Raw genomic sequence first — 56,949 nt, 5'->3', positions numbered from 1 at the left:
GCGCCGACGGCGGCGCCGGCGAAGGTCAGCAGGGAGACGGTGCGCTTCACGGAAGGCGGCCTTTCTCTAGAGGTGGACGAACAGGATCACGAGGAGAAGCGGTATGGCCAGCCCGGCGGCGGTCAGCGGCCAGGTCATAGGCCGCCCGCGGGCGTGGAATTGCAGCAGGATCAGGCCGGTGATCGTGAAGATCACGCAGGCGCCGGCGAAGATGTCGATGAACCAGCCCCAGGCCTTGCCGGCGTTGCGGCCCTTGTGCAGATCGTTGAGCAGGCTGACCGCGCCGCGGGTGGTCTTTTCGTGCTCGACGGCGCCGGTCTCGCGGTCGATGGCGATCCAGGCGTCGCCGCCGGGACGGGCCAGGGCCAGATAGACCTCGGCGTCGGACCATTCGCCCACGCGGCGGGCGATGTCGGCGTCGACGGCCTTGTCGAGCCAGGTCTCGATCTTGATCGGCAGCGGGCGCTTGCCCTCGACCGGCCCCTTGGCCAGCTCGGCCAGCAGGTTGGCGGGCAGGGTGGCCTTGCGGGTGACGACCTTGGGCTCGGCCTCGATCTGGCCGGCGTGGTTCAGGGTGAAGCCGGTGATCGCGAACAGCAGCATGCCCACCAGGCTGAGCGCCGCGCTGATCCAGTGCCACTGGTGCAACTGCTTCAGCCAGAAGGAGCGGCGGTTCTGTTCGGCGGCGGCTTTCACGGGATTCCGGGGCGGACGAGCTTCAGTGCCGCCGTCCATACTTGAGAGCGACTTGCAATTACAAGAGCGGATCGTGCTGTGGCCACGATTGGAAACGATCCGCTCGTGATCGGTTATGTGACCATGACCTATCAGCTGCATTATTGGCCGGGAATTCAAGGGCGCGGCGAGTTCGTGCGCCTGGCGCTGGAAGCGGCCGGCGCGCCCTATGTCGACGTCGCCCGCGCGCCCGAAGGTGAGGGCGGCGGCGAGGACGCCCTGATGGACGATCTGGCCGAGATCGGCGGGCCGCGCGCGGCCTTCGCGCCGCCGTTCCTGGTCGATGGCGACCTTGTCATCGGCCAGACGGCCAACATCCTGCTCTATCTCGGCCCGAAGCACGACCTGGCCCCGGCCGCCGAGAGCGGCCGGCTGTGGGTCAACCAGCTGCAGCTGACCATCGCCGACCTGGTGGTCGAGGCCCACGACACCCACCATCCGGTCGGGGCGGGACTCTATTATGAGGACCAGAAGGCCGAGGCGCAGCGGCGCTCGGCCGAGTTCCGGTCCGAGCGGATCCCCAAGTTCATGGGCTGGTTCGAGCGGGCGCTTTCCGGCGGCGACGCCTGGCTGGCCGGCGGGGCCGTCTCCTACGCCGACCTGTCGTTGTTCCAAGCGCTCGAAGGCCTGCGCTACGCCTTCCCGCACGCCATGGCGAAGCTGGAGCCGGACCTTCCCAAGGTCGCGGCCCTGCGCGATCGCGTCGCCGACCTGCCGCGCATCGCCGCCTATCTCGCCTCCGAAAGACGCATCCCGTTCAACGAAATGGGCATCTTCCGCCGCTATCCCGAGCTGGACCCGGCCTAGCTATATTATAACAGCGTGCGGCCAACTTGGCCTCGACAAGCGGGGCTCAACAAAAGAAACATCCAGGCTTCCTGCCGCGAGGAGACTTCGCGGGCTGCATTGGGGTCGTTTCGTGAAAGCGCTTTTCTTCTCGGTTTCGCTTCTGTCGCTGGTGGGCGGCGCCGCGCTCGCCCAGGACTACCTGCCCCAGCCGGCCCCGCCGACCCCGCCGATCGCCGCCCCGCAGGACGTGGCCTATCCGGGCGTGCTGAAGCTCTACGTCGACGCCACCGACCTCGAGCGCAAGATCTTCGACATCAGGCTGACCCTGCCGGTGGCCAAGCCCGGCCCGCTGACCCTCTATTATCCGGAGTGGGTGCCGGGCGGCCACTCGCCGCGCAACGACATCGACAAGCTGGCGGGCCTGGTGATCACGGCCAACGGCCAGGTGATCCCCTGGAAGCGCGACGTGGTCGAGGTCAACGCCTTCCACATCGACGTGCCGGCCGGCGTGACCGAGCTGAACGTCGCCTACAAGTTCCTGTCGCCGGTCGAGACCAAGGTCGGCCGCATGGTCATGACCCCGGACATGCTGAACCTGCAGTGGCTGCAGATGACCATGTACCCGGCCGGCCACTTCACCCGCCGCATCGCCATCGAGCCGACCGTCAAGCTGCCGGAAGGCTTCCAGTTCGCCTCGGCCCTTGAGGTCGCCAAGACCGAAGGCCAGGTCACCGCCTTCAAGCCGACCACGGTCGAGACCCTGGTCGACTCGCCGATGTTCGCCGGCCGCTACTTCAAGTCGGTCGAGCTGGATCCGGGCGCCAAGGTGCCGGTGCGCCTGAACATGGTCGCCGACAAGCCCGAGCTGCTGGAGTTCAAGCCCGAGCAGATCCAGATCCACAAGAACCTCGTCCAGCAGGCCTACAAGCTCTACGGCTCGCACCACTACGACCACTACGACTTCCTGGTGGCCCTGTCCGACCAGCTGGGCGGCATCGGCCTGGAGCACCACCAGTCGAGCGAGAACCGCGTCGCGCCCAAGTACTTCACCGACTGGGACAAGGCCTATGTCGGCCGCGACCTGCTGGCCCACGAATACACCCACTCTTGGAACGGCAAGTTCCGCCGCGGGGCGGACCTGTGGACCCCGACCCTCAACACCCCGATGCGCGACAGCCTGATGTGGGTCTACGAGGGCCAGACCCAGTACTGGGGCTATGTGCTGTCGTCGCGCTCGGGCCTGCTCAACAAGGAGCAGACGCTGGACGCCATCGCCATGACGGCCGCCGCCTACGACAGCCGTCGCGGCCGCGACTGGCGCCCGGTGCAGGACACCACCAACGACCCGATCATCGCCAACCGCAAGCCGCTGTCCTGGCTCTCCTACCAGTGCAGCGAGGACTACTATTCGGAAGGCCAGCTTGTGTGGCTCGACGCCGACACGCTGATCCGCGAGAAGACGAACGGCAAGAAGTCGCTCGACGACTTCGCCAAGGCCTTCTTCGGCGTGGCCGACGGCTCGTACGTCTCGCACACCTACACCTTCGACGACGTGGTGGCGGCGCTGAACGGCGTGGTGGCCTACGACTGGGCGACCTTCCTGAAGGACCGCATCGAGGGGGTGAACCCCAAGGCCCCGCTCGATGGCCTGACGCGCGGCGGCTACAAGCTGGTCTACACCGACACGCCGACCGACTACTTCAAGACCGCCGAGACGCGCGGCAAGATCACCAACCTGGCCTATTCCATCGGCCTGACGGTGGGCTCGGACGGCGTGCTCAGCGACGTGCAGTGGGACGGCCCGGCCTTCAAGGCCGGCCTGACCCAGGGCCTGACCCTGGTGGCCGTCAACGGCGAGGCCTATGACGCCGACAAGCTGAAGGCCGCCGTCAAGGACACCGCCAAGGGCCAGCCGGTCGAACTGCTGGTCAAGGAAGGCTCGCGCTACCGCACCGTGAAGCTCGACTACACCGGCGGCCTTCGCTACCCGCGCCTGGAACGCGTGGCCGGGACCCCGGCGCGCCTGGACGACATCCTGGCCGCCCGCAAGTAGGTCCATAGAGCCGTCCGGCGCCCGGGGCCGCGAGGCGCCGGACGGCTTTGTCTTCCAGACGCGCGGCCGCGCCTGTTCTGGAAGCTCTCATGTCCGATTCCACCAAGTTCGATCGCCGTCAGTTGCTGGCGGGGGCGACCGCCGCCGCCGTCTCCACGGCCCTGCCGGCCATGGCCGCGCCCAAGGACGAGCGCGGCAAGCTCTACGCCCTGTTCGACGCCTTCTTCGACGAGGATCTGAGCGAGAACCCCGAGCAGGCGACCAATCTGGGCCTCGACAACGGCGCCCACGCCGGCGCGCGCACCAAGCTGGGCGACCGCTCGATCGCCGGCTGGATCAAGGAGCGCCGCGAGCCGGCCGCCCGGCTCAAGCGCCTGAAGGCGATCGACCGCAAGGCGCTCTCCGGCGACGACGCCGTCAACTACGACACCGCCGCCTATTATTACGGCGCGCGCGACAAGGCCTCGGGCTTCGACTACGGCGCGGTGTCGCGGCCGTTCGTGGTGACCCAGTTCTACGGCGGCTATTCGTCGGTTCCGAGCTTCCTCGACAGCAAGCACGCGGTGGCCTCGGCCGCCGACGCCGACAGCTACCTGGCCCGCATGGCTGGCTTCGCCACGGTGCTCGACCAGGAGAGCGAGCGGGTGCGGGCCGACGCCGCCAAGGGCGTGATCCCGTCGGATTTCATTCTCGACAAGGCCATCGGCCAGCTGAAGCAGTTCCGTAGCTTGGCCCCGGAAAAGAACGTGCTGGTCGCCTCGCTGGCCCGCCGCGCCAAGGCCTATGGCGACTACGACGCCAAGGCCGCCGCCCTGCTGGCGAGCTCGGTCCACCCGGCGCTGGACCGCCAGATCGAGACCCTGGCGGCCGTCCGCGCCGAGGCCGTGCACGACGCCGGCATGAGCCGCTTCAAGGACGGGGAGGCCTTCTACGCGGCCCTGCTGCGCATCTACACCACGACCGAAAAGACCCCCGATGAGGTCCACCGCCTGGGCCTGGACGAGGGCGCGCAGATCCAGGCGCGGATGGACGAGATCCTGAAGAAGCGCGGCTTCACCCAAGGCTCGGTCGGTCAGCGGATGGCGGCCCTGAAGGACCTGCCGGGCGAGGCCTATCCCAACACCGACGAGGGTCGCGCCCAGATCCTAGCCTACTGCAATCGGCTGATCGCGGAGATGCAGCCGAAACTGCCGCAGTGGTTCGGGATCACCCCGAAGATCCCGGTCGAGGTGCGCCGCATCCCGCCCTACACCGAGGCCGGCTCGTCGGGCGGCTATTACGAGCGCCCGCCGCTGGACGGTTCGCGCCCCGGGGCCTTCTACATCAACCTGCGCGACACGGCCGAGCGCCCCCGCTACGCCCTGCCGACCCTGACCTATCACGAGGCCGCGCCGGGCCATCACTTCCAGCTGGCCCTGACCGCCGAGGGCAGCCTGCCCAAGCTTCGACAGAACATGTTCTTCTCGGCCAACACCGAGGGCTGGGCGCTCTATGCCGAGCAGGTGGCCATGGAGATGGGCCTCTACGAGAACGACGATCTGGGTCTCTTGGGCATGTATCAGGCGCGCCTCTTCCGGGCCTCGCGCTGCGTGGTCGACACCGGCATCCACGCCAAGGGCTGGAGCCGCGAGAAGGCCATCGCCTACATGGTCGAGACCGGCGGCGACGACGAAGGCCGCATCACTCGCGAGGTCGAGCGCTACTGCGCCAACCCCGCCCAGGCCTGCTCCTACAAGGTCGGCCACACCGTCTGGGCGGCCCTGCGCGAGCGGACCAAGGCGCGGCTCGGCGCCCGGTTCGACATCCGCCGCTACCACGACACGGCGCTGCTGGTGGGACCGACGCCGCTGACTGTGCTTGAAGGCGTGGTGGACGCCTGGTCGGGGTGATTGTGTCGGTGATTTGCGAAAGCAACTTCCCTGCCGCCTAGTATCGTCATCCCGGAAAGCCCGAAGGGCTTATCCGGGACCCAGGGGCCACGCGCAGTGCGGCCGCCCCTGGGTCCCGGCTCTCCGCTTCGCTGCGGCCGGGATGACGACTTGAAGCTTGCCTCGCTTCGAGTGAAATTGTCTCCTGTGAGAGACATTCCGAGGCAAGGTAGCATGAGCGTCGAGACCCAGCCCTTCGATCCCGCCGTCTATGTGGAGACGCCGGAGGCCGCCGCCGCCTATCTCGACGAGGCGCTGGCGACCAACGATGCCGCTTTCATCGCCGACGCGCTGGGCGTCCTGGCCCGCGCCAAGGGCATGAGCGGGATCGCCGAGGCGGCGGGGCTGGGGCGGCAGAGTCTCTACAAGGCGCTGGCCGCCGATGGAAACCCGCGCTTCGACACGGTGCTCAAGGTGGTGACGGCCCTGGGATTGCGCCTTTCGACCGTTCCGGCGTCAGACTGAAGTGACCGGTAACATTTGGGCTTGAGTGGTCTGACAAGCTCTCCCATAGTGTCAGGCAAGACGGCGCGAAGCCGCCGTGATTGAATGCTGGGGAAACGCAAGGATGACCACCACCCTTACCCGCCGCACGCTGGGCGTCAGCTTGGCGGCTCTCGGCGCCGCCATGGCCCCGGTGGTCCGCGCCGCGCCCAAGGCTGCAGGCGACAAGCCGCTCTACAAGGACCCCGCCCAGCCGGTCGAGGCGCGGGTCAAGGACCTGCTGGGGCGGATGACCCTGGAGGAGAAGGCCGCCCAGCTGATCGGCATCTGGCTGACCAAGGCCGCGATCCAGACGCCGGAGGGCGACTTCTCGCCCGAGACCGCGTCGAAGAACTTCCCCAACGGCCTGGGCCAGATCTCGCGTCCCACGGACCGCAAGGGCCTCAAGCCGACCAAGGAGGTCAACGCCGCCGCCGGGGCCGACGACGGCTCGGTGGGCCGCAACGCCCCGCAGACCGCCCGCTACACCAACGCCGCCCAGAAGTGGGCGGTGGAGAAGACCCGCCTGGGCATTCCGATGCTGATGCACGACGAGGCCCTGCACGGCTATGTCGCCCGCGATGCGACGAGCTTCCCGCAGGCCATCGCCCTGGCCTCGACCTTCGATACGGACCTCGTGGAGCAGGTGTTCTCGACCGCCGCCAAGGAGATGCGGGCCCGCGGCTCGAACATCGCCCTGGCCCCCGTGGTCGACGTGGCCCGCGATCCGCGCTGGGGCCGCATCGAGGAGACCTATGGCGAGGACCCGCACGTCTGCGCCGAGATGGGCCTGGCCGCCATCCGCGGCTTCCAGGGCAGGACCCTGCCGCTGGCGCCCGACAAGGTGTTCGTCACCCTCAAGCACATGACCGGCCACGGCCAGCCTGAGAACGGCACCAATGTCGGCCCGGCCCAGATCGCCGAGCGCACCCTGCGCGAGAACTTCTTCCCGCCGTTCGAACGGGCGGTGAAGGAGCTGCCCGTTCGCTCGGTCATGCCCAGCTACAACGAGATCGACGGGGTGCCCTCGCACGCCAACCGCTGGCTGCTGACCGACGTGCTGCGCGGCGAGTGGGGCTATCAGGGCGCGACGATGAGCGACTACTTCGCCATCAAGGAGCTGATCAGCCGCCACAAGCTGACCGACCAGGTCGCCGACACGGCTGTGATGGCCATGCACGCCGGCGTCGATGTCGAACTGCCGGACGGCGAAGCCTATGTGTTGCTGCCGCAGCTGGTGCGGGCCGGGCGCATCCCGGAGGCCGAGGTCGACGCGGCCGTGGCGCGGGTGCTGCGGATCAAGTTCGAGGGTGGCTTCTTCGAAAATCCGTATACGGATGAAAAGACGGCCGACGCAAAAACGGCGACGCCGCAAGCCGTCGCCCTGGCCCGCGAAGCCGCCCGCAAGGCGGTGGTGCTGCTGAAGAACGACAAGGGCCTGCTGCCGCTGGACGGCAAGAAGGTCAAGCGTCTGGCGCTCTTGGGAACTCACGCCAAGGACACCCCGATCGGCGGCTATTCCGACGAGCCGCGCCACGTGGTCTCGATGCTGGAGGGCCTGACCGCCGAAGCCAAGGCCCAGGGCTTCGCCCTCGACTACGCCGAGGCCGTGCGGATCACCGAAAAGCGCGTCTGGGCCGCCGACGAGGTCAAGCTGGTCGATCCGGCGGTGAACGCCAAACTCATCGCCGAAGCGGTCGAGGTGGCGAAAAAGGCCGACGTGGTCGTCATGGTGCTGGGCGACAACGAACAGACCAGCCGCGAGGCCTGGGCCGACCATCACCTGGGCGACCGCGACAGCCTCGATCTCGTCGGCCAGCAGAACGATCTGGCCCAGGCGATCTTCGCCCTGGGCAAGCCGACGGTGGTTTTCCTGCTCAACGGCCGGCCGCTGTCGGTGAACCTGCTGGCGCAGAAGGCCGACGCCCTGGTCGAGGGCTGGTACCTGGGCCAGGAGACGGGCAACGCCGCCGCCGACGTGCTGTTCGGCCGCGCAAATCCGGGCGGCAAGCTGCCGGTCAGCATCGCCCGCGACGTCGGCCAGCTGCCGATCTACTACAACCGCAAGCCTACCGCCCGCCGCGGCTATCTGTTCGACCGCGAAACCAGCCCGCTCTATCCGTTCGGCTTCGGCCTTTCCTATACGACCTTCGACATCGGCGCGCCGCGCCTGTCCAAGGCCCGCATCGGCCAAGGCGAGAGCACGACGGTGTCGGTGGACATGACCAACACCGGCAAGGTCGCCGGCGACGAGGTGGTGCAGCTCTACATCCACGACGAAGCGGCGTCGGTGACCCGTCCGGTGCTGGAGTTGAAGCACTTCAGGCGCGTGACCCTGGCGCCGGGCGAGACCAAGACGGTGACCTTCGAGGTGGGGCCGTCGGATCTGTGGATGTGGAACCTTGAGATGAAGCGGGTGGTCGAGCCGGGGGATTTCCAGGTCCTGGTGGGGCCGAATTCGGTGGACCTGAAGGCGGTGAAGCTGACGGTGGTTTAGCCGTCGCCAATAAAAGATCGTCATCCCGGAAAGCGCGAAGCGCTTATCCGGGACCCAGGGGCCAAGCGCAGTGCGGCCGCCCCTGGGTCCCGGCTCTCCGCTTCGCTGCGGCCGGGATGACGAGGAGATGTGAGGGCGCAGCGCTCTCCTGAAAGAAACGAACGAGCCGTCTCAGGCGGCCGCGAGGGAGTATCCGCATGCGCCGTGTCGCGCCGATCCTGCTGGCCGCCGTGATGGCCACGCCCGCCGCCGCCGAGGCGCCGCTGCTCAACGGCCTGTTCGCCGACCACGCGGTGGTGCAGCGCGACCGCCCCCTGCCGGTGTTCGGCCGCGCCAAGCCGGGCGAGGCGGTGACGATCACCCTCGGCGACAAGACCGCCACAGCGACGGCCGGTCCCGACGGCGCCTGGCGCGCCGACCTGCCGGCCTTCGCGGCGGGCGGTCCCTACACCCTGCAGGCCAAGGCCGCTTCGGGCGCGACCCAGACGGTGAGCGACGTGCTGGTCGGCGACGTCTGGCTGTGCTCGGGCCAGTCGAACATGGAGCTGCCGGTCGAGCGCGGGAACAACAGCTGGTCGGAGATCCGCTCGGCCAACGACGACGGCCTGCGCATGGCCTATGTCGACCACGCCGACAGCCGCACGCCTCTGACCGCCTTCTCCAAGCCGCCGGCCTGGAAGGCCGCCAAGCCCGAGGCCGTCGGGTCGTTCTCGGCCGCCTGCTACTACATGGCCCGCGAACTGCGGAAGACCGATAAGACGCCGCTGGGCCTCGTGCACGCCTCGTGGGGCGGCTCGGCGATCGAGGCCTGGATGAGCCCGGCCGCCCTGCGCAGGGCCGGCAACTACGAGGACGGCCTGACCACCCTGGAGCTGTCGCTGAAGGACCGTCCGGCCGCCGACCGCCGCTGGGGCGAAACGATCAAGGCCTGGTGGAGCCTGCGCCACAGCGGCGCGGACGGCGGCCCCTGGCTCGGCGACGGCGCCTGGACGGCCGCGCCCAAGGGCCTGGGCGTCTGGGAAAGCTGGGGCGTGCCGGCCCTGGCCGCCTTCGACGGCGTGGTGTGGTTCGAGACCTCGGTCACCCTGACGGCGGCCCAGGCGAAGGGCGCGGCCAGCCTCGAGATCGGCATGGTCGACGAGGTCGACACCACCTTCGTCAACGGCGTCGGCATCGGCTCGACCTCGGGGGCGGGCACGGTGCGGGTCTATCCGCTGGCGGCGGGCAGCCTGAAGGCCGGGGCCAACCGCATCGTCGTCTCGGCCTTTGACAGCTACGCCAACGGCGGCATGTATGGCGACGCGCCCCGCGCTCTGGTGCTGGCCGACGGAACGCGGATTCCGCTGGACGCCTGGCGCTACCAGATCGAGCCCAAGGCCAGCGGCGAGCCGCCGCGCGCGCCGTGGGATACGCTGTCGGGCCTGTCTACCCTCTACAACGGGATGCTGGCGCCGATGGGGCCGTGGGCCTTCAAGGGCCTGGCCTGGTACCAGGGCGAGACCAACGCCGGCCGGCCGCAGACCTATCAAGCGCTGCTCACGCAGTTCCTGGCCGAGCGCCGCGCCGGACAGGCCGCCGACATGCCGGCCCTGGTGGTGCAGCTGGCCAACTACGGCAAGCCGCAGCTGGCGCCGGAAGACTCCTGGTGGGCGCAGCTGCGCGAGGCCCAGCGCCTGGCCGTCGCCAAGGACGGCCATGCCGCCGTCGCCGTGATCACCGACATCGGCGATCCGTCCGACATCCACCCCACCAACAAGCAGGACGTCGGAAAGCGCCTGGCCCGGGGCGCGCGCCGTCTGGCGGGGCAGGCCGTGACCAACGGCCCGTCGCCGGTCTCGGCCCGTCGGGTCGGCGATGCGGTGGAGGTGAGGTTCGAGCAGGTGGCCGACCGCCTGGCGGCGCGCGGCTCCGACCGCGCCATCGGCTTCGAACTGTGCGAGGGCGGCGCCTGTCGCTTCGCCGACGCGAGGGTGGAGAGCGACCGGGCGATCGTCACGATCCCGGCTGGTCTTGCGCCAACCAAGGTGCGCTTCGCCTGGGCCGACGCCCCCACCTTCAACGTCTTCGACCTGTCGGGCCTGCCGCTTGGGCCGTTCGAGCTGGCGGTGACGCAATGAACCTCGCGGGACTGCGCACGGCCGCCTCCGCCCTGGCCCTGGCCGCCGCCGTGGCGCTGGCGGCGCCCGTCGTCGCGCACGCGGCCCAGCCTGCGGCCGTCTCGGCGACGCCCGTGGCCGGCGGCTTCCCGCTGATCGAGGGCGGCAAGCCCGCGCGGGTCGAGGCCGACGTCACCGACTGGCCCGGCGTGCTGCGCGCCGTGCAGGGCCTGCGCGGCGACCTTTCCAAGCTTTCCGGCGGAGGCCAGCCTGCCAAGGACGCGCCGCTGGTCATCGTCGGCACCCTGGGCAAAAGCGCCCAGATCGACGCCCTGGTGGCGGCCGGCAAGCTCGACGTCTCCAACCTGAAGGGCCGATGGGAAGGCTTCGTCCAGCAGGTGGTCGAGAACCCGCGTCCCGGCGTCGCCCGCGCCCTGGTCATCGCCGGGGCCGACAAGCGCGGGACGATCTTCGGCGCCTACGACCTGTCCGAACGCGCCGGGGTCTCGCCCTGGAGCTGGTGGGCCGACGTGCCCGTGCCGGTGCGCCGCGACCTGTCCGTCGCGCCGGGCGCGAACCTGCAGGCGCCGAAGGTCAAGTACCGGGGCATCTTCCTCAACGACGAGAACCCGGCCCTCTACGGCTGGGCCAACGCCAAGTTCGGCGGCTTCAACCACGGCTTCTACGAGCGGGTCTACGAGCTGATCCTGCGGCTGAAGGGCGACTATCTGTGGCCAGCCATGTGGGGCAAGTCGCTCTATGACGACGACCCGCTGAACGCCGTGCTGGCCGAAGAGATGGGCGTGGTGATCGGCGCCTCGCACCACGAGCCGATGATGCGCTACCACGTCGAGTGGGAGCGCTACGGCCAGGGGCCGTGGGACTATTCGAAGAACCCCGAGGTGCTGCGCCGTTTCTGGCGCGAGGGGATCGAGCGGATGGGGTCCAACGAGAGCCTGGTCACGGTGGGCATGCGCGGCGACGGCGACGAGCCGATGACCCAAGGCACCGCCACCCGCCTGCTGGAAACCATCGTCGCCGACCAGCGCCGGATCATCGGCGAGGTCACCGGCAAGGATCCCTCCGCCACCCCGCAGGTCTGGGCCCTCTACAAGGAGGTGCAGGACTATTACGACGCGGGCATGCGGGTTCCCGACGACGTGACCCTGCTGTTCGCCGACGACAACTGGGGCAACATCCGCCGGCTGCCGAAACCCGGCGAGACGCGGCCGGGCGGCTACGGCGTCTACTACCACTTCGACTATGTGGGCGGGCCGCGGAACTACAAGTGGCTCAACACCAACCAGGTCGAGCGCACCTGGGAGCAGATGCGGCGCGCCAATGATGCCGGCGCCGACCGGCTGTGGATCGTCAATGTCGGCGACCTGAAGCCTATGGAACTGCCGACCGAGTTCTTCCTCGACATGGCCTGGGATCCCGCCGCCATGCCGGTCGAGAAGCTCTCGACCTACACCCGCGACTGGGCGGCGGCGCAGTTCGGGGCCGAGCGGGCGGGCGAGATCGCCGCCCTGCTGGACGGCTACACCAAGCTCAACGCCCGGCGGAAGCCCGAGCTGATCGACGGGACGACCTTTAGCCTGGTGAACTTCCGCGAGGCCGAGCGGGTGGAGGCCGAGTGGGGCGAGCTGGAGCGTCGGGCCGAGGCCGTGCGCAAGACCCTGCCCAAGGCCCAGGACGACGCCTTCTTCCAGCTGGTCTGGTTCCCGATCGCGGCCTCGGCCAACTTCAACCGGCTCTACATCGCCGTCGGCCGCAACCGGCTCTATGCCGAACAGGGGCGCAGCGCGGCGGCCGCGCAGGCCGATCGGGTCGAGGCCCTGTTCGCGCGAGACGCCGAGTTGACGCGCCAGCACGACGCCATCGCCGACGGCAAGTGGGTCCACATGATGGATCAGACCCACATCGGCTACAGCGGCTGGCAACAGCCCGACCGCAACATCCTGCCGGACCTCGCGCGTCCCGCCGTGGTGCACGGGGCGGTGACGGGCGTCGCCGTCGAGGGGCGCGAAGCGTCGGTGGACGGGGCGGCCGACCTGCCGCCGCTGACCCGCTGGGGCGCGGCCTCGCGCTGGATCGACGTGTTCAATCGCGGCCCGGCGCAGATTTCCTTCGAGGCGACCTCGGGCGCTTCCTGGCTGAAGGTCGCGCGCGGCGAGGCCGGTCCAGGCGGCGATACGCGGCTGGAGGTGTCGGTCGACTGGGACAAGGCGCCCAAGGGCCGTCATCGCGTGCCGATCACCCTGAAGGGGACCGCCGCCGAGGCCGTCGTGATCACGGCGGTGGTCGACAATCCCGCCCGCAAGCCGGCCAAGGGCGCCTTCGTCGAGGCTGGCGGACCGCTGGCTATCGAGGCCGCGCACTACGCCAAGGCGACGTCGGCGAGCGGCGTCGGCTGGACGGTGATCCCCAATCTCGGCCGCACCCTGTCGGGCGTGACCACCTCGCCGACCACGGCCCCGGCCAGCGAGCCGGGCAAGGGGCCGGTGCTGGACTATCTGGTGGACTTCGAGGCGGCGGGGCCGGTGGATCTGTCGGTCCTCGTTTCGCCGGGCCTGGACGTCACGGGCGGCGTCGGCCCGCGCTTCGCCGTGTCGATCGACGACGGCGCGCCGGTGGTGATCAACACCATTCCCGACCCGTCGGAGAAGGCCTGGGACAAGGCGGTGGCGGATAACATCCGTACACTGACGACATCGCTGGCGGTTCCCTCGGCGGGCGCGCATCGGGTGCGGCTGTGGCGGGTGGATCCGGGCGTGGTGTTCCAGCGGCTGGTGATTTCGCGCGGAGCGGTTCCTGAGAGCTATCTCGGACCGCCGGAGGGAACGCGGGCAAACTAGCAAGGAACCTCCCCCTCTGGGGGAGGTGATCGCGAAGCGATCGGTGGGGGGAGTTCTTGCGAAGCCAGCCTCCACTTCGGAAGCTGAAAACGCCCCCCCACCGGCCTTCGGCCGCCTCCCCCAGAGGGGGAGGTTCCTAGTTCGTCAGCGAAAACTCCACCGGCGCGTCCATCTCGATCCGATCCCCCTTCACCGTATGCGGCGGCGCGGGGAACGGATCAGACCGGGCGACCATGGCGCGGACCTCGGCGTCGAGCAGGGGGTGGCCGGTGGGACCGGTGAGGCGGCATTCCAGCACGTGGCCGGCGCGGTCGATGACGAAGGTGACCTGGGCTGTGCCCTGCTGTTTCCGCATGCGGGCGGCCTTGGGATAGGTCTTGTGGGCCTCCAGCCAGGCCCGGACGCGGGCGGCGTAGCTGCTGGAGGAGCCGACATGGGCCTGCACGCTGTCGGCGTCGCGCTGGCCAGCGGGCGGCTTGGCGGCGCTGGCCTCCATGGCGCGGGCGGCGGCCGGCACGGCGGCCTGGGCAGCGGCGGGGGCGGCCTGGCGCGGGGCCTCGGACGGCGGAGTGGGGGAGGGCGGCGCCGGCTTCGGCGCGGCGGTCGTCAGCCAGCCGTCGGGACGCGGCGGCAGCGGCTTGGGCGTCGGCTTTTCCGGCTGGGCCGGCTGCGGCGGCGTCGGCTCGCTCACCGGCGTCGGGGCCGGATCGGCGTCGGGCGAGGCCGCGTTGTCGGTCTGGTCGAGGGCCGGATCGCCCAGCGAGATCAGCATGGCCGTCTCGTCCATCACGGCGAGAACCGGCTTCTGCTCCCACTGGATCACGGCAAGGCCAAGGACGCCGTTGATCATCAACGACGCCCCCGTCGCCCAGGCTCGAACGTGCCAGGGCGTCTTCATCATTAGAACGTCTTGCCGAGGGTCAGCTTGAACGTCCGGCCTTCGGCGTCCAGCGACAGCAGGTGGCGCTGGAAGGTCTTGTCGAACAGGTTGTCGACGCCGGCCTGGACCTCGAGCCCTTGCAGGAGACCGTCCTGCGGCTTCCAGGTCAGGAACAGGTTGTGGACGGCGTAGCCGGGCGTCGCCAGCGAGGTGGAGGTCACGTGGTTCTGGGCGTCGGCGAACTCGCCGCGCCAGCCGGCCGTCAGGTTCTGGGTCGGGAAGACATAGCCCAGGGTCAGGTTCAGGGTGTCGGCCGGGATGGTGTTGAGATAGGCGCCGGTCTGGCGGTTCTCGCCGTCGATCACCGACACCGAGCCGCGGGCGAAGAACTGCTTGGCGCCGTACTCGGCCTCGACCTCGACGCCCGAATAGCGCGCCTCGCCGACATTGATGAAGTAGCTCGAGGTCGAGGTGCCGCGCGTGATCAGGTTCTTCACGTCGTTGCGGAAGACGGTGGTCTTGAACCGGAACTGGTCGCCCTGGCCGAACAAGTCGCGGAACTGCAGCGTGCCGCCGACCTCGATGTTGTCGGACTCCTCGGGCTTGAGGTTCAGGCTGTAGTTGGTCGAGGCCGTCGCGGTGCGGCTGTAGATCTCGTCCAGCACCGGCATGCGCACGGTGTGGGCGACCGAGCCGAACACCGAGGCCCATTCGGTCAGGCTGTAGAGGGCGGCGATCTTGGGCGAGACGCCGTTGTCCTTGACCACCGTGGTGGTGGTGACGCCTTCGCCCGGCTGCAGCTTGGTCCAGTCGACGCGGACGCCGGGGATCAGGGTCAGCTTGCCGAGCACGACCTCGCCCTGGGCGAACAGGCCGTACTTCTCCATGTCGCCTTCGGGGTGGGTGGCCGCGCCGTGGTTGACGCCCGTGGCGGTGCGGCGCGGGTTGCGACGTTCCTGCTTGTAGGCCTGGGCGCCGACGGTCAGGAAGGCGACGTTGTCGCCGCCGAGGCTGAACTCCGAGACGTTCTGGGCGCGGCCCTGCAGGGTCTTGTACGAGAACTCCGACTCCAGCACGCCCGACAGGAAGGTCGTGTCGGTCTGGTTGACCTTGGTGTTGGCGTAGGAGACCTGGGCGGCGACGTCGAACAGCTTGCTGCCGTCGAAGTCGTTGTTGTAGCCGATCACCGCGGTGTCGTCGGTGGTCTTGCGGCGCACCGGCGTCGTGGCCAGGGCTTCGGACTGGTCGTAGATCTGGGTGCTGTCGTTCTTCCAGTTCTGGTACGAGGCCCAGACGTTGTGGCCCTTGGCCCCGCCGATGAAGTAGCGGCCCTTGAGCAGGTAGCTGTCGGAGCTGGCTTCCGAGGCCGCGACCTCGACGCCGTCGCCGTTCTCGTAATTGTCGCTGCGGCGGCTGGTGTACATGCCCAGCAGCTCGGTGTTGGCGGTCGGCTTCAGGGCCAGGATGCCCGAGCCGAAGCGGGCGTTGGCGTTGCTCTCGACACCGCCGCGCAGGCGCACGGCGAAGCGGTCGCCGTCCTTCAGGAAGTCGCCGGCGTCCTTGCTGGTGAAATTGACCACACCGGCCAGGGCGCCCGCGCCGTAGAGGGTGGACGAGGCCGGGCCGCGCAGCACTTCGACGCGCTTGTAGAGCTCCGGATCGCTGAAGAACGAGCCCATCCGGTACTGCTCGTAGAACTTCGTGACGCCGTCGATCTGCATCAGGATGCGGCTGTCGCTGTCGGCCAGGCCCGTGCCCATGCCGCGGATGTTGAAGCCTTGGCCAAGCGCGCCGACGCCGCCCATGGTGTTGACGCCGGGGATGCCGGCCAGCAGGTCGCCGATGGTCGAGGCCTGGGCCTGGTCGATGGCCTCCTGGTCGATCGTGGTCACGGCCTGGGGCGTATCGATCGCCACCTTCTCCTGGCCGGCCGAGACGACGACCTTGCCCAGCGACAGCTTGCTGGCGGTCGCGGTGGTCTCTTCCGAGCTTTCGGTCGTTTGGCCGTGGGCGAGGCCGACGAGGACGAGGTTGGCGACGCCGGCCAGCAACAGGCCGCGCGTCCGGTTGGACAGGCGCATGGAATATCCCCAAAATAAGCGAATAAGAATCATTCGCAGACTATGGGCGAGCGACTCCCGACAGAGCGCCTCGCCGAACGGCGATGCTTCTGGTCCCCTTTTCGCCTAAATGCAAGTGACTCTCAGTAGCGAGTGATTGCGGGTCGTTTGGCGCATAGTGGCCGGCGGCCGCGGCGAAGCCCTCAACGGACCTCGCCGGGTCCGTTGAGGTGACTGGCGCGCTGTCTAGGCCGAGACCGCGGCTGTCATGTGGGGATAGTCGGTGTAGCCGCGAGCATCGCCGCCGAAATAGGTCATCCGGTCCGCCGCGTTGAGGGCGGCCCCCGTCTTCAGGCGCTCCACGAAGTCGGGATTGGCCAGGACCATCTGGCCATAGGCTTCCAGGTCGGCCAGGCCGGAAGCGATGTCCGCGCCGATCTCCTCGCGAGGACGGCCAGGACGGTTCAGGATCAGCGTGCGCGTCCAGAGCCTGCGGATGTCGGCCAGCAGGGCGTCGTCGCCCTGGTGCATCAGGTGCACGTAGGCCAGGCCGAGCTTGTCGAGTTCCGCGACCAGATGCCGGTAGAGGTCAGGCCCTTCGGCGCCCTCGTCGATGCCCCACATGGCCGTGCCGGGCGACAGGCGGATGGCGGTGCGGTCGGCGCCGATCTCTTCGGCGATAGCGGTCGCGACCTCCACGGCGAAGCGAGCGCGATTTTCGATCGAGCCGCCGTACTGGTCGGTGCGGACATTGGCGCTGGGCGCGAAGAACTGCTGCACCAGATAGGCGTTGGCCCCGTGGATCTCGACGCCGTCGGCGCCGGCCTCGATGGCGCGGCGCGCGGCGAACCGGAAGTCCGAGACGGTCTGGCGCACCTCCTCGGTGCTCAGAGCGCGCGGCGTCGGAATGTCCTGCGGCCCGGTCGCGGTGAACATCGGTGCGCCCGGGGCGATGGCGGACGGGGCGACGCCTTGCCGGTGATGCGGCGTGTTGTCGGGGTGCGACATGCGCCCGGCGTGCATCAGCTGGATGAAGATCCGGCTCCCCTTGGCGTGCACCGCGTCGGTGACCGCCTTCCAGCCTTCGACCTGGGCGTCGCTGTAGATCCCCGGGGTGGTCAGGTAGCCCTGGCCGTCGTCCGAAGGCTGCGTTCCCTCGGTGACGATCAGGCCGACGCCGGCGCGCTGGGCATAGTAGAGGGCCGCCAGGGCGCCGGGTACGCCGGCGGCGTCGGCTCGAGAGCGGGTCATCGGCGCCATGACCAGGCGGTTGGCGAGATCGAACCGGCCCATGCGGACCGGGGTGAAGAGGGGGCTCATCGAAGGCTCCTTGTTGTCGAGGGCCACAGATGGCAAAGGGATGCTTTGGCGCAAAGTCGCTGAAATGGAATTGATTGATCCATTATTGGAGCAATAGATGAGCCGCCTCGACGACATGGCGCTGTTCGTGGAGGTGATGAAAGCGCGGAGCTTCCGGGGCGCGGCGGCGAGCCTGGACATGCCCAACTCGACCCTCTCGCGACGCATATCGATGCTGGAAAGGTCGATCGGGCTGCGGTTGCTGAACCGGACCACCCGCTCCATCGAACCGACCGAGGCGGGTCAGATCTATTTCGAACGCGCGTCCAGGATCGTGGACGAAGCCCGCATCGCCCACGAAGAGCTCGGCGAGATGGTCGCCCGCCCGGTCGGAACGCTGCGTGTCTCCCTGCCGGTGGATTTCGCGACCACCTGGCTGGCTCCGCTCCTACCGGAGTTCGCCAGCCAGTATCCCGGACTGGACTTCGATCTCGACCTCACCCCGCGCAATGTCGATCTCGTCGTCGAACCCTTCGACCTCGCGATCCGTATGGCCCAGCCCGAAGGCGGCGGGCTGATCGCTCGCGTGATCGGCCGCCTCACGCCGTTTCTGTATGCATCTCCCGGCTATCTGGAACGACACGGTCAGCCGTCGCATCCCGCCGAGCTGGAGGGTCATGCCTGCCTGACCATGCCGGGCCGCGACGTCTGGCGGCTGCATGCGGACGGCGAAGCCGTGGACGCGCCGGCGTCAAGCCGGTTCCGGGCCAACAGCGTCGCCCTTCTGAGGCGGTTGGCCCTGCAGGACATGGGCGTCCTGTTCGTTCCGGAACGGGTGATCGCCGATGATGTCGCCAGCGGCCGGGTCGTCCGGATCCTGCCTGGTTGGCAAGGCCCGCCCGCATCGATCTACGCGATCACGGCGACCAGGCTGATCCCGGCCAGAACCCAGCGGTTCATCGACTTTCTCAGGCAGAAACTGCGAGAGGATGCGGAATCGAGTTGATCGCCTGGCCTGTCCCTACGGCTTCTTCCCGCCGAACTTGAAGATCCCGAGCCCCAGGGCGATGCCGAGCAGCAGTCCGATCGCCATGTTGTGGATGACGGCGCCGAAGATCACGCCGACGATCAGTCCCATGGGCAGGCCCAGCGCTCCGATCTTGTTCATCTAGGATCCTTGAAAATCGGGTTGGGAGGGGAGCGGCGGACGCCTAGGCGCCCGGCCATTCGGCGAGCATGTCGGCCAGCACGTCGAGGGGCATGGTGCCGGCGGTCAGGCCGGCGTCGTGGAAGCTCTTCAGGCTGAAGCGCGCGCCCAGGCGCTGCTCGGCGCGGGCGCGGCTGTCGGTCCAGGTGCGCCAGCCCAGCATGTAGCTCGACGCTTGGCCGGGCTGGACGCAGTAGCGCTCGACCTCGCGGGTGACCGAGGTCTCGGCGTCGCCCAGGGTGTCGGACATGTAGGCGATGGCCTGCTCGCGGCTCCAGCGCTTGGCGTGGATGCCGGAGTCGAGCACCAGGCGGCTGGCGCGAAACAGCATCGAGGCGACATAGCCCAGTTGGCCCAGCGGATCGTCCTTGTAGGCCCCCATCTCGTCGGCCAACTGCTCGGCATAGAGCGCCCAGCCCTCCGAATAGCCCGAGAAGATCGGCAGGCGACGCAGGGTGGGGATGCCCGGGGCCTCCATCATCAGGGCGTTCTGCAGGTGGTGGCCGGGGATCGCCTCGTGGAACACCAGGGTCGGCAGGTCGAAGCGCGGCTGCTCGGCCATGTCGCGCAGGTTGATCGAGAACAGGCCGGGCCGCGAGCCGTCCAGGCTGGGCGGGGTGTAGTAGGCGCCGGGCGCGCCGGCCTCGATGGACGGCGGGATGCGCTGGATCTTCACCCCGGCCTTGGGCAGGCGGCCGAACCAGGCGGGGAGGCGCTCGCGCATGGCCGCGACCTTGGTCTCCAGGTCGGCCAGCAGGGCCGCGCGGCCGGCGTCGTCGTTGGGATAGAGGTTGGCCGGGTCGCGGCGCAGGGCGGCGATGCGGGCGCCGACCGAGCCCTTGGTCAGGCCCCGGGCCTTGAGGATGGCGTCGGCGCGGGCGGAGAAGCGGGCCACGAGATCGAGGCCCAGGCGATGGATCTCGTCGCCGGCCAGGTCGGTGGTCGTCGCCGCGCGCACGGCGAAGCGGTAATAGGCCTCGCCGCCCGGCAGCCGCCAGACGCCGGCGTCGTGGGGCGCGGTCGGCAGGGCGGCGCTCAGCAGCTGCGCCTGGCGACGCAGGGCGGGATAGACCTCGGCCTCGACGATTTTGCTCGCCCGCGTCTCCCAGTCGCCGGCGATCGCCTTGGCGGAAGTACGTCGGGTCAGGCCGACCACCAGTTCCGACGCGGCCGGGGCGGGGGCGAGCATGGCGGAGAACTGCGAGAGGGTGGTGCGCAGCACGAAGTCGGGCGGCGTCGCGCCCTTGGCGAAGTCGGCGCGGGCCCGGGTGGTCTCCTGGTCGAGCAGCACGGCGAAGGCCGACAGGCGCGAAAGATAGGCCTGCGCGTCGGCGGCGTCGTTGACCGGATGGGTGTCGGCCAGGAAGCCCGGCACGCTGCGATAGGCGCCGGTCAGCTGCGAGATCACATAGGGTGCGGCCACCCCGACGTCGGGATTGCCGTACGGCGTGTCGAAGCTCTGCAGGGTGGTGTCGGCCATGTAGGCGGCCGAGCGGTAGTTGACGCGGTCCATGCCGGTCAGGGCCTTGGCGTCGAAGGTCGCCAGGTTCTTGCGCAGGTCTTCGAAGATCTGGCGGGTGCGCAGCAGGCCGGCGGGCGAGCGGTCGTCCAGCTTGCCGCGGGCGGCGGCGTTGGGTCCGGCGTCCAGGCCCGTCATCGTCATCAGCTGCGGCGAGTCGAGCATCGCCTTCCGGATCAGCTGTTCGAGAATGGCGGAGAGGCGTTCGCCCTCCGTCTGCTTGGCGGCCTCCTGGGCTAGGGCGGGCAGGGGCGCCGCGACGAGGGCGGCTGCGGACAGCATGAAGGAACGACGGTTCGCCATGCTCCGGTTGTAGCGCGCCTTACGTTTCGCGCCAGGGGTGAAGCTCGGGAAGGCGACCTTGCGGCCGCCTTCCCGCAGAGCCTTACGGCCGCAGCAGCACCTTGCCGGTCTTGCCCGGGGTCAGCGAGGCCTTCACGGCGTCCGACACCTGGTCGAGGCCATAGACGCCGTCGGTCGGCAGCTTCAGCTTGCCGGTCGCCACCTGGGTCAGCAGTTCGCCGATCAGCTTGCGGCGCAGGTCCGGCGCCATGGTCGCCGAGACGGTCGAACCCCAGAAGCCCTTCACGGTCAGCTGCTTGAAGATCACCGCGCCCGACGAGATCTGCATCGGCTCGCCGGTCATCGAACCGAACGAGACCAGCAGGCCGTTCTCGCCCAGCAGGTCGGCCATGTCGCCCGAGGCGGTTCCGCCGATCGAGTCGACGGCGGCCTTGATCGGCGCGCCGCCGGTGAGCTCGGCGACCTTCTTCTTCCAGTCGGCGTCGGCGGTCGAGACGGCGTTGTCGATGCCCAGCTCGGCCAGTTCGGCCACGCCGGCGTCGCGGCGCACGAGGTTGACGACATTGACGCCGCGGGCCTTGGCCAGCATGGCCAGGGTCTTGCCGACCGCGCCGTTGGCGGTGTTCTGGGCGACCCAGTCGCCCTCTGTGACGCCGAGCGACTCAAGGAGCGTGATGGCGCTGAACGGCATGGCGATCAGCTGGGCGGCGGCCTCGTCGGGGATGGCGTCGGGCACGGGCACGAGGCCGGCGGCCGAGGCGATGAAGAACTCGGCCCAGCTGCCGTGCACGCCGGCCACGGCGAAGCGCTGGCCGACCAGGGCGGCGTCCACCCCGTCGCCCACGGCGTCGACGATCCCCACCGCCTCGCTGCCGCCGATGGCGGGCAGGGCGGGCTTGTAGCCGTAGTTGCCGCGCACGGTCCAAAGGTCGTGGTTGTGGATCGGCGACAGCAGGGTGCGGATGCGGACCTTGCCGGGGCCGGGCTCGGGGATCGGGCTGTCGGCCAGGACCAGGACTTCGGCCGGGTCGCCGAACACGTCGTGGATCGCGCTGCGCATGGGGGTCTTCCTTCTTGCTTCTTGTCGTTGGGGGGGGGGCGGCTCAGGCGGCCGCGAGCATGGTTTCGGTGGTGGCCAGCGCCTCGCGCAGCGGGTCCTGGTCCTTGGAAAGCTTGGCCAGGATGGCCGCGCCCAGCCACAGGGCGTACATCGCCCGGGCCGTGGCGACCGGATCGCCGGCGCCGGGCAGGGAGCCGTCGTCGCGGCCCTCGACGATGACGGCGGCGATGCGGCGCACCAGGCGCTCGACGCCGGTGTTGAGGATCAGCCGCATGTCTTCGGAGAGGTCGGAGATCTCGGCCGCCAGCTTCACCACCAAGCAACGGTCGGCCATGCCGCAGGCCGCGTCGGTGTCCAGCCAGACGGCCCAATAGGCCATCAGTTTGTCGCGACCGCTGGCGGCGGTGTCGAACAGGCCGGCGAGCTTGGTCCCGTACTCGGCGCAATAGTCGTCCAGCAGGGCGCAGCCGAACGCCTCCTTGGAGGCGAAGTAGTAATAGAACGAGCCCTTCGGCACGCCGCTGGCGTCCAGCAGCTCCTTCAGCCCCATGCCGCCGAAACCCTGGCGCAAGACGAGCTCGCGGCCGGTGGCGAGGATGTGCTCGCGGGTGAGTTCGGACTTCTTGCGGGCGGCGGTCATGAGAGCTGTATGGCAAATAATAGACCGGTCGTCTAGTTTTTGCATTTTTGATCCCAGCTCCCTTTGATCGTCATCCCGGCCGAAGGGCTGCGCAGCAGGCCGTAGAGCCGGGACCCAGGGGGACTGGATGCAGCGGTTAGGTTCGCCACCCCAGCTGTGGCCAGCGCGTTGCATGTGGCCCCTGGGTCCCGGCTCTCCGCTTCGCTACGGCCGGGATGACGAGCTTTGTTGGGTGAAGGGTAGCGCCTACCCCGCCCCCACCAGCCGCAGCATCTCCCGCAAGGTCGGCGTGTCGTCGTCGCGGCGCCAGGCCAGCCCCGTCTCCAATGTCGGCGGGTCGCGCACCTCGACATAGGCCACGCCAGCCCGCGCCAGGTTGCGCAGCGAGGCCGGCACCAGGGCCACGCCCAGGCCAGCCGAGACCAGGCTGATGATGGTCTGCATCTGGATGGCCTCCTGCACGATGTGCGCCGGCCGGCCCAGGCGGGCGAAGTAGCCGGTGACGAGGTCGTGGAAAGCGGGGGCCACCGTCCTTGGAAACAGGATCAGCGGCGCATCGACGATGGCCTCCGGCACGAGCACCCCGTCCTCGACCGCCAGCCGGCCGTCCGCGATCCAGGCGGCGGGGGCGGCGGCGACCAGGGGCTCGGAGACCAGACGCTGGTAGGCCAGGGGCTCGGGCAGGGCGCGGTCCGACGGCGGGATGATGATGCCGGCGTGGCGCTCGCCGGCGAGGATGGCGGGGATCTGCACGTCGCTGGTCGCCTCGACCAGGCGGATCTCGACGTCCGGATAGGCCCGCGAATAGCGGCTGACCAGGTCGGGCAGCACGCTGTAGTCGGCGGTGCTGACGAAGGACAGCGACAAGAGGCCCGTCTGGCCGTCGCGCAGTCGCCGGGCGGTGGTCGGCAGTTCGTCCACGGCCGCCAGGGCGGCCAGCACGTCCGGCAGCCAGGCCTCGCCGAGAGGGCTGAGGCGCACGCTGCGCTTGGAGCGCACGAACAGCGGCGCGCCCAGGGTCCTTTCCAGCGCCATGATCGACTGGCTGAGCGGTGGCTGGGTCATGCCCAGGCGCTCGGCCGCGCGGCCGAAGTGCAGGGTCTCGGCGACGGCCGCGAAGTGGCGCAGCGGGCGGATGTCCATTTAATATCCCTGGCGACCTAATATCGCCGTTCTAATATATTTTGAAAGCGTGCGGCAGGGGCGTAATAACCCCACAGCCGACACTGAGATTTTCCCATGCCTCCCTATCGCTCACGCACCTCCACCCACGGCCGCAACATGGCCGGCGCCCGCGGCCTGTGGCGCGCCACCGGCATGAAGGACAGCGATTTCGGCAAGCCGATCATCGCGGTCGCCAACAGCTTCACCCAGTTCGTTCCGGGTCACGTGCACCTGAAGGACCTGGGCCAGCTGGTCGCTCGTGAGATCGAGGCGGCCGGCGGCGTGGCCAAGGAATTCAACACCATCGCCGTCGACGACGGCATCGCCATGGGCCACGGCGGCATGCTGTATTCGCTGCCCAGCCGCGAACTGATCGCCGATGCGGTCGAGTACATGGTTAACGCCCACTGCGCCGACGCGATCGTCTGCATCTCCAACTGCGACAAGATCACGCCGGGCATGCTGATGGCCGCCATGCGCCTGAACATCCCGGTGGTCTTCGTCTCGGGCGGGCCGATGGAAGCCGGCAAGGTGCAGATCAAGGGCGCGATCCGCTCGCTGGATCTGGTCGACGCCATGGTCGTGGCCGCCGACGACAAGTACACGGACGAGGAAGTCGAGGCGATCGAGAAGGCCGCCTGCCCGACCTGCGGCTCGTGCTCGGGCATGTTCACCGCCAACTCGATGAACTGCCTGACCGAAGCGCTCGGCCTGTCGCTGCCCGGTAACGGCTCGGTCCTGGCCACCCACGCCGATCGCGAAGCTTTGTTCAAGGAAGCCGGCCGCCTGATCGTCGACTTGTGCCAACGCTGGTACGAGCAGGACGACGCCACGGCCCTGCCGCGCGGCATCGCCACCCGGGCGGCGTTCGAGAACGCCATGAGCCTGGACATCGCCATGGGCGGCTCGACCAACACCGTGCTGCACCTGCTGGCCGCCGCCAGCGAGGGCGGGGTCGAGTTCTCGATGGCCGACATCGACCGCCTGTCGCGCCGCGTGCCCTGCCTGTCGAAGGTGGCCCCGGCCAAGAGCGACGTGCACATGGAGGACGTCCACCGCGCCGGCGGCGTTCCCGCCATCCTGGGCGAGCTGGAAAAGGGCGGCCTGATCGACGCCAGCCAGCCCACCGTCCACGCCGCGACCATGGCCGAATCCCTGGCCCGCTGGGACATCGGCCGCACCAACAGCGGCACGGCCCAGGAGTTCTTCCGCGCCGCCCCGGGCGGCAAGCCGACCCAGATCGCCTTCAGCCAGGCCGCGCGCTGGGAAGAGCTGGACCTCGATCGCGAGAAGGGCGTCATCCGCTCGGTCGAGCACCCGTTCTCCAAGGACGGCGGCCTCGCCGTGCTGTTCGGCAACCTGGCCCCGGAAGGCTGCATCGTGAAGACGGCCGGGGTCGACGAGTCGATCCTGACCTTCCGCGGCACGGCCCGCGTGTTCGAGAGCCAGGAAGACGCCGTCAGCGGCATCCTGGGCGGCAAGGTCACGGCCGGCGAGGTCGTGGTCATCCGCTACGAAGGGCCCAAGGGCGGTCCGGGCATGCAGGAGATGCTGTACCCGACCACCTATCTGAAATCGAAGGGCCTGGGCGCGGCCTGCGCCCTGATCACCGACGGCCGCTTCTCGGGCGGCACCTCGGGCCTGTCGATCGGCCACGTCTCGCCGGAAGCCGGCGAGGGCGGCCTGATCGCCCTGGTCGAGACCGGCGACAGCATCCTGATCGACATCCCCAACCGCGGCATCCAGCTGGAAGTCTCCGACGCGGTGCTGGCCGAGCGCCACGCCGCCCAGCTGGCCCGCGGCAAGGACGCCTGGAAGCCGAAGGACCGCAAGCGCGAGGTCTCTCCGGCCCTGCGCGCCTATGCGGCCATGACCACCAACGCCGCGCGCGGCGCGGTGCGGGACGTGAGCCAGGTCGAGCGGGGGTAATCCTGCTCTGGCGGGCGAGGTGATTGGCCTCGCCCAACGCCCTTAGCCCGTCATCCCGGCCGTAGCGTAGCGAAGAGCCGGGACCCAGGGGACCGGGCGCGGCGACTGGGTTCGCAGCCTCTCGCTGTCACAGACGCACTGCGTTGGCCCCTGGGTCCCGGATAACGGCTTCGCCGTTTCCGGGATGACGAACTGTGGGGGGTGTGGGGAAGCCTAGATCGCCACCCGCTTCGCGATCGCGTCGCGTCGGGCGCTGGTTTCCTGCTGCGCCCGTTCGACCGCTTCGGTCTCCGTCGCATGCAGCAGGTGTTCAATCACCCGTTCCAGGTGGTCGCGCATGGCCTGGCGGGCGGCGGCGGGGTCGCGGGCCTTCAGGGCGTCGACGACGCGGCGGTGCTCGGCGATGCGCGGCTCCAGCCCCATGCCCCGGGCGCGGGTCAGGATGTTGCGGGCCAGGGGCGAGCGGTTGCGCCAGTCCCACAGGTTCTCGATCGTGGCGATGATCGCGCCGTTGCCGGTGGCGCCGGCGATCACGAGGTGGAACTCGCGGTCGGCGTCCTCGCCCCGGATCTCCTCCTCCTCATGCATGCGCTCGAGCAGGCTTTCCAGCTGGGCGATCTGCTCCTCGGTGATCGAGGTGGCGGCGAGCGCCGCGGCCTCGCCCTCGAACAGTCGGCGGGCCTCGATCAGCTCGAAGGCGCCGATTTCGGTTTCCCGCTCGGCCGGCTGGGGCGCGATGGGGCGCACGTCGCCGGTGACATAGATGCCCAGGCCGTGGCGGGCTTCGATCATGCCCAGCATTTCCAGGGCGATCATCGCCTCGCGCAGGGTGGGGCGGGAGACGCCGAACTGCTCGGCCAGTTCGCGCTCGGTCGGCAGGCGGTCGCCCAGCTTGTACTGGCCCGCCTCGATGGCGTCGGCCACGGTGTCCGCGATCTTGCGGTAGAGCTTGACGTTGTCCGACATGGGGTCCTGGAATCGACGCGCGGAACCTTGAGGTTCACACCGATACCATAACCCTTGTCGGACGCTCGGGCTATTTGGTCTGACAAGATCGCGGCGGCGATCTCACCAATTGGGCTACCAATCGTGCATCGAGCCGTCTTCGCGGCGGGCGACCGGCAGATAGGCGCGGCTGTAGGGATATTTCGCCGCCAGGGCCTCGTCGATGTCGACCCCCAGGCCCGGCGCCTCGCCCGGATGCAGCATGCCGTCCTCGAAGCTGTAAGCGTGGGGGAACACAGCGTCGGTTTCCGGCGTGTGGCGCATGTATTCCTGGATCCCGAAATTGGGGATCGACAGGTCGAAGTGCAGGGCCGCGGCCATGCAGACGGGCGAGAGATCGGTGGCCCCGTGGCAGCCGGTGCGCACGCCGTGCATGTCGGCGAAGGCGGCCACGCGGCGCAGGTGGGTGATGCCGCCGGCGTGCACCACGGTGGCGCGGATGTAGTCGATCAGCTGTTCCTCGATCAGCTGCTTGCAGTCCCAGATCGAGTTGAAGATCTCGCCGACGGCCAGCGGCGTCGTGGTGTGCTGGCGGATCAGGCGGAAGTTGGCCTGGTTCTCGGCCGGGGTGGCGTCCTCCATCCAGAACGGGCGGTAGGGCTCCAGGTCCTTGCCCAGCCGGCCGGCCTCGATAGGCGTCAGGCGATGGTGCACGTCGTGCAGCAGGTGGACGTCCCAGCCCAGTTTCTCGCGCGCCGCCTCGAACAGCGGCGGCACGCTGCGCAGGTATTTCTCGGTCGACCAGACGCTCTCGCTGGGCAGGTCGGCGTCGGCCGGCTCGTAGAAGAAGCGGTCCTTGGAGACGCCATAGACGGTCTTCAGCCCCGGCACGCCCGACTGCAGGCGGATGGCCTTGTAGCCCTGCTCGGCATAGACGGCGGCGTTGTCGAGGGTCTCCTCGATGCTGGCCCCGTTGGCGTGGCCGTAGACCATGACGCCGGTGCGGCAGGCCCCGCCCAGCAGCTGGTAGAGCGGCAGGTTCGCGATCTTGGCCTTGATGTCCCACAGGGCCATGTCGACCGCCGCGATGGCCGACATGGTCACCGGCCCGCGGCGCCAGTAGGCGCCCTTGTAGAGGTACTGCCAGATGTCCTCGATCTGATGGGCGTCGCGGCCGATCAGGCAGGGGATGACGTGGTCGTTGAGGTAGCTGGCCACCGCCAGTTCGCGTCCGTTCAGGGTGGCGTCGCCGATCCCGTGGACGCCGTCGCTGGTCTCGATCTTCAGGGTGACGAAGTTGCGCCCGGGACAGGTGACGATGACCCTGGCGGCGGTGATCTTCGGCATCGGCGTCCTTCCGCGGCGGCGCCGGTACGCGGCGACATGTCTTCCCACCATCCCGTTTAAACGGGGCAGGGTGGTTGTCAATCTAATGGTCAGACCAATTTGCCGGCAAAGACTCGACCACGATGAGGCGCGCGGCGGACGGGCGCCTCACAAAAGGGCGCCCATATCGGTCCAAATAATATCGATACATAAGTGTTGACATATTTTCGACCCAGACCCCAGCCTGGGCGTCGACCCGCCATCAGAGCGGGCGTGACCATGCATGCACTGGGGACCTGCTATGCGTACCGACCTGAAGATCCTGCTTTCCACGGCGGCGCTCGCCGCCCTGGCCGCGCCGCTGGGGGCGGCCGCCCAGACCTCGGCTCCGACGCCCGCGCCGGCCGCCGACGAGACGGTCGAGGAGATCGTCGTCACCGCGCTGAAGCGCTCGACCACCCTCCAGACCACGCCGATGGCCATCAGCGCCGTCACCGGCGACAGCCTGCAGAAGATCGGCGCCACCGGCCTGCAGGACTATTTCCGCGCGGTGCCGGGCGTGAACCTGACCCAGGGGCAGCTTGGCCAGAGCCGCGTGACCATCCGCGGCGTGCAGGGCTCGGGCGAGGCCACCACGGGCCTCTATTACGACGAGACCTCGATCACCGGCCCCTCGGGCACCACCCAGGACCCGGCCAACAACGCCGCCGACCTCAACCTGTTCGACGTCGAGCGGGTGGAAGTGCTGCGCGGCCCGCAGGGCACTCTGTATGGCGGCGGCTCGATGGGCGGCACCATCCGGGTGATCTATTCCAAGCCCGACAGCACGGAGTTCAGCGCCTCGATGGAGGCCCAGGCCACCACCACCAAGGGCGGCTCGCAGGGCTCGTACCTGAAGGCCATGGGCAATATCCCGCTGATCGAGGGCAAGCTGGCCGCCCGCATCGTCGCCTATACCGAGGACCGCCCCGGCTATGTCGACAACGTCAAGACCGGCGCCAAGAACATCAACGACAGCCACGCCGACGGTTACCGCGCCATGCTGGGCTTCACGCCCACCGACGACATCTCGCTGGTCGTCACCAAGATCCACCAGAACTCGTCGGCCGACGACCTGCAGGGCTGGTACGACCGCCTGGGCGACTACAAGACCGACAGCGTCGTGAAGCTGCCACTGAACACCGAGATGGACCTGACCAGCGTCACCGGCAAATGGTCGAGCCCGATCGGCGAGCTGACCGCGTCGAGCGCCTACTACAAGTACGACATGCTGCGGACGATCGACTTCACCCCGCAGTACAAGCCCTATATCGGCAGCGCCTACGGCGTGATCGGCTACCAGCCGGCCTATCTGGGCGCCTGGAACCACGAGGTGCGGCTGTCGTCGAAGGGCGAGGGCCAGCTGCAGTGGACGGTCGGCGGCTACATGGAGCTGCGCAAGGACCACATCGACAGCAACACGGTGCTGACCAGCCTGTCGACGGGCCTGCCCTACAGCCCGATGCAGTACGTGCAGGGCCGCTACGTCAACACCAACGTCAAGCAGACCGCCGAGTTCGGCGAACTGACCTGGACGCCGCCGCAGGTCGAGGGCCTGTCGCTGACGGTGGGCGCGCGCCACTACGACTACACCAAGACCACCGGCAGCGCCGGCACCCAGCGCAACCTGCTGACCGGCGCCGCGCCAGCCGCCTATTCCGAGCAGACCGCCGAAGCCTCGGGCTGGGTCTACAAGTTCAACGCCAGCTACAAGATCACCTCGGACATCATGGCCTACGCCACGGCGTCGGAAGGCTTCCGTCCGGGCGGCGCCAACAACGTGCCGGGCCTGAACAGCAAGCTCGTGGTCTACAATCCCGACAGCCTGTGGAACTACGAGGCGGGCCTGAAGACGACCTGGCTGGGCGGCAAGCTGACCGCCAACACGGCCGTCTACCGCATCGACTGGAAGAACCGCCAGACCAGCGCCATCACCGCCGACGGCCTCTATTCCTTCATCACCAACGCCGGCGCGGCGCGGATCCAGGGCGTCGAGCTGGAGGTCTCGGCCCGTCCGATCCATGGCCTCTCGCTGAACGGTTCGGTGGGCTACACCAAGGCCGAGCTGACCGAGGATCAGGCTAACGCCAACATCCTGGTCGACGGCTCGACCGGCAAGAAGGGCGACCGCATCGCCAACGTGCCCGACTGGACGGCCGCGGCCTCGGCCCAATACACGTGGCCGCTGCCGGTGGCGGGCCTCAACGGCCTGGTGCGCGCCGACTACGCCTATACCGGCGACATGGTCTCCACCTTCCGCCCGACCTACGTCTACTACGACAAGTTCGGCGGCTTCAGCACGGTGAACCTGCGGGCCGGGGTCGAGGGCGAGGGCTGGGGCGTCTACGCCTTCGTCAGCAACCTCACCGACGCCGAGGGGATCATGAACAAGAACAGCAACGTCGGGTACCAGGACCTGCTTTATGGATTGACCCCGCGCACCGTCGGGGTGAACGCCCGTAGGAAGTTCTGATCGATCTCCAAGGTCGTCATCCCGGAAGCCTCGTAGAGGCTATCCGGGACCCAGGGGCCGGCGCATCGCGGTCGCCCCTGGGTCCCGGCTCTCCGCTTCGCTGCGGCCGGGATGACGAGAGTTTTCAGCGTAAAACCAGAAGGGCGCGGTCCGCCGCGCGAGCCGCATGACCTTGACCCCGAAGCTCACCCTCGCCGCCGCCCTGGCCCTGCTGGCCGCTCCGGCGCTGGCCGCCCCGCTGAACGTTCCGGCGACGGCGACCGCCATCAAGGCCCAGCTGGACCGAGACTACCCGCAGCTCGACGCGCTCTACAAGGACATCCACGCCCATCCGGAGCTCGGCTTCCAGGAGGTCGAGACCGCCAAGAAACTGGCCGCCGAAATGCGCGCGCTCGGCTTCACGGTGACCGAGGGCGTCGGCAAGACCGGCGTGGTCGCCGTGCTCAAGAACGGCGAGGGCCCCAGCGTTCTGGTGCGCACCGAACTCGACGCCCTGCCGATGGAGGAGAAGACCGGCCTGCCCTACGCCAGCCGCGCCAAGACCACCTGGAACGGCGCGGAGGTGTTCGTCGCCCATTCCTGCGGCCACGACGTGCACATGGCCGCCTGGATCGGAACCGCCCGCCAGCTGGTCGCACAGAAGGCCAAGTGGAAGGGCACGCTGGTGTTCGTCGCCCAGCCGTCGGAAGAGACGGTCAGCGGCGCCAAGGCGATGATCAGCGACGGCTTCTTCCAGAAGTTCGGCAAGCCCGACTACGGCTTCGCCCTGCACGTCGGTCCCGGCGCGGCGGGTCAGGTCTATTACAAGGCCGGCGTCCTGACCTCGACCTCCGACGCCCTGGAGCTGACCTTCAACGGCCGCGGAGCCCACGGCTCGATGCCGGCCGCCTCGATCGACCCGGTGATGATGGCCGCCCGCTTCACCGTCGACGTCCAGAGCGTGATCAGCCGCGAGAAGGATCCGGCGGCGTTCGGCGTCGTCACGGTCGGCTCGATCCAGGCCGGCAGCGCCGGCAACATCATCCCCGACAAGGCCAAGGTGCGCGGCACCATCCGCACCCAGGACGACGGCGTGCGCACCAAGATCCTCGACGGCGTGACCCGCACCGCCAAGGCCGTGGCCGAGATGTCGGGCGCCCCGGCGCCGGACCTCCAGCTGATCCCCGGCGGCAAGGCGGTGGTCAACGACGCGGCCCTGACCGAAAAGACCGCCGCCGTCTTCAAGGCCGCCTTCGGCAAGAACGCGGTTCCCGTGCCGTCGCCCGGCTCGGCCAGCGAGGACTATTCGGAGTTCATCATCGCCGGCGTGCCCTCGGTCTACTTCTCGATCGGCGGCTTCGATCCCAAGGCGATGGAAGAGGCCAAGACGGCCGGCAAGCCGCTGCCCGTCAACCACTCGCCCTTCTTCGCGCCGGTTCCGGAGCCGTCGATCCGCACGGGCGTGGAGGCCATGACCCTGGCGGTGATGAACGTGATGGCGAAGTAGGGCGATTTTGCTCGCCCCCTTTTGCGCGTGAAGCCGCGAAGGGGGGCGATGCGGTTCTACTTTTCGTTTTGATCGAACGTGCTGTCGACAACCATGAGCGCGGATTGGCAAAGCTCGGCGTTCATAGGTCTTTTGACCGTGGATACACGGCCATCGACTTCCAGCATGTTTACGCTGAGGTCGCACCCTTTTGCGGCGAGGCCGATGGCCTTCTGTATCATCGGTCTGTGAGCTTCGTCGTCTCGCCAAGGTGAGAAGTGAGCAATGACAATGTCATTTGGCTTCACCACTCTTTGGCCTTCGCCTTCGAAGCTAACATTTGTTCCGACCCACATATCTCCTATCTCGATGGAGCCCGACTTGACGACCAGTGCCTGGTTGCCGGCGTTGGAGATCGTCGCCATGAAGCTCAGCCCATCTGGGCCCGGCGCCATGTAGGTCACGATTGGCTTTGCCTTCTTGGGAAGCAGATGTCCCTTGACCGTAGGGACAGCCACAGTCAAAACGCTTATCAGCGCGATGATCAGAGACAGTGTAGTGCTGCTCAAGTTCAGAAAGCGCTGCCAATCCTGCGGGCTTCCACATTTGACGCATTTTTTGGCCGTGGCCGGTATTTCGCTGGCGCACGCGCAACAGGGCTTCGAAGTGATTTCCGTTTCCAAAGTCTGCCCCCTAACCTCGCCCGGTTGTGCGTAACCTTGGCGCGAATAGCGGCATTGGCCGAGGGTAAAGGCAAGATCAAAAGGATCAGGCGCTCAACTTTCGATGGAAATGCGGCGTTGAGCTGGAAAGGTTAGGCCTTCCGCAGATACCCCTCCAGCACGTCCAGCGAATGCTGCAGCCGCGCCCGCCGCCATTCGGGCGTCGTCATGTCGGTGTCCAGCGTGGCCGACAGCGAATAGCCGTTGGCCAGGTGGAAGCGGCTCATGGCGGCGATGGTGACGTAGATCTGGATCGGGTCGAGGTTGTCGCGGAACAGGCCCTGGGCCTGGCCGCTTTCGATCAGCCGCTCGATGGTGCGGCGCAGGGGGAAGGCCGTCTCGGTGACCTTTCGCGATTGCGCCACGAACCGCCCCTGCAGCAGGTTCTCGTTGCGCAGCAGGCCCTCGAACTTCGGGTTCTTCTCGAAATATTCGAAGGTGAAGCGCTGCAGTTCGAGGAAGCCGGCCATCGGCTTGTCGAAGTCGATCTTCAGCTCGGCCTCGCGGTTGCGCAGGTCCTCGTAGGCGCTTTCCAGCACGGCGACGTAGAGGCCCTTCTTGTCGCCGAAGTAGTGGTAGAGCATGCGGATGTTGCACTTGGCGGCCTTGACGATCCGCTCGATGCGCGCGCCCGCGAACCCGGCTTGAGAGAACTCCTTCAGCGCCGCCGACATGATCGCCTTGCGGGTCCGCTCGGCGTTGCGCTTGCGCGGGACCGGGGCCTCGGGGGCGACCTCGTGATCGGCGTCGGACAAGGGGGCGGTCTCCAGCGTCGCCAAGGGGGAGGGCGTCAGGGCAGTTTGGCCCCGGATTCGATCCAGGCGCCAAGCTTGGCGCGCTCCTCATCGGTCATATGGGTCTCGTTGCCAAGCGGCATGCTCGTGCTGAGCACAGCGCGTTCCTTGATCTTCGGCGCATAGCGGACGATGTGCTCGGGACTGTCGAAGGTCGCGCCGTTGGGCGGGGCCGAGAAGCCGCGATGGGTGGGCGTGGCGCTGTGGCAGGTCACGCAGTGCTTCTGCACGATCGGCTGGGCCTCGAAGAAGCTGACCGGCCCCAGCACGGCGGGGGTCTTGGGCTTCTGGCTGACGATCACGCTGACGGCGAACATCAGCATGGCCCCGTAGAACAGGAAGTCGTGCCGGATGATCCCGTGGTGGCGCAGGTTGAAGAAGTGGCGGATCGAGATCCCCGCCACCCCTATCAGCGCCAGCAGCAGCCAGGCCTTGGGATGGCCGGTGATCGCCGGATAGTGGTTGCTGATCATGATGAACAGGATCGGCAGGGTCATGTAGTTGTTGTGCACCGAGCGCTGCTTGCCCGCCGCGCCCAGGCGTGGGTCGACCGGCCGGCCCGCCAGCATGTCGGCGACGATCTTGCGCTGGTTGGGAATGATCGTGAGAAAGACGTTGGCCGCCATGGCCGTGCCGATGATCGCGCCGACGTGGATGAAGGCCCCGCGGTCGGTGAAGAGGTGCTGCAGGGCGTAGGCCGCGCCGATCAGGGCGCAGAACCAGACGATTCCGAACAGGCGCGGGCGCTCGACCAGCGGCGAGCGGCACAGGCCCTCGTAGACGGCCAGGCCGCCGAAGATGAAGGCCAGGCCCACGCCCACCGCCTGCCAGTGGCTGAAGGCGTGCTTGGTCGGGTCGATCAGATAGACCGGCGCGCCCCAGTAGTAGAGCACGAACAGCAGGGCGAAGCCCGACAGCCAGGTGGTGTAGGCCTCCCACTTGAACCAGTGCAGGTGGCCCGGCATGTGGTCCGGCGCCGTCATGTACTTCTGCGAGTGGTAGAAGCCGCCGCCGTGCACGGCCCACAGCTCGCCCTTCACCCCGTCCTTCGGCGGTTCGGGCGCGCGCAGATTGTTGTCGAGCCAGACGAAGTAGAACGAGGCCCCGATCCAGGCGACGCCCGCGATCACGTGCAGCCAGCGGAGCGCCAGGTTCAGCCAGGCGGCGAGATCGTAGTCCATCTATTGCGTCACGGCGTCTTGGATGCGGAGTTTGGAGATGAGGCCGATCTGGGTGATCGCCTCGGCGATCTCGGCCTCGCGGTCGTTGGAAAGGCGCGCCTGCATGGCCCGCAGGATCGAGCTCTTGTCGTTCAGCCGCACGCAGATGATGAACGGGAAGCCGAAGGCCTTCCCGTAGGCGGCGTTGAGGTCGTGGAAGCGGGCGAACTCTTCGGGCGTCAGCTTGTCGAGCCCGGCGCCGGCCTGCTCGGCCGTGCTCTCGGCGGTCAGGGCCCGGGCGATGGCGGCCTTGCCGGCCAGTTCCGGGTGGGCGCGGATCAGGGCCAGCTTGTCGTCGAGGCTGGCGGCGTTCAGCACGTCCATCATCGCGCCGTGCATGGCCTCGATGCTGGCGAACGGACGGGCGTTCCAAGCGCGCTCGACGACCCACGGCGACAGCTCGAAGGCGAAGCCCAGGGCGGTGACGAAGCCCGTCTGGTTCATGCTGTTGAGCCGGGCCAGGGTGAGGGGCGGGGCGCTCATGCCTTGGCTCCGTAGGGATGGGTCGCGATCCAGTGCCGCGCGATGTCGATCCGCTTGGCCACCCAGACCTTGTCGTGGCTCGTCACGTGTTCGAGGAAGCGGCGCAGGGCCATGATCCGGGCCGGCTTGCCGACGATGCGGCAGTGCAGGCCGATGCTCATCATCTTCGGCGCCGTCTCGCCCTCCAGCCACAGGGCGTCGAAGGCGTCCCGCAGATAGGCGAAGAACTGGTCGCCGCTGTTGAAGCCCTGGGGCGCGGCGAAGCGCATGTCGTTGGTGTCGAGCGTATAGGGCACGATCAGCTGGGCGCGGCCGTGCTGATCGTCCCAGTAGGGCAGGTCGTCGCTGTAGCTGTCGGCGTTGTAGACGAAGCCGCCTTCCTGGGCGACGAGGCGGGCGGTGTTGGGGCTGGTGCGGCCCTGGTACCAGCCCAGCGGGCGCTCGCCGGTCAGCCGCTTGTGCACCTCGATGGCTTTTTCGATGTGCTCGCGTTCGAGGTCTTCGGGGAAGTGCTGGTAGTCGATCCAGCGATAGCCGTGGCTGGCGATCTCCCAGCCCGATTTCAGCATCGCCTCGACCACGTCCGGATGCCGCTCCATGGCCTGGGCGACGCCATAGACGGTCAGCGGCAGACCGAACTCCTCGAACAGGCGCCGGATTCTCCAGAAGCCGGCGCGCGAGCCGTATTCGTAGAGGCTCTCCATCGACATGTGGCGCATGCCCTCGATGGGCTGGGCGCCGACCATCTCGGACAGGAAGTATTCGCTGACGGGGTCGCCATGCAGCACCGAGCGCTCGGCGCCTTCCTCGTAGTTCAGCACGAACTGCACGGCCACGCGGGCGCCGTCCGGCCACTGGGCGTGCGGCGGGTGCTCGCCGTAGCCGACGAGGTCGCGGGGGTAGGGGGTCATTCCATTCCCCCGAAAATTTTCACGTCATCCCGGCCGTAGCGAAGCGAAGAGCCGGGACCCAGGGGCCGCCGCATTGCCACTTGCCCCTGGGTCCCGGATCGGCCTTCGGCCGTCCGGGATGACGAGATTTTTTGTACGGAGATGCTCATCCGAACACCCCCGCCGCCGCATCCACGCCAGCCCCCGCCGGCGCGACGAACCCCTCCCAGCGCAGCACCGCTTCCAGCGCCGCCAGGGTCTGCAGCACCGCGTGCTTGCGGGCGTTCACGCCCATCGTCCCGATCCGCCAGATCTTGCCGGCGAGGGGACCGAAGGCCGCGCCGATCTCGATCTCGAACTCGGTGCGCATGCGGGCCTTCACCCGGTCGTAGTCGACGCCCGCGGGAGCGATCACGCCGGTGACGTTGCTCATCTTGTGGGCTTGGTCGCCATACACGGTAAGGCCCAGGGCCTCGATCCCAGCGGTCATGGCGGCGCCGGCCTGGGCGTGGCGGGCGAAGCGGGCCTCGAGCCCTTCCTCCAGCACGATCCGCGCGCATTCGCGGGCGGCGAACAGCATGCTGGCCGCCTCGGTGTGGTGGTTCAGCCGCTTGTCCGACCAGTAGTCCATGATCATGGCCAGGTCGAAATAGTTGGAGGCGATGCGGCGGCCGTTACCCGCCGAACCCGGCGTCGCCAGGCCCTTCTCGACGTGACGGCGGGAAAAGATGTGGTCGGCGGCCTTGTCGCTGATGGTGATCGGGGCAGAGCCGGACGGGCCGCCCATGCACTTCTGCAGGCCAGCGGTGACGATGTCGGCCTTCCAGGCGTCGGCGGGCGCGCTCATGCCGCCCAGGGTGGCGGTGGCGTCGACATAGAGCAGGGCGCCGTGCCGCTCGCAGATCTCGCCGATCGCCTCGATCGGCTGGGCGATGGTGGTCGAGGTGTCGCCGTGCACGCAGGCCACCAGGCGGGGCTTCACGCGCGCGACCGCGTCCTCGACCGCCTGCGGGTCGACGACCTTGCCCCACTCGCCCTCGACGAAGGTGACACGGGCGTCGCAGCGCTCGGCGATCTCGGCCAGCAGCAGGCCAAAACGCCCGGCGTTGACCACCACGATGTCGTCGCCGGGAACGAGCGTCGAGACCAGCGCCGCCTCGATCCCGGCCCGCGAGGTGCCGTCGATCAGGAAGGTCCAGCGGTTCGTGGTCTGGAAGACGCCGCGATAGAGCGCCATCGTCTCGTTCATGTAGCCGGTGAACTCGGGATCGAACTGGCCCAGCAGCTGCACCGACATCGCCCGCAGCACGCGCGGGTGCACGTTGATCGGGCCAGGCCCCATCAACAGGCGGGCGGGGTGGTCTAGCTCTTTGAAGGTGTTCATACGCCTATCCATCAGGTCGTCATCCCGGACGCCCCGCAGGGGCGATCCGGGACCCAGGGGCGGTGCGCATGGCCCCTGGGTCCCGGCTCTCCGCGCTGGCGCGCTCCGGCCGGGATGACGATGTAAATTCAGCGGAAAGTCGCTCCACGAACCCGACCATCGCCCGCGCCGCGAGGGCGCAGTCGGCGTCGGTGACGGCTTCGGCGGGGTTGTGGCTGATCCCGCCCTCGCAGCGGATGAACAGCATGGCGGTGGGGCAGAGGTCGGCGATGACCATGGCGTCGTGGCCGGCACCGCTGGGCAGGCGGCGAGCCGGTCCGCCAAGCTCGGCCACGGCGGCCGACAGCAGGTCGGTCAGGCCCGCGTCGCAGGGGCTCTCGGCCAGGGCCTGCATCAGGGTGACTGAAACCGTCAGGCCGCGCCGGGCGGCGATGGCCTCGATCTCGGCGCTCACAGCCTCGACGGCGGCGTCGCGCGTGGCCGAGGTCTCGGCGCGGATATCCATCGAGAACTCGACCGCGCCGGGAATGACGTTGAAGGCGCCGGGCAGGGCGGTCATGCGGCCGACCGTGCCGACGAGGCCGTCGGTTCCCGCCAGCGGACCTTCGCGGCAGATGCGCTCCAGGGCCAGCACGGCCTCGGCTGCGGCGGGGCCGGGATCCTTGCGCAGGCCCATCGGCGTTGTGCCGGCATGGCCCGCTTGCCCCTTGAAGCGGACCATCAGCCGCTTCTGGGCGGCGATGGCGCTGACCACGCCAAGCGCCAAGCCCTCGGCCTCCAGCACCGGCCCCTGCTCGATATGGGCTTCGAGGAAGGCGAACACCTCGCCGGGCGCGCGAGCGGCCTCGATCAGGCGCGTCGGGTCCAGGCCGAAGGCGGCGAAGGCCTCGGCAAGGCTCGTGCCTTCCGCGTCGGTCATCTCCATGACCTTGGGATCGACCGTGCCGGCCACGGCCCGGCTGCACGCCATCGACGCCGGAAAGCGCGAGCCTTCCTCGTCGCCGAACGCGATGGCCTCGATGGCGAAGGGCAGGCGGCGGCCCTGGCGGTGGAAGGCTTCGACCACGTCGATCGCCAGCATCACGCCCAGGGCGCCGTCATAGCGCCCGCCGTTGCGCACGCTGTCGATGTGTGAGCCGATCAGCAGGGCGGGCGCGTTCGGCGCGTCGCCCTCGTAGCGGCCGACCAGGTTGCCGGCGGCGTCGAGGCGCGCGGCCATGCCGGCCTCTTCCATCCAGAACTTCAGGGTGTCGAGCGCGGCCTTGTGGGCTCTGGTCAGGAACCGCCGCACCAGCATGTCGTCAGCCTCGCTGAAAGGCGCCGCGCCCATCAGGTCGCAGCGGGCCTTGGCCCTGACGCCGATCTCGAATTCCCGCGTCACCACGCTCCCCGCATTTCGTCGCCCCATCGGTAACAGGCTGCGCCCGCCCGTTCCCCTGGGCAAGCGGCTCGACGGCCAAGTTGCTGCCGATTGCCCGTGCAAGCGCCAGCCTACGGGGCGGGCGCCTGTTCGTAAGTCATAAATCACTTACTTGAAGCTTGTCTTCCTCCCTTCCCCCTTTGATGGGGGAAGGGTCGGGGATGGGGGTGACAGCGTTTCAGATGTGGGCGCGAGCCGGACCGCCGCAGCCACCCCCACCCCTGACCCCTCCCCCATCAAGGGGGAGGGGAACATGGCCTAGCCCTCCGTCGCCAGCGCTAGCCGCCTCTTCGGGAACGCCTCGGGCAGTTCGTCGCGCAGGAAGGCCATCATCTTTTCGCGGACCTCGCAGCGCAGGTCGAAGGTCACCGGGGCGTTGCGGGCGCTGACCAGGCAGCGGACTTCCATGACCTCGGGCGTGATGTCGGTGACCTGCAGGTTCACGACCTTGCCGTCCCACAGCTTCGAGGCCCGGGCGATCTCTTCCAGCTTGGCGCGCAGGCGGTCGACGGGGGCGGCGGGATCGACATAGAGCATGGCCGTGCCGATCAGGGCGGCGTTCTCGCGGGTCCAGTTCTGGAACGGGGTCTGGATGAAGTAGCTGAGCGGCAGCACCATCCGCCGCCAGTCCCACAGGCGGACGACCACATAGGTGGCGTTGATCTCTTCGATATTGCCCCACTCCTTCTCGACGATGACGGCGTCGTCGATGCGGATCGGCTGGGTGACGGCGATCTGGATGCCGGCGATCAGGTTGGTCAGCAGGGGCTGCAAGGCCAGGCCGACGATCACCGAGGCCGCGCCGCCGGCGGCCAGCAGGCTGACCCCCCACTGGCGCACGCCGGGGATGGTCATCAAGGCAAGGGCCAGGGTGAAGATGCCGACCAGTATGGCCATCGCCCGCCGCAGGATGCGGATCTGGGTGATGTGCTTGCGGGCCAGCAGGTTGTCTTCGACATCGACCTTGAAGCCTCGCAGGTAGAGGGCCGCGCCGATGTCGAGCGCGGTCATGGCCATCCAGCCCAGCAGCAGGATGAACAGCACCAGCAGCACGTGCTTGGCGGTTTCCGCCTGGGCCGCGTCGAGCGGGGCGACCGAGGCCGCCGCGCCCAGGGCGGCGACTACGAAGGCCATGCGCGTGGGCCTGCGGGTGCGGGCGATCAGGGCCTGCCAGAAGGCGTCGCGCTTCGACAGCGAGTGGCGCACCATCCGCACCGCCACGGCGTGGACGCTCCAGGCCAGCACGACGGCCAGGGCGATCAGCACGAGGCTGACGATCCAGGGCGGCGCCCAGGCGATCAGCCACACGGAGTCGTTCAGCCAGTCAGGCAGCCGGTCTGCGATGGTGCTCATGACCGGGGCCAACGCGTGCGGCGCGAAGAGGCTCCCGCGCTGAAGCCTTGCAGGCTGTGGATTTAGCCGGATCGATGTCTCGCGCCTCGGCCATGTTCACCGAGCGTCCCCGCGAAGGCGGGGATCCAAGCTGGCGTGCAGAATGGGGCGCGGCAGTGGGTTATCTCGGACTCGGCTTGGATCCCCGCCTTCGCGGGGATGCTCGGATTAGAGGGCGAACAGGGAAGGCGAGGGGCAGGCGCCCGACCCGCCTTACCCCTTCAGGAACTTGCCCGCCGCGCGCACCGAGCCGGTGGCGACGCCGGTGGGCGAGCCGCCGATCGGCTCGTCGGTGACGGCCAGCAGGGCGGTGTAGGCGCCTTGGCCGCGCAGGCCTTCGGGCATCGGGATGCGCTTGGGCGCGTCCGTCGGGATCACGCCCAGCGAGATCGCCTTCTGGCCCTCGGGGATGATCCACAGTTCGGCGTCGCGACCTTGCGGCATCTTCATGCCCATCGGCGTCAGCATCACCTGGTCCATGGCGTGGTCTAGGGTGGCGACCATCATCGGCCTGTTGCTGGTCGGATCGGCGATCAGCGCCACCTCGGCCGCTTGCGGCTTGGCCGGGGTCGGCGCGACGATCGGCGGCGCGGCCGGGCGCGGCAGGACGGCGACGACGACGCTGGCGGCCGCCAGGGCCAGGGCGCCGGCGGCCACGCCGCGCCACAGGCTCACGCTGTTCCAGGCCGACGGCTTCAGCGGTTCGACGATCAGGTTCTGGATGCGGGGCCACAGGCCTTCGGAGGGCTGCACCGAAGGCGTGTCGGCGGCCAGCACCGTCAGGCGCTCCTCCCACCAGGCCACCGAGCGGGCGAAGGCCGGTTCGGCGGCGATGCGGGCCTTGGCCTGCGCGCGCTCGTCAGCGTCCAGCACGCCCAGCACATATTCGCCGGCCAGGGGCCGTTCTTCGCCTTCCGGCGGGATGTCGGTCGCGTCGGTCATGCTTCGAGACAGGCCCGCAGGCTGATCAGGCTGCGCCGGATCCAGCTTTTCATCGTGCCCAGCGGCACGCCCACCGCCTGGGCCAGGGCGTCATAGGTCAGGCCCTCGAAGAAGGCCTTGCGCACGGCGCCGGAATGCTTGGGATCGAGCTGGTCCAGGCACCCGTCGAGGCGTTGGCGGTCCTCGTCGGCCTCGACCCGGGCCGAGGCCAGCGGCGCGGCGTCGGGCAGGGCCTCGGCCTCCTCGACGCCGGTCATCACCCGGGTTCCGCGGGCGCGCAGCTTGTCGATGGCGCGGTTGCGGGCCAGGCTGACCAGCCAGGTGATGGGGCTGGCCTTTTCCGGATCGAACCGGTCGGCCTTGTTCCACACCGTCAGATACACGTCCTGCAACACGTCTTCGGACTCCTCGCGATCGTTCAAGATACGGAGGACGACGCCCAGCAGTTTCGCCGAGGTGTGCCGATAGACGTATTTGAGGGCGTCATGGTCGCGGTTGGCGACACGCGCGAGGGCTCGCGAAAGCAAGGCGCGGCTTGAGTCTGCGTCCAACCGAGGGTCCCCTGGCGCCTGAATCTGCGACGGACGGTCGCACGGGTCCGCGAGGCTGGCAACGGCTAGCGCCCGCCAAGCCGACTGGCGACGAAATAGCCCGCCGAGGCCGCCGCGGTGGTGACGAACGTCCCCCAGGCCATGTCGGCCAGGGTGATCATGGTCGACCAGGTCTTCAGCGTCGCCTGGTTGGTCAGGTCGTAGGTGGCGTAGGCGGCCAGGCCGAACAGGGCGGCGCTGGTCAGCAGCCGCGACCAGCCGCCGTCGGGCCGCAGGGCGGGCGCGATGGCCAGGCCGAGCACGGCGGCGATGTAGATCAGGTAGAAGGCGAGCGCGGCGACGAGGTTGGGCTTGTCGGCCATCAGGGCGCCGATGTGCGGGCGATAGAGGCGCTCGGCCGTCTGGGTCAGCCAGACGGCGTCCATGGCCAGAAAGACGACGGCGGTCGTCAGGTAGCCGGCGGCGTAGCGAAGCATGGCGTTTCCTCGGATTGGGGATCAGGCGACCGGTCGCAGGCGATAGTGGCTGACGCCCCAGTCGCGGCCGCCGCGATGGCCGAACAGGCCGACTGTCGCCAGGAAGAACAGCCGCCAGCGCCGCCGCCAGACGGCGGCGCGGTCGCCATAGACCTCGACCAGGATCGGATCGATCGTCGCCCGGGCGGCGTCGAACCGCTCCAGCCACTGCCGGGCGGTGCGGGCGTAGTGCTCGCCGCTCCAGCGCCAGTCCATGGCCACCTCGAACAGATCGGGGAACTGCCCCGCCAGGTCGTGGCTGGGCATGACGCCGCCGCTGAAAAAGTAGCGGGCGATCCAGTCGTCCGGGTCGTCGGTCTCGAAGCGATAGGGCGTCGCGACGTGGGTGAAGACGTGCAGGAACAGCAGGCCGTCGGGCGCGAGCCAGGTCCGCACCCTCGTCAGCAGCGCCCGCCAGTTGCTCATGTGCTCGAACATCTCGACCGAAACCACGCGGTCGAACCGCCGCCCGGCCTCGAAGGCGTTCATGTCGGCGGTGACGACAGTCAGGTTCGACAGGCCCCGGGTGGCGGCGCGCTGGTCGATGAAGGCCTTCTGCGAGGCCGAGTTCGACACCGCCGTGATCGTGGAGTTTGGAAAGCGCTCGGCCATCCACAGCGACAGCGAGCCCCAGCCGCAGCCCAACTCCAGCACCGACTGGCCGTCGCGCAGGTCGGCGTGGATCTCGGTCTCGCGCAGGGCGGCGACCTCGCCCTCGGCCAGTTCGCGGGCGCCGGGCGGGTAGAAGCCGCTGGAATATTTCAGGTGCGGGCCCAGCACGGCCTCGAAGAAGGCGGCCGGCAATTCGTAGTGCTGGGCGTTGGCGTCTTCCACATGGGTGGCGATCGGGCGGTCGGCCATGGCCTCGGCGAAGCGCTGGCCGGCGTCGGGCTCAGCGCCCTCCAGCGAGCGCCGGGCGCCGGCCACCAGCCGCTCGATCGCCAGCCGCGCGACGAAATCGGGAACCGGCGCGTCCTGGGCCAGGCGCACCAGGGCCGAGACCAGGCCGCCGCCGGCCCGCCCGCGCTCTGCTTCGGCGTCAGGCGCGGCCAGGACGGGTTCGCTCGTCGTCGCGTCGGTCATGGGATCTCCGTCCGATCGGCCGCCGCCGGCGACCTTCGGTCGGAGCTACGGCGGCGATCGATGTTCGGATGCATGCGTCCGGGATCGCCCTTGCTCCGTAGCTGCAAGCACAGCCTTGTCATGGAGCCCCGATGTCCAGTTCGTCCTCTCGCCAGCACATCGCCGTCGTCGGCTCGGGGATCTCGGGCCTGTCGGCGGCCTGGCTGCTCTCGAAGCGCCACGAGGTGACCCTGTACGAGGCCGACGACCGGCTGGGCGGGCACGCCAACACCGTCCGGGTGGGCGAGGCGGCGGTGGACACCGGCTTCATCGTCTACAACGAGCCGAACTACCCCAACCTGACCGCCCTGTTCGCCCACCTGGGCGTCGAGACCGTGGACAGCGACATGTCGTTCGGGGTGTCGCTCGACGACGGGGCGCTGGAATATTCGTCCACCAGGCTGCTGGCCCAGAAGCGCAACCTGGTGAACCCGCGCTTCCTGCGCATGCTGCTCGACGTGGTGCGCTTCTATCGGGCCGGAACGCGCGACGCCCGCAGCCTGCGCGACGACGGCTTTTGCAGCCTTGTCGACTATCTCGACGCGCAAGGGTTCGGGCGGGCGTTCCAGGAGGACCACCTGCTGCCGCAGGCCGCCGCGATCTGGTCGACCTCGCTGGCCGACATCCGCGAGTTCCCGGCCGGGGCCTTCCTGCGCTTCTTCGACAATCACGGCCTGATGCTGCCGATCGACAAGCGGCCGATCTGGCGCACGGTGGCCGGCGGCAGCGCGCGCTACGTCGCCGCCATCGCGGCCGACACCGACGGCGAGATCCTGCTGTCGCGTCCGGTGCGGCGGATCGACCGCCAGCCCGACCACGTGACCATCGAGGACGCTTCGGGCGAGGTCCGGCGCTTCGACCAGGTGGTCATCGCCGCCCATGCCGACCAGGCCCTGGCCATGCTGGCCAAACCGACCTCGCAGGAGGCGGCCCTGCTGGGCGCCTTCCGCTACAGCCGCAACCGCGCGGTGCTGCACCGCGACGCCGCCCTGATGCCGCGCCGCACCTCGGCCTGGGCCAGCTGGAACCATGTCGGTCATCGCAAGGCGAAGGAGGGCGGCGTGAAAGGGGAGGGCGGCGTCACCTACTGGATGAACCGCCTCCAGCCGCTGCCGGGTCAGGATCCCTTTTTCCTGTCGCTCAATCCCGACCGCGCGCCGGGTCAGGTGCTGCACGACCAGATCTATGAGCACCCGCTGTTCGACGGCCCGGCCATGGCGGCGCAGGCGAGCCTGTGGTCGCTGCAGGGCGCGCGGCGGACCTGGTTCGCGGGGGCCTATTTCGGCTCGGGATTCCACGAGGACGGCCTTCAAGCCGGTTTGGCTGTGGCCGAGCAGCTGGGCGGGGTGCGCCGGCCCTGGACCGTCGCCGATCCGTCCGGCCGCATCGTTCTGGGCAAGGCGACGCCGGCGCAGCCGGAGTTGGCCGCATGACCTTGCGCTCGGCCCTCTATTCCGGCCTCGTCCTCCACGACCGCGCCCGGCCGCGCCGGCACCGGCTGAGCTATCGGATCTTCATGCTGCTGCTCGATCTCGACGAGCTCGACGCGGCCGGGGCGCGCCTGCGCCTCTTCTCGCACAACGCCCTGAACCTGTTCAGCTATCACGACCGCGACCACGCCGAGCGCCGCCGCGCGCCGGTCAAGCCGCAGATCGAGGCGCTGCTGGCTAGGCACGGCCTGCACCATCCCGGCGGCCGCATCGCCGCCCTGTGCATGCCCCGGGTGCTGGGCCACGGCTTCAACCCGCTGACGGTCTATTTCCACCACGACGCCGACGAGCGGCTGGCGGCGGTGGTCTATGCGGTCAGCAACACCTTCGGCGAGCGCAGCGACTACGTGCTGCCCGCGAGCGCCCGCGAGGACGGGCTGGTGGTGCAGGGCTGCGACAAGACTTTCTACGTCTCGCCCTTCATGCCGATGGACCTGCGCTACGCCTTCACCCTGGCGCCGCCGCGCGAGGCGGTGCGGGTGGGGATCGACGTCCATGACGACCAGGGTCGGGTGCTGGCGGCCAGCTTCACCGGCCGGCGCGAGCCGCTGAGCGACCGGGCGCTGCTGCGGGCCATGCTGGGCCATCCCTGGCAGGTGGTCGGCGTGCTGGCGGCCATCCACTGGGAGGCGTTGCGTATCCTGCTCAAGGGCTTTCGCTTCTTTCCCAATCCGGGCGGGACCGGCGTGGACAAGAAAAGGGCGGCGCGGGATGAACCCGCGCCGCCCAGGGTCGCACTTTCGGGGAAGAAGAGCGCTTAGAAGACGTACCGGAAGCCCATGAAGAACTGGCGGCCCGGCGCGGCGTACTGAGTGACCACCGGATCGTCGGCGTAGCCGAAGCGGTTGCTGGTCTCGTTGGTCAGGTTCAGGGCCTCCAGGCTCAGCGACATGCTCTTGCTGAACTTGTAGCTGAACGAGGCGTCGACGTTGGTGGTCGCCTCGCTGCCCAGGAAGTCGTTGACCAGCGGGGAGTCGCAGTAGCCGGGGTTACAGCTGCCCGAGGCGATCGGGTACTGCGTGTAGTACTTGGCGCGATAGGCGGTGGAGACGCGCGCCGACCACTTGTCGGTCTCGTAGTAGACCGTGACGTTGAACGAGTCCGGCGAGGCCCCGGTGAACGGACCCGGCGCCACCACCTGCGGCCGGCCGGCGGTGGTCACCACGCCCGAGGCGTTGCGGATCTCCAGCGCGCCCGGATCGATGATGTACTGCAGCTCGGATTCCAGGTGGGTGTAGTTGGCCTGGACGCCCAGCTTGTCGAGGAACCACGGCAGGAAGGTCAGGTTCTGCTGGTAGCCGATCTCGAAGCCGCGGATGTAGCCGCCCGGGGCGTCGCGATACTGGCGCACGTCGAAGGTCTGGGTGTTGATGTAGGCGATCTGGGCGTCCTTCTGCACCTGGGTGCCGGTGCCCGCGTTGACGCCGGCGATCAGGTCGGCGATCGCCTGGGCCGGCAGCACGTCGGCCAGGGTCGAGGAGCTGACGACGGTCTGCGGGAAGCTGCGGACGTCCTTGTCGAAGACCGCGATCGAGATCAGCGAGCCCTGGCCGAAGTACCATTCGAAGCTGAGGTCGAGATTGATGGCGCGGAACGGCGCGAGCTCGGGGTTGCCGACCGTCATCGTGCCGCCGGTCGTGGCGCCCGAGCTGTTCGGAGCGCTGAAGGCGGTGATGCTGGGCGCCAGGTTGGCCAGCAGCGGACGGGCCATGACCTTGGCCGCGCCGAAGCGCAGCAGCATGTTGTCGGCGATCTCGTAGGCGGCGTTCAGCGACGGCAGGACGTCGGAGTACTTGTTGTCGCCGTAGATCGGCCGGTTGAGGTTGGTGTAGCCGTACGAGTTCACCTCGGTCAGGGCGTAGCGGGTGCCGACGTTGCCACGCAGTTCGCGGTCGAAGACCAGGGTGCGGTAGTCGAACTGCACATAGGCGCCGGTGTCGGTCTCATCCACGCCGTAGGTGTTGGCCGGGTTCGACAGGGTCGAGGTTCGCCAGTCGCCCCACTTGTTGATGCACTCGCAGTTGAAGTCGAACAGCTGCGTGAACTTGTCGAGGTCGGGCGCGAGGAAGGCGGTGGTGGTGCCGGCCGGCACGTCCAGCCCGTGGCCCCAGTTGATCAGGCGGCTGGTGGCCGCCACCGAGCTGCCGGCTTCCTTGAACGACGGGTTCAGGGTCTCGCCCGCCGAGCCGCCGGCGCGGCCGGTGCGCGAGGTGAAGAAGCCGTACTTGCGCTGGGTGGCGCCGAACTTGATCGTCAGGTTGTCGTCGGCGTCGTAGGTGAAGTCGAAGCGCGTGCCGTTGTAGCGGTTGTCGGTCAGCGAGCGGTAGATCCGCAGCGACGAATAGCCCTTCACGAAGTCCCAGTTGGCCGGGTTCGTGGCGTCGAAGCCGAAGTTGACCAGCGGCATCGAGCCGCCGACCCGCTCGTCATAGACGAAGTAGTCGTTGCCGGCGGTGCCGTTGCCCGAGTCGAGCTTGAGGTAGTCGGCCAGCAGGCCGGTGCCCTTGTTGTACGAGCGCGACTTGCCCCACAGCGCGGTCATCCGGAACTTGTCGGTGAACTCGTGCTCCAGGGTCAGCGAGCCCTGCTGGAAGAAGGTGGTGTAGTACTGCTGGTCGGCGGCCGAGCGCATGTCGACGCTGCCCAGCTTCAGGTAGCTGGCGTTGGCGCCGGTCTCGCTGAGGGCGGCGTCGATCAGCTTGACGCTGGGACGGCCGATGAACAGGTCGCGCATGGCCAAGCCGTCGGCGCTGGCGATGTAACCCGGCGACAGCGGGTTGTTGTAATACTCGTACGGGTCGCGGTTGTTGGGGTTGTAGCTGTAGGTGTAGCCCGTCAGCGGCGTCGTGCCGTTCAGCGACTGGCCGCAGTCCAGCGGCTGCGACACCAGGGTGCCGTTGCTGCCGTCGCTGCCGGCGTTGAAGTTACAGCCGTTGTAGAGGCCGCGCTTGGTGGCGACCGCGGTGGACGCCCCGGCCGTGTTGTAGTTGGCCGTGGTGTTGTTGCGGTTCAGGCCGACGGCGCTGATCTGGTAGTTGGTCGAGCTGTTGTAGAACCGCGAATAGACCCCGTCGAAGGTGATCTTGGTGCGGTCGGTCGGCTGCCATTGCAGGGCGCCGGTGATGCCCAGGCGTTCCTGCTCCAGCTCCTGCTGGTTGATGGTCGGCAGGGCCGGGATGCGGACCAGCGAGCCAGGAGCGGTCGTGGTGGTCACGCCGCCAGCGCGGGTCAGCTGGGCGCCGATCGGGTTGTTGATCAGGGCGTAGGCCGTCGGGTCCGAACCGCGCAGGGCGTTGCAGAGCGCGACGTTGGTGACGTTGACGCCGGGCACGACGCCGTTGTTGCAAGCGGTGCCGGTCGGGGCCGCGAAGCCCTGGCGCTGCAGGATCGAGGTGCCGTTGGTGGTCAGGGCGGTGCCGGCGAAGGTGGCGCCGCGATAGGTGTAGTCCGACTGGCCGGCCTGGCGGCCGTAGCTGTCGATGGTGCTGTCGCGCTCGTTGTAGGCCACCGAGAACAGGGCGCCGAACTGGCCCCAGTTGGTGTCCCAGCGATCCGAGACCAGGCCCGCGAAGCGCGGATTGTGGTGCTTGCCGGATTCGTAATAGGCGTCCTGCAGCGACAGGGCGAGGCGGCGGCCCTTGAAGTCGAGCGGACGGCCCGTCTGCAGGTCGACCGTGGCGCCCAGCGAGCCTTCGTCGGTCTCGGCCGAGGCGGTCTTCTGCACTTTCAGCGAGTTGAACAGCTCCGAGGCGAAGACGCTGAAGTCGAAGCCGCGGGTGCGGTTGCCGCTGGTGCCCGAGTCGTTCGAGCCGGCGGTCGACAGGGCCTCCAGGCCGTTCAGGCGCACGCGGGTGAAGTCGGGGCCCAAGCCGCGGACGGTGATGGTGCGGCCTTCGCCGTTGTCGCGGTCGATCGACACGCCCGGCAGGCGTTGCAGCGACTCGGCCAGGTTGGCGTCGGGGAAGTCGGCGATGTCCTCGGCGTTGATCGCATCGACCATCACGTTGGAGTTGCGCTTGACGCTGAGGGCGCTCTGCAGGGCGGCGCGGTAGCCGGTGACGACCACTTCCTCGACCGCGGTCTCTTCGGCCTGGGCCGGCGCCGGGGCTGTTTGAGCGAAGGCGGCGCCGGTGATCAGCAGGCTGCCGGCGATGGTCAGAGCGCCGAGCGACGCGCGGTCGCACAGCACGCGGGCGCGGCTCCGCCGCGAAGTGACTTGCAACATATTCCCTCCCAGTTCTTCCCGACGGGCTAGGCTCATTGAGCGGCCTGACCCGTGACACGTTTCTTGTTGGTAACGCTAACCGCTACCGGTGTCATTAAAATAGCTACCGGTGTCATTAAGGCGAAACATGACGTCGGGATCAAATCGAAATCGATCCGCCGATGTCGAAGACGGCAAATATGCGGCCAGGCGTAGCTTCTGGGCAACAAACCGATGGTTTGCGAACTGGGGCGAAATGTCGCGTCGAGGCCTTTGTCCGCCGTAGCGGCGCCCGCGTCCGAGGCGTGCTACGGCGCCGGGCGGGGAGGGCCGCTCGGCGCCTGATCCGTGATCGACGGGCGATCAGCGGCCGATGCGGCCCGGCAGGCTGAGGTCGCCCGACGCCACGTCGAAGATGTCGGAGATGCACAGCAGGGGCGCGTGCAGGTTGGCGTTGACCTTGAGGGCCGAGGTCACGCCGTCGAACTTCACGCCCTCGACCGCGCCGATCACACCGGCCGGCACGCTGACCTCGACGGTGTCTGTGGCCAAGCTGGTCGGATAGCTGGGGCTGTCGATCAGCAGCGGCACGCCGGGCCAGGTGGCCGGCACCTTGGGCTTGGTCCCGGCCGGGATGTCGCGGACCTTCAGCGCGCCCTTGCCGCAGGCGTCGTCGGGGACCAGCACCACCCAGTGCGGATGCCAGACGTGGCGGTTCACGCCGCCATAGGCCGCGTCGTCGAAGTCGGGGTGGAAGGTCACCGCCAGGGCCAGGATCCCCTGGCCGCCCTCGAAGCCGACGCCGCCGCTGTCCAGCGAGGTCGGCCAGACGTAGCTCCACACCGCGCTGCCGGCGAACTGGCCGGTCGCCTTGGGCTTGAGTTCGCCGGCCTTGCCGCGCACCTGCACGCGGAAGACCACGTCCGGCCCGACGCTCTTCACCTCGGTGCGGACGATGTCGAACGGGGCCAGGATCGTTTCCTTGGCCGGAGAGACCACGTCCTGGGCGAGGGCCGGAGCGGTCAGGAGGGCCGTGGTCGCGACGGCGGCGCTGGTGAGGCGGAGCATGGGGCGGTCTCGCGAAAGACGCCGCGACGGGGCGCGGCCGGGAACGCCAAGGTTCCACGGCCGCGCGCTTCCGCCTTGGACGGGGCGGACGCCGTTTTCTTCAAGTCGGGGGAGGCCGGCTTCGGCTCAGTCCGCCGTCAGCCAGGCTTCCAGGTCCTTCAGCGCCCGCAGGCTCATCAGTCGCTTCTTGGCGCGGCCGCGTTCCTTCAGCGGGATCTTCTTGCCGTCCTCGTCGACCTTGGGGGCCTCGAGCGGCGGCAGCAGGCCGTAGTTGATGTTCATCGGCTGGAACGAGCCGCCGTGGGAGCCTTCGAGGTGGCCGCCGGTGATGTGCTCGACCAGGGCGCCCAGGGCGGTGGTGGCCGGCGGGGCCTCGAGCGATCCGCCCTTGCGCTCGGCGGCGGCGAAGCGGCCGGCCAGCAGACCGATGGCGGCGCTCTCGACATAGCCTTCGACGCCCGTGACCTGGCCGGCGAAGCGCAGGCGCGGCTGGGCCTTCAGGCGCAGGCCCTTGTCGAGCAGCTTGGGCGAGTTGATGAAGGTGTTGCGGTGCAGGCCGCCCAGGCGGGCGAACTGGGCGTTCTCCAGCCCCGGGATCATCCGGAAGGTCTCGGCCTGGACGCCGTGCTTCAGCTTGGTCTGGAAGCCGACCATGTTCCAAAGCGTGCCGAGAGCGTTGTCCTGGCGCAGCTGGACGATGGCGTAGGACTTCACGGTCGGGTCGCGCGGATTGGTCAGGCCGACCGGCTTCATCGGGCCGTGGCGCAGGGTCTCGCGGCCGCGCTCGGCCATCACCTCGATCGGCAGACAGCCGTCGAAATAGGGGACGTTCTCCCACTCCTTGAACTCGGCCTTGGGGCCTTCGAGCAGGGCGTCGATGAAGGCCTCGTACTGCTCCTTGTTCATCGGGCAGTTGATGTAGGCGGCCGCGTCGCCGCCGGGGCCTTCCTTGTCGTAGCGCGACTGGCGCCAGGCGACGTCCATGTTCACCGACTCGAGGTGGATGATCGGCGCGATGGCGTCGAAGAACGACAGCTGGCCTTCGCCCGACAGGTCGAGCACCGCCTGGGCCAGGGCCGGCGAGGTCAGCGGGCCGGTGGCGACGACGACGCTGTCCCAGTCTTCGGGCGGCAGGCCGGCGATCTCTTCGCGCACGATGGTGACCAGCGGATGGGCTTCCAGGCGGAGGGTGACTTCCTCGGAGAAGCCGTCGCGATCGACCGCCAGGGCGCCGCCGGCCGGCACCTGGTGCTGGTCGGCCGCCGACATGATGATCGAGTCGCAGCGCCGCATCTCGGCGTGCAGCAAGCCCACGGCGTTGAACTGCCAGTCGTCCGAGCGGAACGAGTTGGAGCACACCATTTCCGCAAGACCGTCGGTCTGGTGCGCATCGGTGGTGACTTTGCCGCTGGAGTCGTCCTTGCGCATTTCGTGCAGGATGACGGGAACGCCGGCCTGGGCGATCTGCCAGGCGGCCTCGGAACCGGCGAGGCCGCCGCCGATCACGTGAATGGGGGAGGTGGTCATGGCCGCCCTCATACCTCCGCCCTCGCCAAGACGGAACCGCCGTGTAAGCTCGACCTCCAGACGTGTTTCCGGATTTGGGGGATTTGGGGTGGCGAAGAGGTTTTCCGCGACGACGGCGGCATTGGCCGGCTGGAACCTGCTGGGGCGCGAACCGGCGTCCGTGGCGGTGTGGGGCCTGGCGCTGCTGGTGCTGATGATCGCGCCGCTGATCGGGCTTTATCTGCCGCTGATCGGCGACATCGCGCGCATGAGCGAACTGAACCAAGGCGCGGCGGCCCAGGACCCGGAAGCCTTCGCTCAGGTCATGGCCATGCAGATGCGCATGATGGCGGCCAATTTCGGCACCTTCGTCCTGCAGGTCCTGGCCCAGACCCTGGTGGCCGCCGCCATCTTCCGCGCCGTGCTCGAGCCGCAGGCCCGCAAGGGCTTCTACCTGCGCGTCGGCGCCAGCGAGGGCTGGATGCTGCTGCTGACGGTGATCTTCGTCATCGGCTGGTACATGGTCTACTTCGTCGCGGTGATCGCTGGACTGCTCGTCGGCTTCCTGACCTATTTCGCGGCCGGCAAGGTCGCCGGCATCGCGATCGGGATCCTGACGGTGATCGCAGGGCTGGTCGCCATCGTCTGGGCGCTGCTGCGGCTGTCGATGGCCTGGCCGATGACCTTCGCCGGCCGTCGCCTGGTGCTGTTCGAATCCTGGAGCCTGACCAAGGGCTCGTCGCTGCGCCTGCTGGGCATGGCGCTGCTGGCCACGCTGCTGGTCATGGCCCTGGAGATGGTCGTGGGCTTGGTCGTGCTGATCGTCGGGGCCCTGGCCCTTGCCGGGTCGTGGCAGGACCTGGCCAAGATCGCCGGACCGGACGAGTTCCTGCAACGGTTCTGGCCGTGGCTGGTCGTGGCCGCGCCGGTCCTGGCGCTGATCCAGTCGGTCGTGCTGACGATCTACATCGCGCCGTGGGCCAGCGCCTATCAACAGCTGACCGCGACCGCCGCTGGGGAGGCCGCCGCGCCGCCGCCGCCGCCCGCTCCGCCCGAACCGCCGGTCGAAAGCGGCCCCGAGGCCACGCCGGCGTAAAATCCACGCCACGCCCGCGCCGACTCGTCGTCTGATGGCGCGACGCGGGCTAGAGTGCCGGCGGCTGAGGGCTTGGGAGCGAAATGGGCGAGGCATCGATCGCGATCGGCGCGACGGCGCGGGCCGGGATCACCGGCGTGACCCGTCTTGCGCCCCGCACCTGGGCAGCCCTGGCCGCGGCCAGCCTGCTCGGACTGGCCGGACGCTTCGCTGGCGGCGGCTGGGTGCTGCTGGCCGACTTCCTCGCCGCCGCCCTGGCCTATGGCGCCCTCTACCGCGCCGCCTTCGACCGCCCGGCGGGCCTGGCCGGCCTGCGCTGGGGGCGTGAAGAGGCGCTGATGGCCGGGGTGCAGCTGTTGCTCGCCCTGATCTTCCTGGTGGTGATCTCCGTGCTGCTGGTGGTGGTCGGGGCCGTGTCCCTGGGCGTCGCCCGCGCCGCCGCGCCCGGTTTCGACGCCACCTCGTCCGAGGCCTGGAAGGCCGCGCTGTCGGGCCCCGTGGCCGCCTTCGCCGCGAGTCTCGCGCCGCTGGCCAGCCTTGCGGTCCTGGCCTGGCTGGCCGCCCGTCTGTCGCTGGCCCCGGCCGCCAGCATCGCCGCCGGACGGCTGCAGGTGCTCAGCGCCTTCGACCTGACCAAGGGCCGCGCCGGCCTGCTGGTGGCCCTGGGCCTGGTGTTCTACCTGCCCAGCGTGGTGATCGCCGTGGGCGGCCGCACCGCTCTCGACGGACCCGCCGCCCTGGCGCTGCAGGCCGTCGCCGTGGGGCTCTACTATTTCTGCGTCGCGCCGGCCTGGACGGCGGCCTGCGTCCACGTCTACAGACACGGCCCGAGCTTGGCCGTCGCCGAGCGGCCGGAAGCCTGACCATGATCGCCCTGTCGCCCATCGCCGCCGCTCTCGAAGGGCCGCGCACCATGCGCCGCCACCCCGCCTCGCTGCTGGCCTGGGGCGGTTTCTACTGGGCCGCCCTGATCCTGCTGTGGGTGTTGCTGGCCGTCGCCTTCGGCGAAGAGGTGCGGCGCGACCTGGCCCAGACCCGCTTCACCGCCGACCCCAAGGAAGTGCTGGACCTGATCGCGCACCTGGGCGGGGCCATGGCCCTGCTGATCCTGCTGGCGGCTGCCATCTGCGCGGTGCTGGCCAGCGCCATCCTGCGTTCGGTGCTGCACCCCGAGCAGAGCCGCGGGGCCTATCTGCGCCTGGGCGCCGACGAGGTCCGGCTGTTCGTCGTGGCCCTGATCACCTGGGCCGCGGCCCTGTTCGTCACCGCCATTCCCAGCGGCCTGGTGACCCTGCTGACCGCCACCCTGGCCGGCGCGGGCGCCCGCAGCGTCGCGGCCTGGATCGCCTTCCTCGGCGGCCTGGGCGTCATCGGCCTGTCGATGTGGGTGGGGGTGCGGCTGTCGCTGCTGTCGCCCCAGACCTTCGCCGAGGGCAAGATCAACCTGCGCGAGGCCTGGGTGCTGACCCACGGCCACTTCTGGGGCCTGCTGGGCATGTTCGTGCTGAACCTGTTCATGGCCTTCGTGCTGACGCCGATCGTCTTTTCGCTGGTCGGCGGCCTGCTGACCGGCGTCATCGCCCTGGTCGGCGGCGGCTCCAAGCTGTTCGTGCTGCTGGGCCTGCTGACCAACGTGTTGATCGCGCCGCTGATGTTCACCGTCCAGACGGTGATCCTGACCGCCGGACCGGCCCGCGCCTATCGCCAGCTGCACCCGGATATTTGAGGCCCGGGCTCTGTCCCTGGCCAACGAAGCTTGTTACGCGTTCCTGCCCTCTGAAACGCACTGACCGGGCGAGCTAGGAACCACGATGAAGACCTTTTCGGCGACGGACGCGGCGATCTCCGGCTTCGTCCTGGTGCGCGAGCATTTCAAGGCCGTGGCGGTGTGGATCCTGCTGGCCACGATCGCCTCGGCGAGCCTGAACTTGGTCAGCCTGATCTTCTTCGGCCCGCAGATGCAGGTGCTGGCCGCGGCCCAGCTCAGCGGCCAGACCGACACCGAGGAAGTGCGCCAGGCCATGGTCCAGATGGGGCCGTTCCTGCTGCTCTCGATCGTCTACATCCTGGTCTATTACGGCGTGCTGCAAGGGGCGGTCTACCGCACGGTGCTGCGCCCGGCCGAGCGGACCTACGCCGCGCTGCGTTTCGGCGCCGACGAGCTGCGGCTGATCGCGGTCAGCTTCCTGATCTGGCTTCTGATCACTGTCGGCGCCCTGGGCGTGGCCTTCGTGCTGGGCGTCGTCGTCGGCATCTTCGCGATCATCTCCAAGCCCCTGGCGGCCCTGCTTGGTCTCGTCTTCTTCATCGCGCTGTTGGGCGGTATCGCCTATGCCGGGGTGCGGCTCTCGCTGGCCGGGGTGCAGACCTTTGCAGAGCGCCGGATCGTGCTCTTCCGCGCGCTTCCGCTCACCGCCGGACGCTTCTGGCCGCTGTTCGGGGCCTATTTCGTAGCGTTCGTGATGGCGGTGATCGTCTATCTGCTGATCATGGCGATCATCTTCGCCCTGGGCACGGCCCTGAGCGGCGGAAACATGGCGTCGGCGGCCAAGCTCGTGCAGCCGGACTTCAGTTCGCTGGAGACCTTTCTAACCCCCATGGGCGTGTTGCAGCTGGCGCTGGGCGGACTGATGGCCGTCCTGTCGGGCGTCACGATGTACACGCCGGCGCCGGTCATCTACCGCGAGATTTCCGAGCCTGAATCGACGATCGATCCGAACGCGACCGGCCCCTTCGTCGTCTGATCGCGGCGAGCCCTTCCCTGAGGGGGGATCGGTAGAAAGAGAAAGGGCGGCGGGGTGACCCGCCGCCCTTCTTCGTATCAGGCCCGCTTGCTCTTCTTCAGCTCGCCCACCCGCGCCAGCCGGCGCTCCTCATGACGGTCGAGCAGCTCCTTGAGGTACTTGCCGGTCCAGCTGGCCTCGACCTTGGCCACGTCCTGGGGCGAGCCCACGGCGACGATCTGGCCGCCGCCGTCGCCGCCCTCGGGACCGAAGTCCAGCAGCCAGTCGGCGGTCTTTACGACGTCCAGGTTATGCTCGATGACGACCACGGTGTTGCCCTGGTCGACAAGCTCGTGCAGCACCTCCAGCAGCTTCTTGGTGTCCTCGAAGTGGAGGCCGGTGGTCGGCTCGTCGAGGATGTAGAGCGTGCGGCCGGTGGCGCGCTTGCTGAGCTCCTTGGACAGCTTCACTCGCTGCGCTTCGCCGCCCGACAGCGTCGTCGCCTGCTGGCCCACCTTGATGTAGCTGAGGCCCACGCGCTTGAGGGTCTCCATCTTGTCGCGGATCGGCGGCACGGCCTTGAAGAAGTCGGCGGCCTCCTCGACCGTCATGTCCAGCACGTCGGCGATGGTCTTGCCCTTGAACAGCACGTCCAGGGTCTCGCGGTTGTAGCGCTTGCCCTTGCAGATATCGCAGGTGACGTAGACGTCGGGCAGGAAGTGCATTTCGATCTTGATGACGCCGTCGCCCTGGCAGGCCTCGCAGCGGCCGCCCTTGACGTTGAAGCTGAAGCGGCCCGGGCCGTAGCCGCGCGCCTTGCTCTCCGGCAGCTGGGCGAACCAGTCGCGGATCGGGCCGAAAGCGCCGGTATAGGTCGCAGGGTTGGAGCGCGGGGTGCGGCCGATCGGCGACTGGTCGATGTCGATGACCTTGTCGAAGTTCTCCAGGCCCTCGATGCGCTCGTGCGCCGCCGGGGCGTCGCTGGCGTTGTTCAGGCGGCGCGCGGCGGCCTTGTAGAGGGTCTCGATCGTGAAGGTCGACTTGCCGCCGCCCGAGACGCCGGTGATGCAGGTGAAGGTGCCGACCGGGATCTCGCCGGTGACGTCCTTCAGATTGTTGCCCTTGGCGCCGATGACCTTGAGCATCTTCTTCTTGTTGATCGGGCGGCGCTCTTCCGGAACCGCGATCTCGCGCGCGCCGGTCAGGTACTGGCCGGTGACGCTGGCCGGGTTAGCCATGATCTCTTCGGGCTTGCCCTCGGCGACGATCTCGCCGCCGTGGACGCCGGCGGCTGGACCCATGTCGATCACGTAGTCGGCGGTGAGGATGGCCTCCTCGTCGTGCTCGACGACGAGCACGGAGTTGCCGAGGTCGCGCAGGCCCTGCAGCGATTGGAGCAGGCGGGTGTTGTCGCGCTGGTGCAGGCCGATCGACGGCTCGTCGAGCACGTAGAGCACGCCCGTCAGGCCGCTGCCGATCTGGCTGGCCAGGCGGATGCGCTGGCTCTCGCCGCCCGACAGGGTGCCCGAGCCGCGCGACAGGTTGAGATAGTCCAGACCGACATCGACCAGGAACCGCAGGCGGTCGTTGATCTCCTTCAGGATCCGCCGGGCGATCTCCAGCTGCTTATCGGAGAGGTGGCCTTCCAGGGCGCTGAACCAGTCGCGGGCCGGGCGGAT

44 protein-coding genes and 4 pseudogenes (2 of these 48 only partly in view) are annotated in these 56,949 nt (G+C 68.7%); 17 read left to right on the top strand and 31 right to left on the bottom strand.

All coding sequences use genetic code 11. From position 1 onward, the window contains the following. Positions 1-50 carry the 5' portion of a DUF2271 domain-containing protein gene (locus AC07NS_RS24020; protein WP_494607381.1) on the bottom strand. It extends 463 nt beyond the left edge of the window, so 50 of the gene's 513 nt are visible here — the first part of the coding sequence; the start codon lies at positions 48-50; its stop codon lies beyond the left edge, outside the window. Between the two features lie 16 nt (positions 51-66). After that, positions 67-696: a PepSY-associated TM helix domain-containing protein gene (locus AC07NS_RS24015; protein WP_494607379.1), complete on the bottom strand. Its 630-nt coding sequence runs from the start codon at positions 694-696 to the stop codon at positions 67-69. 78 nt (positions 697-774) lie between these two features. On the opposite strand from AC07NS_RS24015, the gene AC07NS_RS24010 reads away from it, so the two are divergent. From AC07NS_RS24010 to AC07NS_RS24000, 3 genes are all read left to right on the top strand, one after another. Then, the gene (locus AC07NS_RS24010; RefSeq protein ID WP_494607377.1) at positions 775-1,542 is read left to right on the top strand and encodes a glutathione S-transferase; all 768 of its coding nucleotides are present in this window, start codon (positions 775-777) and stop codon (positions 1,540-1,542) included. A 112-nt stretch (positions 1,543-1,654) separates the two neighbouring features. After that, a complete protein-coding gene (locus tag AC07NS_RS24005; protein ID WP_494607375.1) occupies positions 1,655-3,577 on the top strand; it encodes a M61 family metallopeptidase in 1,923 nt (640 codons plus the stop codon). Positions 3,578-3,666: 89 nt separating this feature from the next. After that, positions 3,667-5,466 (top strand): DUF885 domain-containing protein, encoded by a 1,800-nt coding sequence (locus tag AC07NS_RS24000; RefSeq protein ID WP_494607373.1) that lies wholly within the window; start codon positions 3,667-3,669, stop codon positions 5,464-5,466. Between the two features lie 72 nt (positions 5,467-5,538). Here AC07NS_RS24000 and AC07NS_RS23995 read toward each other — a convergent pair. Further along, positions 5,539-5,644, bottom strand: a pseudogene (locus tag AC07NS_RS23995) (hypothetical protein); the annotation flags it as partial. A gap of 35 nt (positions 5,645-5,679) precedes the next feature. Between AC07NS_RS23995 and AC07NS_RS23990 the strand changes: the two are divergent. Then, a complete protein-coding gene (locus AC07NS_RS23990) occupies positions 5,680-5,970 on the top strand; it encodes an addiction module antidote protein (RefSeq protein ID WP_494607372.1) in 291 nt (96 codons plus the stop codon). 103 nt (positions 5,971-6,073) lie between these two features. Beyond that, positions 6,074-8,485, top strand: a complete 2,412-nt coding sequence (locus tag AC07NS_RS23985) for a glycoside hydrolase family 3 N-terminal domain-containing protein (protein WP_494607370.1) — start codon at positions 6,074-6,076, stop codon at positions 8,483-8,485. Positions 8,486-8,531: 46 nt separating this feature from the next. Here the strand turns inward: AC07NS_RS23985 and AC07NS_RS23980 are convergent. Next, a pseudogene (locus AC07NS_RS23980) lies at positions 8,532-8,604 on the bottom strand (hypothetical protein); the annotation flags it as partial. 78 nt (positions 8,605-8,682) lie between these two features. Here AC07NS_RS23980 and AC07NS_RS23975 point away from each other — a divergent pair. Beyond that, the gene (locus tag AC07NS_RS23975; RefSeq protein WP_494607368.1) at positions 8,683-10,602 is read left to right on the top strand and encodes a sialate O-acetylesterase; all 1,920 of its coding nucleotides are present in this window, start codon (positions 8,683-8,685) and stop codon (positions 10,600-10,602) included. Further along, the gene (locus tag AC07NS_RS23970) at positions 10,599-13,439 is read left to right on the top strand and encodes a glycosyl hydrolase 115 family protein (RefSeq protein ID WP_494607366.1); all 2,841 of its coding nucleotides are present in this window, start codon (positions 10,599-10,601) and stop codon (positions 13,437-13,439) included. Before AC07NS_RS23975 ends, AC07NS_RS23970 begins: the two co-directional genes overlap by 4 nt. Before the next feature lie 136 nt (positions 13,440-13,575). Here AC07NS_RS23970 and AC07NS_RS23965 read toward each other — a convergent pair whose 3' ends face one another. The 3 genes from AC07NS_RS23965 to AC07NS_RS23955 form a co-directional block, all read right to left on the bottom strand. Beyond that, complete coding sequence (locus AC07NS_RS23965) at positions 13,576-14,289, bottom strand: energy transducer TonB (protein ID WP_494607364.1); 714 nt, start codon at positions 14,287-14,289, stop codon at positions 13,576-13,578. Between the two features lie 50 nt (positions 14,290-14,339). After that, positions 14,340-16,400, bottom strand: a complete 2,061-nt coding sequence (locus AC07NS_RS23960; RefSeq protein ID WP_494607362.1) for a TonB-dependent receptor domain-containing protein — start codon at positions 16,398-16,400, stop codon at positions 14,340-14,342. A 225-nt stretch (positions 16,401-16,625) separates the two neighbouring features. Then, positions 16,626-17,699 carry an alkene reductase gene (locus AC07NS_RS23955; protein ID WP_494607360.1) on the bottom strand — a complete coding sequence of 358 codons (1,074 nt, stop codon included), beginning with the start codon at positions 17,697-17,699 and terminating at the stop codon, positions 16,626-16,628. A 97-nt stretch (positions 17,700-17,796) separates the two neighbouring features. Between AC07NS_RS23955 and AC07NS_RS23950 the strand changes: the two genes are divergently transcribed. After that, positions 17,797-18,684 (top strand): LysR family transcriptional regulator, encoded by an 888-nt coding sequence (locus tag AC07NS_RS23950; protein ID WP_494607358.1) that lies wholly within the window; start codon positions 17,797-17,799, stop codon positions 18,682-18,684. A gap of 15 nt (positions 18,685-18,699) precedes the next feature. On the opposite strand, the gene AC07NS_RS23945 is transcribed toward AC07NS_RS23950, so the two are convergent. The 5 genes from AC07NS_RS23945 to AC07NS_RS23925 form a co-directional block, all read right to left on the bottom strand. After that, complete coding sequence (locus AC07NS_RS23945; protein ID WP_494607356.1) at positions 18,700-18,846, bottom strand: hypothetical protein; 147 nt, start codon at positions 18,844-18,846, stop codon at positions 18,700-18,702. 43 nt (positions 18,847-18,889) lie between these two features. Further along, entirely contained in the window at positions 18,890-20,686 is a 1,797-nt protein-coding gene (locus AC07NS_RS23940; protein WP_494607354.1) for a DUF885 domain-containing protein, read from the bottom strand. 103 nt (positions 20,687-20,789) lie between these two features. After that, entirely contained in the window at positions 20,790-21,767 is a 978-nt protein-coding gene (locus AC07NS_RS23935) for a zinc-binding dehydrogenase (protein WP_494607352.1), read from the bottom strand. Positions 21,768-21,810: 43 nt separating this feature from the next. After that, positions 21,811-22,407, bottom strand: coding sequence for a TetR/AcrR family transcriptional regulator (locus tag AC07NS_RS23930; protein WP_494607350.1), 597 nt, complete (start codon positions 22,405-22,407; stop codon positions 21,811-21,813). Between the two features lie 246 nt (positions 22,408-22,653). Continuing rightward, the gene (locus tag AC07NS_RS23925; protein WP_494607348.1) at positions 22,654-23,550 is read right to left on the bottom strand and encodes a LysR family transcriptional regulator; all 897 of its coding nucleotides are present in this window, start codon (positions 23,548-23,550) and stop codon (positions 22,654-22,656) included. 96 nt (positions 23,551-23,646) lie between these two features. Here AC07NS_RS23925 and ilvD point away from each other — a divergent pair, with 96 nt between their 5' ends. Next, a complete protein-coding gene (ilvD, locus tag AC07NS_RS23920) occupies positions 23,647-25,500 on the top strand; it encodes a dihydroxy-acid dehydratase (protein WP_494607346.1) in 1,854 nt (617 codons plus the stop codon). 213 nt (positions 25,501-25,713) lie between these two features. Here the strand turns inward: ilvD and AC07NS_RS23915 are convergent, their stop codons facing one another. Both AC07NS_RS23915 and manD read right to left on the bottom strand, forming a co-directional pair. After that, positions 25,714-26,466 carry a FadR/GntR family transcriptional regulator gene (locus tag AC07NS_RS23915; RefSeq protein ID WP_494607344.1) on the bottom strand — a complete coding sequence of 251 codons (753 nt, stop codon included), beginning with the start codon at positions 26,464-26,466 and terminating at the stop codon, positions 25,714-25,716. 114 nt (positions 26,467-26,580) lie between these two features. After that, entirely contained in the window at positions 26,581-27,792 is a 1,212-nt protein-coding gene (manD, locus tag AC07NS_RS23910; protein ID WP_494607342.1) for a D-mannonate dehydratase ManD, read from the bottom strand. Between the two features lie 280 nt (positions 27,793-28,072). Between manD and AC07NS_RS23905 the strand changes: the two genes are divergently transcribed. After that, positions 28,073-30,283 carry a TonB-dependent receptor gene (locus tag AC07NS_RS23905; RefSeq protein ID WP_494607341.1) on the top strand — a complete coding sequence of 737 codons (2,211 nt, stop codon included), beginning with the start codon at positions 28,073-28,075 and terminating at the stop codon, positions 30,281-30,283. Between the two features lie 42 nt (positions 30,284-30,325). On the opposite strand, the pseudogene AC07NS_RS23900 reads toward AC07NS_RS23905, so the two are convergent. Beyond that, positions 30,326-30,451, bottom strand: a pseudogene (locus AC07NS_RS23900) (hypothetical protein); the annotation flags it as partial. Here AC07NS_RS23900 and AC07NS_RS23895 point away from each other — a divergent pair. Then, positions 30,450-31,769: an amidohydrolase gene (locus tag AC07NS_RS23895; protein WP_494607340.1), complete on the top strand. Its 1,320-nt coding sequence runs from the start codon at positions 30,450-30,452 to the stop codon at positions 31,767-31,769. The pseudogene AC07NS_RS23900 and the gene AC07NS_RS23895 sit on opposite strands and share 2 nt — an antisense overlap. 56 nt (positions 31,770-31,825) lie before the next feature. Here AC07NS_RS23895 and AC07NS_RS23890 read toward each other — a convergent pair whose 3' ends face one another. The 12 genes and pseudogenes from AC07NS_RS23890 to AC07NS_RS23835 all read right to left on the bottom strand — a co-directional run bounded on the left by AC07NS_RS23890 (position 31,826) and on the right by AC07NS_RS23835 (position 43,144). Next, on the bottom strand, positions 31,826-32,431 hold the full coding sequence (locus AC07NS_RS23890; protein ID WP_494607338.1) for a hypothetical protein: 606 nt from the start codon (positions 32,429-32,431) through the stop codon (positions 31,826-31,828). Positions 32,432-32,562: 131 nt separating this feature from the next. After that, positions 32,563-33,225: a TetR/AcrR family transcriptional regulator gene (locus tag AC07NS_RS23885; protein WP_494607336.1), complete on the bottom strand. Its 663-nt coding sequence runs from the start codon at positions 33,223-33,225 to the stop codon at positions 32,563-32,565. 35 nt (positions 33,226-33,260) lie between these two features. After that, on the bottom strand, positions 33,261-34,445 hold the full coding sequence (locus AC07NS_RS23880; RefSeq protein ID WP_494607334.1) for a urate hydroxylase PuuD: 1,185 nt from the start codon (positions 34,443-34,445) through the stop codon (positions 33,261-33,263). Then, the gene (uraD, locus tag AC07NS_RS23875; protein ID WP_494607332.1) at positions 34,446-34,967 is read right to left on the bottom strand and encodes a 2-oxo-4-hydroxy-4-carboxy-5-ureidoimidazoline decarboxylase; all 522 of its coding nucleotides are present in this window, start codon (positions 34,965-34,967) and stop codon (positions 34,446-34,448) included. Further along, positions 34,964-35,878 (bottom strand): allantoinase PuuE, encoded by a 915-nt coding sequence (puuE, locus tag AC07NS_RS23870; protein ID WP_494607330.1) that lies wholly within the window; start codon positions 35,876-35,878, stop codon positions 34,964-34,966. Before puuE ends, uraD begins: the two co-directional genes overlap by 4 nt. Positions 35,879-36,023: 145 nt before the next feature. Continuing rightward, a complete protein-coding gene (locus AC07NS_RS23865; RefSeq protein ID WP_494607328.1) occupies positions 36,024-37,253 on the bottom strand; it encodes a pyridoxal-phosphate-dependent aminotransferase family protein in 1,230 nt (409 codons plus the stop codon). A gap of 79 nt (positions 37,254-37,332) precedes the next feature. Then, a pseudogene (locus AC07NS_RS23860) lies at positions 37,333-38,571 on the bottom strand (allantoate amidohydrolase); the annotation flags it as partial. A 348-nt stretch (positions 38,572-38,919) separates the two neighbouring features. Beyond that, a complete protein-coding gene (locus AC07NS_RS23855) occupies positions 38,920-40,014 on the bottom strand; it encodes a mechanosensitive ion channel family protein (protein ID WP_494607326.1) in 1,095 nt (364 codons plus the stop codon). 252 nt (positions 40,015-40,266) lie between these two features. Then, the gene (locus tag AC07NS_RS23850; RefSeq protein WP_494607324.1) at positions 40,267-40,995 is read right to left on the bottom strand and encodes an anti-sigma factor; all 729 of its coding nucleotides are present in this window, start codon (positions 40,993-40,995) and stop codon (positions 40,267-40,269) included. Continuing rightward, the gene (locus AC07NS_RS23845; protein WP_487291846.1) at positions 40,992-41,522 is read right to left on the bottom strand and encodes a sigma-70 family RNA polymerase sigma factor; all 531 of its coding nucleotides are present in this window, start codon (positions 41,520-41,522) and stop codon (positions 40,992-40,994) included. The genes AC07NS_RS23850 and AC07NS_RS23845 overlap by 4 nt, the downstream gene beginning before the upstream one ends. An 89-nt stretch (positions 41,523-41,611) precedes the next feature. After that, a complete protein-coding gene (locus AC07NS_RS23840) occupies positions 41,612-42,022 on the bottom strand; it encodes a DUF2177 family protein (protein WP_494607322.1) in 411 nt (136 codons plus the stop codon). Between the two features lie 21 nt (positions 42,023-42,043). Beyond that, on the bottom strand, positions 42,044-43,144 hold the full coding sequence (locus AC07NS_RS23835; protein WP_494607320.1) for an SAM-dependent methyltransferase: 1,101 nt from the start codon (positions 43,142-43,144) through the stop codon (positions 42,044-42,046). 131 nt (positions 43,145-43,275) lie between these two features. Here AC07NS_RS23835 and AC07NS_RS23830 point away from each other — a divergent pair, with 131 nt between their 5' ends. Next, entirely contained in the window at positions 43,276-44,616 is a 1,341-nt protein-coding gene (locus AC07NS_RS23830; protein ID WP_494607319.1) for an NAD(P)/FAD-dependent oxidoreductase, read from the top strand. Continuing rightward, complete coding sequence (locus tag AC07NS_RS23825) at positions 44,613-45,434, top strand: DUF1365 domain-containing protein (RefSeq protein WP_494607317.1); 822 nt, start codon at positions 44,613-44,615, stop codon at positions 45,432-45,434. The genes AC07NS_RS23830 and AC07NS_RS23825 overlap by 4 nt, the downstream gene beginning before the upstream one ends. Here the strand turns inward: AC07NS_RS23825 and AC07NS_RS23820 are convergent. From AC07NS_RS23820 to trmFO, 3 genes are all read right to left on the bottom strand, one after another. After that, on the bottom strand, positions 45,431-48,898 hold the full coding sequence (locus AC07NS_RS23820) for a TonB-dependent receptor (RefSeq protein WP_494607315.1): 3,468 nt from the start codon (positions 48,896-48,898) through the stop codon (positions 45,431-45,433). The genes AC07NS_RS23825 and AC07NS_RS23820 overlap by 4 nt on opposite strands. A gap of 342 nt (positions 48,899-49,240) precedes the next feature. Then, positions 49,241-49,945 carry a hypothetical protein gene (locus tag AC07NS_RS23815; protein ID WP_494607313.1) on the bottom strand — a complete coding sequence of 235 codons (705 nt, stop codon included), beginning with the start codon at positions 49,943-49,945 and terminating at the stop codon, positions 49,241-49,243. A 126-nt stretch (positions 49,946-50,071) separates the two neighbouring features. Next, complete coding sequence (gene trmFO, locus AC07NS_RS23810; RefSeq protein ID WP_494607311.1) at positions 50,072-51,472, bottom strand: methylenetetrahydrofolate--tRNA-(uracil(54)-C(5))-methyltransferase (FADH(2)-oxidizing) TrmFO; 1,401 nt, start codon at positions 51,470-51,472, stop codon at positions 50,072-50,074. Between the two features lie 88 nt (positions 51,473-51,560). Between trmFO and AC07NS_RS23805 the strand changes: the two genes are divergently transcribed. The 4 genes from AC07NS_RS23805 (at position 51,561) to AC07NS_RS23790 (ending at position 55,291) form a co-directional block, all read left to right on the top strand. After that, on the top strand, positions 51,561-52,547 hold the full coding sequence (locus AC07NS_RS23805) for a hypothetical protein (protein WP_494607310.1): 987 nt from the start codon (positions 51,561-51,563) through the stop codon (positions 52,545-52,547). 83 nt (positions 52,548-52,630) lie between these two features. Further along, positions 52,631-53,410 carry a hypothetical protein gene (locus AC07NS_RS23800; RefSeq protein WP_494607308.1) on the top strand — a complete coding sequence of 260 codons (780 nt, stop codon included), beginning with the start codon at positions 52,631-52,633 and terminating at the stop codon, positions 53,408-53,410. Positions 53,411-53,412: 2 nt separating this feature from the next. Further along, entirely contained in the window at positions 53,413-54,273 is an 861-nt protein-coding gene (locus AC07NS_RS23795; protein WP_494607306.1) for a hypothetical protein, read from the top strand. Between the two features lie 85 nt (positions 54,274-54,358). After that, positions 54,359-55,291, top strand: coding sequence for a hypothetical protein (locus AC07NS_RS23790; RefSeq protein ID WP_494607304.1), 933 nt, complete (start codon positions 54,359-54,361; stop codon positions 55,289-55,291). A gap of 77 nt (positions 55,292-55,368) precedes the next feature. Here AC07NS_RS23790 and uvrA read toward each other — a convergent pair whose 3' ends face one another. Beyond that, positions 55,369-56,949 carry the 3' portion of an excinuclease ABC subunit UvrA gene (uvrA, locus tag AC07NS_RS23785; RefSeq protein WP_494607302.1) on the bottom strand. 1,329 nt of this gene lie beyond the right edge of the window, so only the last 1,581 of its 2,910 coding nucleotides appear in the window; its start codon lies beyond the right edge, outside the window; its stop codon occupies positions 55,369-55,371.

The sequence above is a fragment of the Caulobacter sp. GW821-FHT10A10 genome (assembly GCF_059415745.1).
The sequence above is the reverse complement of the archived record's forward strand: the minus strand, read 5'-3'. Positions and strand labels throughout refer to the sequence as shown.

What these genes read in the sequence shown, in the direction of transcription:
- AC07NS_RS24000 (WP_494607373.1), top strand. Translation starts at nt 3,667, where the DNA reads ATGTCCGATTCCACCAAGTTCGATCGCCGTCAGTTGCTGGCGGGGGCG.
- AC07NS_RS23990 (WP_494607372.1), top strand. Translation starts at nt 5,680, where the DNA reads ATGAGCGTCGAGACCCAGCCCTTCGATCCCGCCGTCTATGTGGAGACG.
- AC07NS_RS23985 (WP_494607370.1), top strand. Translation starts at nt 6,074, where the DNA reads ATGACCACCACCCTTACCCGCCGCACGCTGGGCGTCAGCTTGGCGGCT.
- AC07NS_RS23975 (WP_494607368.1), top strand. Translation starts at nt 8,683, where the DNA reads ATGCGCCGTGTCGCGCCGATCCTGCTGGCCGCCGTGATGGCCACGCCC.
- AC07NS_RS23970 (WP_494607366.1), top strand. Translation starts at nt 10,599, where the DNA reads ATGAACCTCGCGGGACTGCGCACGGCCGCCTCCGCCCTGGCCCTGGCC.
- AC07NS_RS23965 (WP_494607364.1), bottom strand. Translation starts at nt 14,289, where the DNA reads ATGATCAACGGCGTCCTTGGCCTTGCCGTGATCCAGTGGGAGCAGAAG.
- AC07NS_RS23960 (WP_494607362.1), bottom strand. Translation starts at nt 16,400, where the DNA reads ATGCGCCTGTCCAACCGGACGCGCGGCCTGTTGCTGGCCGGCGTCGCC.
- AC07NS_RS23955 (WP_494607360.1), bottom strand. Translation starts at nt 17,699, where the DNA reads ATGAGCCCCCTCTTCACCCCGGTCCGCATGGGCCGGTTCGATCTCGCC.
- AC07NS_RS23950 (WP_494607358.1), top strand. Translation starts at nt 17,797, where the DNA reads ATGAGCCGCCTCGACGACATGGCGCTGTTCGTGGAGGTGATGAAAGCG.
- AC07NS_RS23945 (WP_494607356.1), bottom strand. Translation starts at nt 18,846, where the DNA reads ATGAACAAGATCGGAGCGCTGGGCCTGCCCATGGGACTGATCGTCGGC.
- AC07NS_RS23940 (WP_494607354.1), bottom strand. Translation starts at nt 20,686, where the DNA reads ATGCTGTCCGCAGCCGCCCTCGTCGCGGCGCCCCTGCCCGCCCTAGCC.
- AC07NS_RS23935 (WP_494607352.1), bottom strand. Translation starts at nt 21,767, where the DNA reads ATGCGCAGCGCGATCCACGACGTGTTCGGCGACCCGGCCGAAGTCCTG.
- AC07NS_RS23930 (WP_494607350.1), bottom strand. Translation starts at nt 22,407, where the DNA reads ATGACCGCCGCCCGCAAGAAGTCCGAACTCACCCGCGAGCACATCCTC.
- AC07NS_RS23925 (WP_494607348.1), bottom strand. Translation starts at nt 23,550, where the DNA reads ATGGACATCCGCCCGCTGCGCCACTTCGCGGCCGTCGCCGAGACCCTG.
- ilvD (WP_494607346.1), top strand. Translation starts at nt 23,647, where the DNA reads ATGCCTCCCTATCGCTCACGCACCTCCACCCACGGCCGCAACATGGCC.
- AC07NS_RS23915 (WP_494607344.1), bottom strand. Translation starts at nt 26,466, where the DNA reads ATGTCGGACAACGTCAAGCTCTACCGCAAGATCGCGGACACCGTGGCC.
- manD (WP_494607342.1), bottom strand. Translation starts at nt 27,792, where the DNA reads ATGCCGAAGATCACCGCCGCCAGGGTCATCGTCACCTGTCCCGGGCGC.
- AC07NS_RS23905 (WP_494607341.1), top strand. Translation starts at nt 28,073, where the DNA reads ATGCGTACCGACCTGAAGATCCTGCTTTCCACGGCGGCGCTCGCCGCC.
- AC07NS_RS23895 (WP_494607340.1), top strand. Translation starts at nt 30,450, where the DNA reads ATGACCTTGACCCCGAAGCTCACCCTCGCCGCCGCCCTGGCCCTGCTG.
- AC07NS_RS23880 (WP_494607334.1), bottom strand. Translation starts at nt 34,445, where the DNA reads ATGGACTACGATCTCGCCGCCTGGCTGAACCTGGCGCTCCGCTGGCTG.
- uraD (WP_494607332.1), bottom strand. Translation starts at nt 34,967, where the DNA reads ATGAGCGCCCCGCCCCTCACCCTGGCCCGGCTCAACAGCATGAACCAG.
- puuE (WP_494607330.1), bottom strand. Translation starts at nt 35,878, where the DNA reads ATGACCCCCTACCCCCGCGACCTCGTCGGCTACGGCGAGCACCCGCCG.
- AC07NS_RS23865 (WP_494607328.1), bottom strand. Translation starts at nt 37,253, where the DNA reads ATGGATAGGCGTATGAACACCTTCAAAGAGCTAGACCACCCCGCCCGC.
- AC07NS_RS23855 (WP_494607326.1), bottom strand. Translation starts at nt 40,014, where the DNA reads ATGAGCACCATCGCAGACCGGCTGCCTGACTGGCTGAACGACTCCGTG.
- AC07NS_RS23850 (WP_494607324.1), bottom strand. Translation starts at nt 40,995, where the DNA reads ATGACCGACGCGACCGACATCCCGCCGGAAGGCGAAGAACGGCCCCTG.
- AC07NS_RS23840 (WP_494607322.1), bottom strand. Translation starts at nt 42,022, where the DNA reads ATGCTTCGCTACGCCGCCGGCTACCTGACGACCGCCGTCGTCTTTCTG.
- AC07NS_RS23835 (WP_494607320.1), bottom strand. Translation starts at nt 43,144, where the DNA reads ATGACCGACGCGACGACGAGCGAACCCGTCCTGGCCGCGCCTGACGCC.
- AC07NS_RS23830 (WP_494607319.1), top strand. Translation starts at nt 43,276, where the DNA reads ATGTCCAGTTCGTCCTCTCGCCAGCACATCGCCGTCGTCGGCTCGGGG.
- AC07NS_RS23825 (WP_494607317.1), top strand. Translation starts at nt 44,613, where the DNA reads ATGACCTTGCGCTCGGCCCTCTATTCCGGCCTCGTCCTCCACGACCGC.
- AC07NS_RS23820 (WP_494607315.1), bottom strand. Translation starts at nt 48,898, where the DNA reads ATGTTGCAAGTCACTTCGCGGCGGAGCCGCGCCCGCGTGCTGTGCGAC.
- AC07NS_RS23815 (WP_494607313.1), bottom strand. Translation starts at nt 49,945, where the DNA reads ATGCTCCGCCTCACCAGCGCCGCCGTCGCGACCACGGCCCTCCTGACC.
- trmFO (WP_494607311.1), bottom strand. Translation starts at nt 51,472, where the DNA reads ATGACCACCTCCCCCATTCACGTGATCGGCGGCGGCCTCGCCGGTTCC.
- AC07NS_RS23800 (WP_494607308.1), top strand. Translation starts at nt 52,631, where the DNA reads ATGGGCGAGGCATCGATCGCGATCGGCGCGACGGCGCGGGCCGGGATC.
- AC07NS_RS23795 (WP_494607306.1), top strand. Translation starts at nt 53,413, where the DNA reads ATGATCGCCCTGTCGCCCATCGCCGCCGCTCTCGAAGGGCCGCGCACC.
- AC07NS_RS23790 (WP_494607304.1), top strand. Translation starts at nt 54,359, where the DNA reads ATGAAGACCTTTTCGGCGACGGACGCGGCGATCTCCGGCTTCGTCCTG.